Genomic DNA, 55,671 nt, shown 5'->3' with positions numbered 1-55,671 from the left:
GTAAAGCGCAGCAGTCCGAACACCCACCCCGGACCCCCCGAACCCGTCACCCACCACTCACCGGGGCCCCACCCCGACAACAACCTCCGCCGAAGGCGGAACAGGCGGAGCCGAAGGTCAGCCCAGAATCGTCGTCAGAAACTCCCCCACCCAGGCGAGCAACTCCCGCCCCACCACCGGCTTGCCGCCGATCCGGCCGGCCGTCGGGCGCGGTACCAGGATCTGCCGGGTGGCCGGCTTGAGGACCGTCCGCGGGTGCAGCCGCTTGAGGCGGAGCTCCTGCGACTCCCGCAACTCCACCGGGCCGAAGCGGATGTTGGAACCCTGGAGGGTGATGTCGGAGACGCCGCAGGCGCGGGCCAGCATCCGCAGACCGGCGACCAGGAGGAGGTTCTCCACCGGCTCGGGCAGCTTGCCGTAGCGGTCGGTGAGTTCCTCGCGGACCGCCGCGACGTCCTCCTCCGTGCTGGCCGAGGCGATCGCCCGGTACGCCTGGAGGCGCAGTCGCTCGCCCGGCGCGTAGTCGTGCGGAACGTGCGCGTCCACCGGGAGTTCGATCTTGACCTCCAGCGGGGGCTCCTCCGCGCCGCCCTCCAGGGACGCCCGGTAGTCGGCCACCGCCTCCCCGACCATCCGGACGTACAGGTCGAAGCCGACGCCCGCGATGTGGCCGGACTGCTCACCGCCGAGGAGGTTGCCCGCACCGCGGATCTCCAGGTCCTTCATGGCCACGTACATGCCGGCACCCATCTCGGTGTGCTGGGCGATCGTCGCGAGCCGCTCGTGCGCGGTCTCGGTCAGCGGCTTCTCCGGCGGGTAGAGGAAGTACGCGTAGCCGCGCTCGCGGCCCCGGCCCACCCGGCCGCGCAACTGGTGCAGCTGCGAGAGGCCGAAGTTGTCGCCGCGCTCGACGATCAGGGTGTTGGCGTTGGAGATGTCGATGCCGGACTCCACGATGGTGGTGGAGACCAGGACGTCGAACTTCTTCTCCCAGAAGTCCACCACGACCTGCTCCAGTTGCGACTCGCCCATCTGGCCGTGGGCGGTCTGGACGCGCGCCTCGGGCACGATCTCGCGGAGCCGGGCCGCGGCGCGGTCGATGGACTCGACGCGGTTGTGGATGTAGAAGACCTGGCCCTCGCGGAGGAGTTCACGGCGGATGGCGGCGCCGATCTGCTTCTGCTCGTAGGGGCCGACGAAGGTCAGGACCGGGTGCCGCTCCTCGGGCGGCGTGGTGATCGTCGACATCTCCCGGATGCCGGTGACCGCCATCTCCAGCGTGCGGGGGATCGGGGTCGCGGACATCGTCAGCACGTCCACGTTGGCGCGGAGCTTCTTCAGCTGCTCCTTGTGCTCGACGCCGAACCGCTGCTCCTCGTCGACGATCACCAGCCCCAGGTCCTTGAACTTGGTCTCGGCCGAGAACAGCCGGTGGGTGCCGATGACGATGTCCACCGCACCCTCCCGCAGCCCCTCCAGGACCGCCTTGGCCTCGGTGTCCGTCTGGAACCGGGACAGCGCCCGGACATTGACGGGGAACTGGCCGTAGCGCTCGGTGAACGTGCCGTAGTGCTGCTGGACGAGGAGGGTGGTGGGCACCAGCACCGCCACCTGCTTACCGTCCTGAACGGCCTTGAAGGCGGCCCGGACCGCGATCTCGGTCTTGCCGTAGCCGACGTCGCCGCAGATCAGCCGGTCCATCGGGACCGACTTCTCCATGTCCTCCTTGACCTCGGCGATCGTCGTCAGCTGGTCGGGCGTCTCCACGTACGGGAACGCGTCCTCCAGCTCGCGCTGCCAGGGCGTGTCCGGGCCGAAGGTGTGGCCGGGCGCCGCCATCCGGGCCGAGTACAGCTTGAGCAGGTCGGCGGCGATCTCCTTGACGGCCTTCTTGGCGCGCGCCTTGGTCTTCGTCCAGTCCGCGCCACCGAGCCGGTGCAGCGTCGGCGCCTCGCCGCCCACGTACTTGGTGACCTGCTCCAACTGGTCGGTGGGGATGTACAGCCGGTCCCCGGGCTGACCGCGCTTGGCCGGCGCGTACTCCACCAGCAGGTATTCCCGGGTGGCGCCCTGCACCGTGCGCTGCACCATCTCGATGTACCGGCCCACGCCGTGCTGCTCGTGGACGATGAAGTCACCGGCCTGGAGGGTGAGCGGATCGATCTGCTTACGGCGCCGGGCCGGCATCCGGGCCGCGTCCTTGCCCGCGGCCTTCTGCCCGGACAGGTCCGTCTCCGTCAGCACCGCGATCTTCAGGCCCGGGTCGACGAAGCCGTTGTCGATCGAACCGCAGGCCACATGCACCACCGATGGTGCGATCTCACCGAGGTCGGCCTCCAGGCGGGCGGCGATACCCTCCCCGCCGAGCACCTCGACCGTACGCGCCGCCGGGCCGTGCCCCTCGGTGACGAACACCGTGCGCCAGCCGTCCGCCAGCCACTGCTTGGTGTCGGCCAGCGCCCGCTGGGTGTCACCGCGGTACGTCTCCGGGGCGTGCATCCCCAGCTTCAGGGTGTCCCCGTCGGCGGCTTCCTCGTCCGCCGCGAACGGCGACACCGACCACCACATCATGCCCAGCTCACGGGCCCGGTCCCGGACGTCCGCGAGGCCCCACAGGGACGCCGCGCCCACGTCGATCGGCGCCGCGCCGCCCCCGGCACTGGCCGCCCAGGACGCCTGGAGGAACTCCTGGCTCGTCGTCACCAGGTCCGCCGCCCGGGTCCGCACCCGCTCCGGATCGCAGACCACCGCCATACTGCCCTTCGGCAGCACGTCCAGCAGCAACTCCATGTCGTCGACCAGCACCGGAGCCAGCGACTCCATACCCTCGACGGCGATCCCCTCGGCGATCTTCCCCAGCAGCTCGCCCAGCTCCGGATGCCGCTCGGCGAGGTCCGCGGCCCGCGCCCGCACCTCAGCGGTCAGCAGCAGCTCACGACAGGGCGGCGCCCACAGCCCGTGCTCGGCGACCTCCAGGGAACGCTGGTCGGCGACCTTGAAATACCGGATCTCCTCGACGTCGTCGCCCCAGAACTCCACCCTCAGCGGGTGCTCCTCCGTAGGCGGAAAGACGTCCAGAATGCCGCCGCGGACCGCGAACTCGCCGCGCTTCTCGACCAGTTCGACCCGCGCGTACGCGGCCGCCGCCAGACCGTCCACGATCTCTTCGAGATCGGCCGTCTGCCCCGTCCGCAGACTCACCGGCACCAGCTCGCCCAGCCCCTTGACCTGCGGCTGGAGCACCGAACGGATCGGCGCGACCACCACCGACACCGGGCCCGCCGTCGGGTCGTCCGCGGTCGGGTGCGCCAGCCGGCGGAGCACCGCCAGCCGCCGACCGACGGTGTCCGACCGCGGCGAGAGCCGCTCGTGCGGCAACGTCTCCCAGGACGGGAACTCCACGACGGAGCTCTCCTCGCCGGCCGGCATCAGCGACCGCAGCGCGGCGGCCAGGTCCTCGGCCTCCCGGCCCGTGGCCGTCACCGCCAGCACCGGGCGGCCGGTCCGCCGCGCCAGCGCCGCCACCACGAACGGGCGGCCGGCCGGCGGCCCGACCAGGTCGACATGCGGCCGGTGCCCGTCGGCCGCGGCCTTGACCGCTTCGGCGAGCGCCGGGTCCCGTACGACGGCGTCGAGCAGACCACTCAGGCTCATGAAAAGGTTTCCGTCCCAGCGAGGCGAACAACGCGACCGGTCCGCCACCCCCTCGACAGCGCCGACGAGCGCACCCGGACCAGGGCTGACCACCTTACGCCGGACCACCGACAACCGGCCGCCGCAGCGGCCGCCCGCCGCCGTCCCACGCTGCGAGAAACCCCATTCCGCCCCGCCACCGCGCATGCCAAGGTGTCACCGGAATCGTGCCGACTACACGTAACGCGTCGGCCACACCACACCAGGAGGGGGCCCGGTGAGCCGCACCACCCAGGACAGCCACAGCGCCGGCCGGAACGGCACCGAAAATCAGCCACCCGACAGCCCCACCACCGCCCGACGCGGCCCCGTCATCGCCGCCCTCATGCTCGGCATGGCGCTGGCCGCCCTCGACTCGACGATCATCGCCACCGCCGTCCCCCAGATCGTCGGCGACCTCGGCGGCTTCGCCGTCTTCTCCTGGCTCTTCTCCGGCTACCTCCTCGCCGTCACCGTCACCCTCCCCGTCTACGGCAAGCTCTCCGACACCTACGGCCGCAAGCCCATCCTGCTCGTCGGCATCGTCCTCTTCCTCATCGGCTCCCTGGCCTGCGCCGGCGCCTGGAACATGGGCTCCCTGATCGCCTTCCGCATCCTCCAGGGCCTGGGCGGCGGCGCCCTCCAAGGCACCGTCCAGACCATCGCCGCCGACCTCTACCCGATGAAGGAACGCCCCAAGATCCAGTCCAAGCTCTCCAGCGTCTGGGCCATCTCCTCGGTCGCCGGCCCCGCACTGGGCGGCCTGCTCACCACCTACGGCGACTGGCGCTGGATCTTCCTGATCAACCTCCCCGTCGGCGCCCTCGCCCTCTGGCTGATCGCCCGCCACTTCCACGACACCCGCCGCGACCGACCCACCACCACCGGACGCCGCACCCGCATCGACTGGCCCGGCGCACTCGCCATCTTCGCCACCGGCGGCCTGCTCCTCACCGCCCTCGTCCAGGGCGGCACCGCCTGGCCCTGGCTCTCCCTCCCGTCCCTCCTCCTGTTCACCGGCAGCGCCCTGGCCGCCGCGGCCACCGTCCTGATCGAACGCCGCGCCACCGAACCGATCATCCCCGGCTGGGTCTGGCGCCGCCGCACCATCTCTGCCGTCAACCTCGCCCTGGGCGCCCTGGGCCTGCTGATGGTCGCCCCGACCGTCTTCCTGCCCACCTACGCCCAGGCCGTCCTCGGCCTGGGCCCGACCGCCGCCGGCTTCGTCCTCTCCGTCATGACCCTGAGCTGGCCGATATCCGCCGCCCTCAGCAGCCGCGTCTACAACCGCATCGGCATCCGCAACTGCGCCCTCCTCGGCATCGGCGGCGCCGCCCTGGTCCTGCTCGCCTTCCCCCTGCTCCCTTACCCCGGTGCCGCCTGGCAGCCCGCCCTGCTCATGCTCGCCCTCGGCGCCGCGCTCGGCCTCTTCCAACTCCCGCTGATCATCGGCGTCCAGTCCTCCGTCGGCTACGCCGAACGCGGCACCGCCACCGCCTCCATCCTCTTCTGCCGCCAGGTCGGCCAGTCCCTCGGCGCAGCCCTCTTCGGCGCCATCGCCAACACCACCCTCAACGACCGCCTCACCCACGCCCCCACGGCCATCCGCACCGGCCTGCCGCACGACCTCGACGCCGTCTCGCACGCCCTCCAACACGCCGGCGCACTCACCGCCCGCGCCGCCGACTACCTGCGCCGCGCCGTCGACGCCACCGTCGAACACGTCTACCTGGGCGCCGCGGCCGCCGCCGCCCTCGCCTTCCTCACCGTCCTACTACTGGCCCCCCGCCGCTTCCCCGTCCACCCCGAAACCCACCCGGCCCCCACCACCCCGGCAACCACCCCAACCGACCACCCCGACACAACGGAAACGGCCGACGCGGCCGGGGCAACGGACGAGGCAAGGGCCGCGGTCACTGCGACGGGCACGGGTGGGGCGACGAAGGACGCGGCCGGGGCGACGGACGGGGACGCGATGAACGATCCGGTCGAGGCGAACGATGCGAACGGTGCGGTCAAGGCGAACGGTGACGGCAGCGCCGGCGCCCCGCCCGCCAGCTGACTGCGTCTGCATCCACGACCTCGACCGCAACCGCTACGACGACGGCAACGACGGTGACGACAACTGCGGCTGCGGCTGTCGCCCGCCCCCACTCGCCGATTGTTCACGCACCGACCTACGACTCACGCCAGCCAGGCAGGGACCCATATCGGCTGAGCGGGGGGCGGGGGGCTAATCGGCCGCGGCCTAACGCCGACCCTGGCCGCCCCGGTCCACCCGCGGCAACTCCGTCTCCAACGTCTGCTCACTGTCCGGGTCCGACCCCCGGTCCGCACCCGACCCCGACCCCGTCGCCGCACCAGCACCCGAAGCCGCACCGGAGCCAGAACCGGAACCGGAGCCGGAGCCGGAACCAGCCCCCGTGCCAGCCCCCGCCCCGGACCCGGACCCCGACCCGGAGAACTCCGCCGGATCCTTCCCCGTCAACGCCGCCAGGCTGTTGCGCACATGCGTCATGTGGACCCGGACCTCCTCGCGCGCCTCATCGTGCTCCCGCACGATCCGCTCGGTGGTCCGCTCGATCCGCTCCACCTCGACCCTGGCCTGCGCCAACAGCTCCGCCGCCTGCGCCTCGGCGTCCTCCATCCGGTGCCGCGCGGCCTCCTCGGTCTCCGCCGTCAGCCGCCGCCGCTCGGCCATCACCGCCTCCCCGTGGGCGTCCGACTCGGCGACCCGCTGGTCCATCTCGGTCTCCAGGCGCGCGAGTTCCCGCTCCAGGGCGTCCCACTCCTCGGCGTGCCGGGCCTCCTGGTCCTTCAGCAGCCGCTCGGTACGCCGCCGGGTCTCCGCCAGCTCCGCCGCAGCCTCCGCCCGCAACTGCTCGGCCTCCTGGACGGCCGCCGCGACCAGCTCCGCCGCCTCGTCAGCCGCCGCCTTCTCCGTACGCCGCGCGTCCTCCTCCATCTCCGTCCGCAGCCGCTGCGCCGCCTTGTCCGCCGCGTCCTGGACGTCCTGCGCGTAGTCGGCCGCATCGTCGTGCGCCTGCTCCGCGTCCGCCGCCGCCTCGGACCGCAGCCGCACCGCCTCGGACTCCGCCGTGGTCAGGATCAGCCGCGACTGCTCACCGAGGGACTCGTAGGTCTGCTCCGGCAGCTGCGCCACATAGGCGCGCAGTTCGGCGAGTTCGGCCTCCATCTCGTTGGCCAGAACGGTCAACCGGGCGGCACGCTCCCAACAGGAGTCGCGGTCGATCGAGAGCCCCTCGACGCGCCGGTCCACGTCCTCCGGGCGATAGCCGCGCCCTCGTACGGTCTCGAACCCGTGAGGCGAAACCGAAGTACTCATCCCTCAAGCCCCTCTCCGCTGCGCACAGCAGTCGCGCGGACCCGCAAGCTTCCGCACAGTCCCGCGCACATCTTTCTGGATCGGCCCGAAGCGGTTCCATCGCGACACTCCGCCCATTCCTTCCCACAAGGATGCGTCATTTGCCACCAGAAGCCGGAATTGGATCTTCGCCCGCGAGGGGGGTTTGCCATCTCCCACGTTGCCAAGGCGAGCGGACTCACCGCGGGAAGGACGGATTCACCCCAGGACGAGGCGGCTTCACCACCAGAGGAGGCGGCTTCACCACGAGAGGGAGCGGGTTCGTCACGAGGGAGGGAAGGTCCGCCGCGAGGGAGGGAAGGTCCGCCGCGAGGGAGGGAAGGTCCGCCACGGGGCGGGAGGTTCGCTACGGGGCGGGAGGTTCGCTACGCGAGGGGGCGGGTTCGTCGCCGGAAGGCAGCCCGCCGCCGGCACAAAAGGAATGGGCGGAGTGTCGCGGCAGACCCAGGGCGGCTCCAAGGGCAAGCCCAAGGCGGGGCCGCTACCGGGGCAACCAGGTCAGCCGCCGAGGCCAGTCGGCTTCACCGCCCGCCCGAGCCGCCCCCGCCGCCTCCTCCTCATTCCGGCAACGATTACGGAGCGTGAGATATTCCCTACTGCATTACGGAGTGTAATCGACGAGTCGGTGCGGCGGTAGACCCGAACCGCCGCACCCCCACCGCGGGACGCCTACAACAACCCGTCCCACATCTGTTCCAGCAGGACGGACCACCACGTCTCCGGCGAGCCCAGCGCCGGCGGGTCCAGCGCCACCAGCTGCGCCTGGAAGTCCACCGTCCAGCGGCCGGCCTGCTCAGGCGTCAGCCCGTACCGCAGGCGCCACATCCGCCCCAGCATCGCCAGGCACCGCACGAACTCCGGCAGCCCGCTGTTCACGAACTGCGGCGCGACGGACTGCCCGCCGGGCCCGGCCTCCAGCGGGACCGCCACGATGTTCGCGGTCCCGTACTGGACGCACAGCTGACGGCCGAAGTCGTTGCCCATCACCAGATACGAGCCCGCATCCGGTGCCGGTTGCACCATCCGTTCCGCCGCCAGCTCCGCCAACGTCGGCACCGGACGCCCCGGCTGCGCCTGCGCCCAGAAGAACGGCCCGAAGTCGACCGGCAACCCGGCCCACACCAGCGTCTGCGCAACGACATCCGGCACGCCCTGCCGAGAGACCGCCCGCTGTTCGAAACGGAAGATCCCCTGCGGCCCGAACGCCTGCTCCAACTCCTGCCCGATGGCCTGCGGCGGCACCGGAGGCACCGGCTGCACCTGTGACGGATGCGGCAACGGCGCCCGCACCGGGGCGGGCCGCGCCGGCCCGTCGGCGACCTGGTGCAGCTCACCCTGATGCTCGATCAGGTGCCGGACGCCCTGCTGCCGCGAGGCGTGGTCCTTGCCGTACGCGGCGGTGTGGCTGATCCGTACCTGCGGCCAGGTCTCCCGGATCATCCGCGCGCAGTAGCCACCGGGCAGATCGCAGCACTCCAGCTCGGTGTGCAGCTCCACCACTTGCTGCGGCGGGACGTTCATCCCGCGCAGCTCGTGCAGCAGTTGCCACTCCGGATGCGGCGTACCCGGCACCGAGCGGCGCACGATCTTCTGCTCGCTGCCGTCCGGCGCACGGTAGCTCAGGACGGCCATGTAGCCGGGGCCGACGGTCGGCTGGCCACTGGGCGCCTGCGGGTAGCCGTACGCACCGGGCGCACCCGGCCCTCCAGACACACCCGGCCCAGCGGGAACACCCTGTCCACCGGGAGCGCCCTGCCCTACAGGACCCGGCACACCAGGACCCGGCACACCGGGCGGACCCGGCGGCGGACCGGGCTGCGCCGGCGGGGCCATCGGCGGAGCCGGCGGCATGCCGGGACCGGCGGCCGGCGGCATGCCCGGCCCACCGGACAACGCGGCACCGTCCGCGAGCATCGTCGCCGCAGCGTGCACCCCACCCCCGGCACCGGGACCACCCTGCGGAACGGACGGCGGAACGGACGGCGGAGCAGGCGGCGGAGGCGGGCCGCCCTGGCCGCCGGGGCCGGGACCGGGAACGCCCGGGGCGCCGCCGGGCCTGCCCGACGCCCCCAGGGGCTTCGGCGCGCCCAACGGACCAGGAGGCGGCGGCGGAGGCATACCAGGACCACCGGAAGCACCCGGCCCCCCGGCAGGACCGGGTCCGCCAGGACCACCGGCGGCGCCACCCGGACCGGGCGCTGCGGCTTGCAGGGCCGCGCTGTCCGCGAGCATCGTCGCCGCGGCGTGCACCCCACCCCCGGGACCACCCGCGCCAGCACCAGGGCCAGCCGCACCGGAACCGTCGGCACCGGACGCACCGCCTACACCACCCGAACCACCGGTGACGCCGGCGCTGCCGGACCCCCCACCGGGGCCGTCCACGGCACTCAAGTCCAGTGCGGACGCGTCCAGTTGGGACACCAACTGGGTCGGTACGTAACCACCGGCCGGCGCACCGGCAGCGACCGGGCCCGGGGCCGGTGGCGGGGCCGGCGGACCGTCGGCGGGACGCGCGTCCGCCTTCTGGGTCTCGGCGGCCGCGGCCGCCTCCGGGTCCGGCCGTCCGCCGTCCCGGCCCGCACCGGGAATTCCGGGCGTGCCAGGAGGAGGCGGCGGGGCGCCGGCGTTGCCGGGCAGCGAGGAACCGTCCGCCAGCATCGTCGCCGCGGCGTGCACGCCCCCGCCGGGGCCACCCTCGGCCGGCGGGGCCGGCGGAGCCTGCGGCACCACACCGGGCGGCGGCGGTACGTCGGCGATCGGCGCCCCGGTCGGCGGCGGCAGGTCGCGCAGGGCGCCCGGTGCCGTGGACGGCATGGACGGCGCGGGCGGAGCCGGCGGCATACCGGGCGGCATGGGCGACATCGGCGGCGGGGGCGGCATCGGGGGCAGCCCACCGGGACCGGCGGCGCCCGACTGGCCCTGGCCGGGCACGTCGGGCGACGGCGGGGGCAGCGCGGGCGAGATCTTCGTACGCGGCAACTGGCTTCCGCGGTGCAGCAGCTCGGTCTTGGCGTCGGGCCGCACCCGCGGCGTCGACGGGGTGTCCTCGTCGTCGGAACCCGCGAGCGGCGGTGCGAACACCGTCTGCGGCGGAGCCACCGAACGGTCCTCGCCGTTCCCGCCCGCGGTGGTGTCCGCGGCGGCCCACGGCGTGTCGTCAGCCGCAACCGGGACGGAGGAAGACGAAGAAGAGAAAGAAGGGGAAGGGGCAGAGGAAGCGGGAGACGAGGACGGGAACACGGAAGGATCCGGGTTCGGATCCGGGTCCAGGTCCGGGTTCACGCTGACGTCGGCCCAGGCATCCGCGGGCCCGGCCCCCGCACCAGCCACAGCCGACTGCTCACCGGACGCGCCCCCAGCGCCCCCGGCCGCCGCCACCCCCGCGGCCGAACCATAACCAGCCCCGGAAGCAGAGCCAGAGTCAGAACCGGAACCGGAACCGGAACCAGCGGAGTCAGCCCCAGAACCAGCAGCAACAACAGCAGCAGCGCCCCCAGACTCAACCCCGGCCCCGGCCCCAGTCCCAGCCCCAGCCCCAGAAGCGCCACCGCCCCCGCCATCCGCGCCCTTCCGGCCGCCGAGTCCCATCGCGTCCGCCGCCTCCTGCAACCACTCCGGCGGCGTCAGCAGGAACGACGTGGCTTCCAGGTCGATCCGCTGCGGCGGCTCCGCCGCCTCGTACCCGGCCTCCGCCGCCGCGCCGTACTCCTCCTCGTAACGGCGGATCACCTCGCCCACCGGCAGCCCCGGCCACAGCGTCGTCTCCCCGCTGTCCCGGGCGATCACCAGCCGGCTGCGGCCGCCCTCGCCGACCCGACCGTCACCCTCGCGGTCCTCGGCCCACGCCACGAAGCCGAGCGCGAACTCCCGTACCCGCACCTCGCGGTGGAACGTGGGCGACACCTCGCCGTTGACCCACCGCTCGGCGCGCTCCTGCGCCTGTGCGAACGTCACCACTGTGCTCAGCCCCCCACCGGCACGGCGTACGCGAAGCCGCCGTCCACCATCAGGTTCGCCACTGTCTCCAGCTCCGGCGGATTGCCCGCCAGCCGCAGGAGGAAGTCATCGAAGTCCACACCACACGGCAGCATCAGCCGCTCCACCCGCTCCTGCACCGACCATCCGTCCTGATCCCGGGCGTCGTCGTAGGGACAGAACCACACCGAGCCCAACGCCTCACCGCGCACCTTCACCGCGACCACCCCGCCCTGTGCGAACGCCACACCCAGGTAGTCCTTGGTGAAGTGATCCCGCAGGCACTTGTTCACGTAGACGAGATCGTTGACCGCGGCGTCGTCGCGCACCGCGAAGAACGGCTGGTCGACCAGGAGGCCCAGCTCCGCGTCGAGCGCCGCCCCCACCGGCGCGCAGCCGCCCGCCGCCTTCAGAAACGACCGGTACGCCCCCGGCAGCCGGTAGCCCAGCGCCTCCTCGGCCTGTGCCACCTGCTCCTCGGCCACCGCCAGTTCCCGCCGTGGCAGTCCGAAATGCACCGGCCGCGTCTCCTGCAAGGGCCGCGTCCCCCGCTTGTCGTGCGCCACCGCCGTCGTCGCCAGCCCCGCGTGGTGCCGCAGCAACGCCTTCACCTCGACCGGGACCAGCTCCATCCGCCGCGTCCCCGCCACGTGGTGCCAGGTCCAGCCGTGCGGTGTCGCCACCGCGGGCACGTCTATCCACAGCTCGTGACCCTGCGCGTGCAGCGCCGCATTCGCCGACACGAAGTCCGTCAACCGCAGCTCGTCGACGCCGAAGCCCTCCGGCGGCTCGGCGATCTCCGCCGCCGCCCGGGCGTACGGCGAGAAGTCCGGGAAACCGTTCCCGTCCATCCGCACCCCCGCCGGGTACCGCGCGGCACGCACCGGATCCGGGAAATGTACGACCTGCCCGGCATAGGCCGAGTTCGGTGGCACGGGACGTCCTCCGGCCTGGAGGCCGGGATGCGCCCCCAGCCCTTGCCGACCTGTCGTCATGGCGGTTGCCCCCTGGCTGAAGCTGGCTTTGGGGCACAGCCTATGCGGTGCCGCAACACCCCCACCCGTCGCCCGACCACCACCCCGCAACGGCGCCGCCGCGCGGCGGCACCGCCCGTTTCGGCCCCCGCCCGCGGCGCACGTCAGCCCCGCGACACACCCGCGTCACCCCCCGCCCCACGCCCCCCGGCGCCACCCGATCGCACCCCGCCGACCAGGCCCGTTACCAGACAACCGACAGACCGTCACACCTCAGTGACATCCCCGACAGCGCGCCCGACTACCGCAACACCCAGCACATTTGGCAATCTGACCTCCGCAACCGGGGGGATTGCAGGGAGGGAAGCACCAGCATGAGCGCCACCGCACACCACACGACCACCACCGGCGACCCCCGCGCCACCGGTGACCCCCGCATCGGCTGGAGCGGCACCGCGGACACCGACCGCGCCCCCGCCCTCCGCCACCGCCGCGACGGCATCCTCCCCACCATCGGCGCCGCCCTGTCCGTACGCGGACAAACCCTCACCTGTACGGCGAGCAAAGCCGAACAGCCCCCCACCCTGCACCCCCTCGTGCAGGACTTCCTCGACACGCTCACCACCGCACAACGCGACCGCTTCACCGGCCGCTGCCCCGAAGCGGTCCTCCTCTCCCGCCACCTCCTCGCCGTCGAGGCCAACCGCGGCAAGCGCGCCTCCCGCAAACCCCTCACCAACGGTGAAGCCCGCCGCTCCCTGAAACACTCCAAGATCACCGCACGTCACATCCGCGAGGACGGCGACCCCCAGCACGGCAGCTACGCACCCCCCTGCCGCTCCTGCGACGCACTCCTCGCCCACTTCGGCGTCATGCCCATCGGGGCCACGACGCCCCAAGGGAGCTGACCGCCACCATGCCGCCCACCCCCACCCACGACGACCCGGGATCCACCCGCTTCCCCGCCGCCGTCGACATCGCCCTGCAGAACGCCGGCTGGCAACCCGGCCGCTGGGACATACAGCAGGCCGAACACTGGGCCGACGCCCTGGGCACCCACACCTCGCCCGCCGGCCACCGCCACACGATCTTCCCGGCCGCCGTCGAAGCCTGGGCCGAATTCGGCGGCCTGTCCATCGCCGGCCCCGGCCCCGGCCGCCACATCGCCCCCACCCCCTTCGTCATCGACCCCCTCCTCGGCCTCCACCTCGCCCGCACCCTCGGCGACCTCGGCCGTGCCCTCGACACCCACGTCGCCCCCCTCGGCCAGGAACAACTCCCCGACACCAAGGCGACCCGCGGCATCACCTACCCCCAGGCCACCCTCGCCATCGACACCGAAGGCCGCGTCTACAGCCTCGACCACACCGGCGACTGGTACCTCGGCCCCGACCTCGACCAAGCCCTGAGCACCCTCATCCTGGGCACCCGCCCCAGCCGCCTCACCGTCTCCGGCGACTGACGCGACACCCGACGCGACCAGCGACGCGACGCACGGGGAAACGCCCCCGCAGCGGACCGCAAACGGGCACCCACCAGCCCCGAAGCGCCGTCGACGCCCCCGGGGCACCGGCCTCAGGCCGCCGCCCCCACCGGCACCACCGCCGACACCCGGAAACCCCCCGCCTCCGTCGGCCCGGACACGAACACCCCGCCCAGCGCCGTCACCCGCTCCCGCATCCCCACCAGACCGTTCCCCCCGCTCGGCAACCCGGCATCCGCCGCATCCCGTTCCGACGGACCGTTCTCCACCTGCACCGCCACCTCACCGGCCCGATGCGCCAACCGCACCCGCGCCCGCGCCCCCGGCGCATGCTTGTGCACGTTCGTCAGCGCCTCCTGCACCACCCGGTACACGGTCTGCTCCACCCGCGCCGCATACCGAGGCCCACCGACCACGCCCACCGCGACCGGCTCCCCGTCGCCGCCGTGCACCGAGAACTCCACCGCCATCCCGGCCACCCGGGACTGCTCCACCAACTCCCCCAGCTCCCCCAACCACGGCCCGTCCCCCTCCAGGTCCGCGCCACCAGCCGACCCCCCGGCCGCGCCCGCAACGGCACCCGCCGGCGCCTCCGCAACACCCTCCGCCGCCTGCCGCGACACCCGCGACGCCACCGCCGCCAGCCGCTCCGGCTCATCCGAACCCGCCGGCCCGCGCACCGCCGCACCGTCCGCCGTCCGCAGCACCCCCAACATCTCCCGCAGCTCCGTCAGCGCCTGCCGCCCCATGTCCCCGACCAAGCCGGCGTTCCGCGACGCCTTCTCCGGGTCCTTCAGCGCCACCGCCTGCAACGCCGCCGCATGCACCACCATCAAGCTCACCCGATGCGCGACCACGTCGTGCATCTCCCGCGCGATCCGCGTCCGCTCCTCGTTACGGGCCCACTCCGCCCGCTCCTCGGCCCGATCCGCCAGCAGCGACAGCTCCCGCTCCAGACCGTCCGCCCGCTCCCGCAGGCTCTCCACCAGCCGCCGCCGCGCCCCGACGTACAACCCCCACAACACCGGCGGAGCCGTCAGCACCAGCCCCACCGCCAGCGCCATCACCGTCACGAACCACACCGGCGGATGGAACTCCGGCTGCACCGCCACGTCCTGCCGCATGCTGAAGAACGTCGTCACCACGGTGCCGACCACCGTCATCCCGGCCAGCAGCCCTATGATCCGCCGCGGCACGTCCGACGCCGCGAGCGTGTACAGCCCCACCACGCTCAGCAGCCCGCCCATCTCCGCGGGCATCACGGCGATCGACGTCAGCACCACCACCACCGGCCACCGCCGACGCACCAACAGCACCGGCCCGGCCACCAGACCCAGCAGCACCCCCGCCACCACCGGCATCCCCGACGAGTGCGCGAACGGCACCCCCTCGACCATGCACTCCGCCATGGACACCACGGCGAGCAGCACGTCCAGTACGACGCTCCGCCGCCGCGCCCACCACCAGGGACCGCCCCCCGGCCTCCCTCGCGCGGCCACGCTCTCACTTGCCCCCGTTGCGGTCATACCGACCAGCGTACGGGCGCCGGCCGCCCTTCCTCGGGCCCGCTCCCAGCACACATCCGTCCCGTTACCAACCCCTACGTTCAGTTATCGCTCGAACTGTTGAATCGCTCGTGCTTTCGCCCTTCCGTGCACCTGCCCCAGCGAGCCTGTTCCCGTGACGCACACCCATCCGCACCACCCCCACCCCGACTACGAAGCCTTACGCCCCCAAGCCGTCGCCCTCCGCCGCGCCGGCCTCAGCCGACGCCAGATCCGCGACCGGCTACACGTCCACAACAACGACCTCCTCAACCGCCTCCTGGAGGGCGAGCCGGTCCCGGAGTGGACCAAGCGCCCCAACGCCAAGGACGACCTGCGGGCGAAGGCTCGGGAGCTGCGCAAGCAGGGCCTGACCTACGACCGGATCCAGCTGGAACTGGGCTGCTCGAAGAGCTCGATCTCCCTGTGGGTGCGGGACCTGCCGAAGCCGGAACGGCGGGACCCGTCGGAGCAGGCCCGGATCGCAGGCCGCAAACGCTGGGACCACGAGTTGGCCGTGCGGGACGAGGAGCGGCGACGGACGAAGGCCAAGGCGACGAAGGAGGTCGGCGAACTTTCGGACCGGGACCTGTTCATCACCGGCGTGGCTCTTTATTGGGCCGAGGGCGAGAAGGACAAGCCCTACGCCAGGCGCGAGAGTGTGAGCTTCGTCAACAGCGACCCGAATGTCATCCGGCTTCATCTGGCCTGGCTTCGACTCCTTGGGGTGGAGCCGGAGCGCTTGAGCTACCGGGTGATGATCCATGCGACGGCCGACGTAGCAGCAGCGGAGCGCTACTGGGCCGACCTCGTCGGTGTCGATGTCACCACTTTCCATAAGACCACGATCAAGAAACACAGCCCCAAGACCAACCGCAAGAACGTCGGCGAGGGCTACAACGGCTGCCTCGTCATCCGTGTTCTGCAAGGAGCTGAGCTATACCGTCGCATCGAGGGCTGGTGGTACGGCATAGTGTTGGGTGCCAAGCAGCCGATCGGGCCAGAGGATTGGGCTACTTGACGAGCCCTCCCCCATGGTGTAAGGGCAGCACAACGTCTTTTGGTGTCGTCGGTCGAGGTTCGAATCCTCGTGGGGGAGCAAGCAAAGTCGGGTCCTGATCAGTCGGTCAGGACCCGCCCTCGTTTCCTCCGCAAAACGCCCCGGTATCCTTCGGATGACCACCACCCGAAGTAGCCAAGAAGCCGAAGGGCATCCCGTGAGCGCCAACCGCCCGGCCGCCGTCGTCGTTCTCGCAGCGGGTGAGGGCACCCGCATGAAGTCGACGACCCCCAAGGTCCTGCACGCGATCTGCGGCCGATCCCTCGTCGGACACGTCGTCGCCGCTTCCCGCGAGCTGGACCCCGAACACCTCGTCGTGGTCGTCGGCCACGCCCGCGAGCAGGTGCAGGAGCACCTCGCCGCGATCGATCCCGCCACCCGCACCGCCGTGCAGCACGAGCAGAACGGCACCGGCCATGCCGTCCGCACGGCGTTGGAGGAGCTGAGCGGCGACGGCATCACACTGGACGGCACGGTCGTCGTGGTGTGCGGTGACACCCCCCTGCTGACCGGTGAGACGCTGCGACAGCTCAGCGAGACGCACGCCGCGGACGGCAATGCCGTGACCGTGCTGTCGGCCGAGGTGCCGGACGCGACGGGCTACGGGCGGATCGTGCGGGACGGGGCGTCCGGCACGGTGACCGAGATCGTCGAGCACAAGGACGCGAGCGAGGCGCAGCGGGCCATCCGGGAGATCAATTCCGGGGTGTTCGCGTTCGATGCGCGGTTGCTGGTCGATGCGCTGGGCAAGGTGCGTACGGACAACAGCCAGGGTGAGGAGTACCTCACGGACGTGCTGGGGATCCTGCGGTCGGCGGGGCACCGGGTGGGTGCCGCGGTGGCGGCGGACCACCGGGAGATCCTGGGGATCAACAACCGGGTGCAGCTGTCGGAGGCCCGACGGCTGCTGAACGCGCGGCTGTTGGAGCGGGCGATGTTGGCCGGCGTGACGGTGGTCGATCCGGCGTCGACGTGGGTGGATGTGTCGGTGACGTTCGAGCAGGACGCGACGGTGCACCCGGGGACGCAGTTGCTGGGGTCGACGCATCTGGGGTCGGGGTCCGAGGTGGGGCCGCAGTCGCGGCTGACGGACACCGTCGTGGGTGCGGGGGCGTCGGTGTCGTTCACCGTGGCCGATGGTGCGGAGGTCGGGCCGGAGGCTTCGGTCGGTCCGTATGCGTATTTGCGTCCGGGGGCGGTTCTGGGTCTGAAGTCGAAGGCCGGAACGTTTGTCGAGATGAAGAATTCGCAGATCGGTGAGGGTACGAAGGTGCCGCATCTGTCGTATGTGGGAGATGCGACGATCGGCGAGTACACCAATATCGGTGCGGCGAGTGTTTTTGTGAACTACGACGGTGAGGCGAAGCACCACACGACGGTCGGGTCGCATTGCAAGACGGGCTCGGACAACATGTTTGTGGCGCCTGTCACGATCGGGGACGGCGCGTACACCGCGGCCGGTTCGGTCATTACCAAGGATGTGCCCCCGGGTTCGCTGGCGGTCGCGCGTGGCCAGCAGCGGAACATCGAGGGTTGGGTCGCGCGTAAGCGGCCCGGGAGCGCCGCCGCGCAGGCCGCTTCGTCCGTTCATCAGGATGTGGAGTCGGGTCAGGGGTCCGGCCGGAAGTCCGAGGGTGAGCGGTGACTGTGCCAACGGGTACGCCGTGCGGGGCGTACGGTGATGAGCGCATGCAAACTGTGATGCAAGGAGATTTGCTGTGACCGGGATCAAGACGACCGGCGAGAAGAAGCTGATGCTCTTCTCCGGCCGCGCCCACCCCGAGCTTGCCGAGGAGGTCGCGCACCAGCTGGGTGTGGGCCTGGTCCCGACGAAGGCTTTTGACTTCGCGAATGGCGAGATCTATGTCCGCTATCAGGAGTCGGCGCGTGGCGCTGATTGCTTTTTGATTCAGAGCCACACGGCTCCGATCAATAAGTGGATCATGGAACAGCTGATCATGCTTGATGCGTTGAAGCGGGCTTCGGCCCGGAGCATCACCGTGGTCGTGCCGTTCTACGGGTATGCGCGTCAGGACAAGAAGCACCGTGGGCGTGAGCCGATTTCGGCGCGGCTGATCGCGGATCTGATGAAGACGGCGGGTGCGGACCGCATCGTCACGGTGGATCTGCACACGGATCAGATCATGGGCTTCTTCGACGGTCCGGTGGATCACCTTTTCGCGCTGCCGGTGCTGGCGGATTACGTGGGCGCGAAGGTGGACCGGAACAAGCTGACCGTGGTGTCTCCGGATGCGGGTCGGGTGCGGGTGGCAGACCGGTGGTGCGACCGGCTGGGTGCGCCGCTGGCGATCGTCCACAAGCGGCGGGACAAGGACGTGGCGAATCAGGTCACGGTCCATGAGGTCGTCGGTGATGTGAAGGGCCGGGTGTGTGTGCTGGTCGACGACATGATCGACACCGGTGGCACGATTTGTGCGGCGGCTGAGGCGCTGTTCGCCAATGGTGCGGAAGATGTGATCGTGACGGCGACGCACGGTGTGCTGTCGGGTCCGGCGGCGGATCGGCTGAAGAATTCGAAGGTGAGCGAGTTCGTGTTCACGAACACGCTGCCGACGCCTTCGGAGCTGGAGCTGGACAAGATCACGGTGCTGTCGATGGCGCCGACGGTCGCGCGGGCGATCCGTGAGGTGTTCGAGGACGGTTCGGTGACGAGCCTGTTCGACGAGCAGTGAGCCGGCGGTCGGCGGTGGCCGACTAGATCGACTTTGGGGCGGCCTTTCTCGCCGGGTAGACTCTGGGAGTTGCTCGGCGAGGGAGGCCGCCTTTTTGTGGCGGTAGTCCGTTATCGACGCGCTCTTCGTAGCAGGTCTGTCGTGGGCCGGGTGACGTCCCGCAGATTCTTTGAGATACGAGGAGCTGGCATGGCTGAGATCAAGCTTGTCGCTGAGGCCCGGAACGACTTCGGTAAGGGTGCGGCGCGTCGTCTGCGTCGTGAGGCGAAGGTTCCCGCGGTCATTTACGGCCACGGTGCGGAGCCGAAGCACGTGGCGGTCGACAGCCACGCGCTGATGATGGCGCTGAAGACCTCGAACGCGCTGATCCGCCTTGAGGGCGAGGACATCGACGCGCTGGTGATCCCGAAGGCGGTGCAGCGTGAGGCGATCCGTCGCTTCCTGGTGCACGTGGACTTCCTGGCCGTGAAGAAGGGCGAGAAGGTCTCCGTCGAGCTGCCGATCCAGACCGAGGGTGAGCTGGCCCCGGGTGGCAACCTGCTGGAGTACCTGCTCAACACGCTGCCGGTCGAGGCCGAGGCGACCCACATCCCCGAGTCCGTGACCGTGTCGATCGCGGGCCTGGACGCCGGTCACACCGTGCTGGCCAAGGACATCGCGCTGCCGGCGGGCGTTTCGCTGGCGGTCGAGGAGGACGCCGCGGTGCTGCAGGTCGTTGCGGCGCAGGCGGAGGCTCCGGCCGAGGGTGCTGCCGAGGGTGAGGGCGCCGAGGGCTGAGTCCAGCTCCGGTAGTTTTCTGGTCCAGCCGCTGTCCCGCGCCGTCAGGTGTCGGGCCGGCGGTTGGACTGTTTTGCTTTCATTGGGTTTTTCGTTTTCGCCGGTCCGGTTCCCTGGGTGCGCGGTCTCCCCGGGACGCACAGCAAGGAGACACGCAGATGTCGGACGCAGACAGCCCCTGGCTGGTGGTGGGGCTGGGTAATCCGGGTCCGGATTATGCGGGGAATCGCCACAATGTGGGGTTCATGGTGGCGGATCTGCTGGCGGAGCGGATGGGGGGCCGTTTCAAGGCGCACAAGGCGCGGGCTCAGGTGGTGGAGGGGCGTTTCGGTCCGCCGGGTCCGTCGGGTCGTCGGGTGGTGGTGGCGAAGCCGATGTCGTTCATGAATCTGTCGGGTGGGCCGACGACGGCGTTGCGGGATTTCTACAAGGTGCCGGTGGCCAACATCGTTGCGGTGCATGACGAGTTGGACATTGATCACGGGGCGTTGCGGCTGAAGCTGGGGGGCGGTGACAACGGGCACAACGGGCTGAAGTCGATCACGAAGTCGTTGGGTGCGGAGTATCACCGGGTGCGGTTCGGGATCGGTCGGCCGCCGGGGCGGATGCCGGTGGCGGATTTCGTGTTGAAGGATTTCTCGTCGGCGGAGCGCAAGGAGTTGGGGTACTTCGTGGACCGGGCGGCGGACGCGGTGGAGGCGTTGGTCCTGGAGGGCCTGGAGCGGGCGCAGTCGACGTACAACTCGTGAGGCGGCGCTTCCCGGTCGGCGGCTACTCCTGGTACATGTCCTTGGCGCTGTAGCGGGGCAGGTCGGTGGTGTCGATCGTCCACGTGCCGAGGTCGGTGGTGAGCTTTACGGATGCGTTGTAGGGCTGCTTGCTGAGGCGGTTGGCGTAGGCGGGGCGCCCCTCGCTGGTGTCGATGTCCCACTGGTAGGTCCAGGTCCCGTCGCGGGGGTCGAGGATCAGGTAGTGGGGGATGCCCATGGCGGGGTAGTCGCGGGATTTTTCCTCGTAGTCGTTGCTGGGGTTCGAGGGTGAGACGACCTCGACGGCGAGGACGATTTCGCGGGGTCCAAGGGTTCGTCGGTGTCCATGGCTGCACGGGAGCAGATGAGAACGTCGGGAATGCGGAGTTTGCCGAGGCTGTCGTCGTCGGTGTCGGTTGCTTCGTACGCTCCCATGCCCGCGGGAAGCTGCGGCTTGATCAGGTCACGCACCTCGGACGCCGTGAGCTGGTGCCGAGGCCGCGGGCGCATCGTCATCACGAGCGTCCCGCCGTTGATCTCGGGCCAGGTGAAGCCGGGCGGCGGGGTGAAGTGGTCGCGCAGCTCGCGCAGGTGCCGGTAGATCGCCTGCTCGTTCATGGGTCCTCCGGTAGCCAGCTGTCTCCGGAATGACAACGGCGGGGCCGTCCGGAGGGTGTTCCGGGCGGCCCCGCCGTGGTGTGGGTGGGGTGGGTCAGCCGGTGTTGCGGAGGCCGGCGGCGACGCCGTTGACGGTGAGGAGGAGGGCGCGGGAGAGCAGCGGGTCGGGTTCCTGTCCGGCGGCGGCCGCGTCGCGCTGGCGCTTGAGGAGGGAGACCTGGAGGTAGGAGATGGGGTCGAGGTAGGCGTCGCGGACGTGGAAGGTCTGCTTGAGCACCGGGTTGGAGTCGAGGAGTTCGTTCTCGCCGGTGATGCGGAGGACTTCGGCGACGGTGAGTTCGTGTTCGGCCTTGATGGTGGCGAAGACGTGCTGGAGGTCGTCGGGGACGAGGGTGTCGACGTAGTGCTGGGCGATCCGCAGGTCGGTCTTGGCCAGCGTCATTTCGACGTTGGAGAGGAAGTTGCGGAAGAAGTGCCAGTGCCCGTGCATTTCGTCGAGGACGCTGCCGAGGCCGGCTTCGCGGGCGGCCTTGAGGCCGGTGCCGACGCCGAACCAGCCGGGGACGATCTGGCGGGACTGGGTCCAGCCGAAGACCCACGGGATGGCGCGGAGGCCGTCGAGGCCGGCGCCGGAGTCGGGGCGGCGGGAGGGCCGGGAGCCGAGGTGGAGTTCGGCGAGCTGGTCGACGGGGGTGGAGGCGAAGAAGTAGGAGGGCAGGTCGGGGTCTTCGACGAGGTGGCGGTAGGCGCCGTGGGCGGCCTCGGAGACGGTCTCCATGGCGGCGTCCCAGCGGGCCAGGGCCTCGTCGGACTGGCGGGGTGCGGTGTGCAGGGCGGATGCCTGGAGGGTCGCCGCGACGGTCAGTTCGAGGTTTTCCCGGGCGAGTGAGGGGACGAGGTACTTGTCGGAGATGACCTCGCCCTGCTCGGTGACCTTGATCTCGCCTTCGAGGGTGCCGTAGGGCTGGGCGAGGATCGCGTCGTGGGAGGGGCCGCCGCCGCGGCCGACGGTGCCGCCGCGGCCGTGGAAGAGGCGGAGGCGTACGCCGTGGCGGTGGGCGACGTCGCGGAGCAGGCGTTGGGCTCGGTGGATCTCCCACTGGCTGGTGGTGATGCCGCCGAACTTGGAGGAGTCGGAGTAGCCGAGCATGACCTCCTGGACGTCGCCGCGGAGGGCGACGAGGCGGCGGTAGGAGGGGTCGGAGAGCATGTCGTCGAGGAGCTGGTCGGCGATCTTCAGCTCGTCGGTGGTCTCCAGGAGGGGGACGATGCCGATCTTGGCCCAGCCGGCGTGCAGGTCGATGAGGCCGGCTTCGCGGGCGAGGACGGCGGCGGCGAAGACGTCGTCGGAGCCCTGGCACATCGAGATGATGTAGGACTCGACGACCTCGGGGCCGAAGGTCTTCTTGGCCTTGCGGATGGTGCGGAAGACGCCGAGGGTCTTGGCGCCGGCTTCGTCGAGGGGCGGCGGGGTGGGGGCGAGCGGCCGGCGCGAGCGGAGTTCCTTGGCGAGGAGCTTGCGGCGGTAGTCGCGGGGCATGTCGACGTAGCGCCAGGATTCTTCGCCGAGGCGGTCGAAGAGCTGGCCGAGGGCGTGGTGGTGGGCGTCGGCGTGTTCGCGGACGTCCATGGTGGCGAGCTGGAGGCCGAACGCGCCGATGGTGCGGAGGGTGCGCTCCAGGCGGCCGTCGGCGATCAGGCCGCCGCGGTGGGCGCGCAGCGAGGTCTGGATGAGGGTGAGGTCGTCGAGGAGTTCGCTGGTGCCGAGGTAGTCGCGGCCGGGGACGTGGGGGGTGTCGCTGGCCAGGCGGTCGCGGGTGTTGAGGAGCTTCTGGCGGATGCAGGTGGCCTTGAGGCGGTAGGGCTCTTCGCTGTTGAGGCGCTTGTAGCGGGGGCTGATCTCGGGGAGGAGGTCGAGGTCCCGCTGGAGGGAGGCCAGGAGTTCGTCGGTGGCGCCGCAGTTGCGGATGGAGTTGGAGAGGGCGCCGCGGAGTTCGTCGACGTGTTCCAGGGCGTCGGTGATGCCGTGTTCGTGCTGGAGGATCAGGACGTCCCAGGTGACCTGGGGGGTGACGTTGGGGTTGCCGTCGCGGTCGCCGCCGATCCAGGTGCCGAAGGTGAGGGGGCGGGTGCCGGCGGGGAGTTCGGTGCCGGCGCGTTCGAGTTCGGCGGCGAGGTCTTCGAGGACGTCGCCGACTGCGCCGCGGCCGAGTTCGTCGAGGTAGTAGATGGCGTTGCGGGCCTCGTCGGTGGGCTCGGGGCGGGCCACGCGGAGTTCGTCGGTCTGCCAGATCAGGTCGACGTTCTCGGCGAGGCGGAGGTCGATGCGGCGGCGGTCCGTGGGGTCGGTGCGGTCCAGCAGCTCGGCGATCTTGCGGAGCTTGGTGAGGACGGAGCGGCGGGCGGCCTCGGTGGGGTGGGCGGTGAAGACGGGGCGGACGCCGAGGTTGCGGGCGGTTTCGCGCAGGTGCTGGGGGTCGGCGTCCTTGAGCATGTCGGCGGTGCGGGCGAGGATGCCGCCCTCGGCGGCGCGTCGGGTGCGGAGTTCCCGGCCGCGGTGGACCTGCTCGGTGACGTTGGCCAGGTGGAAGTAGGTGGAGAAGGCGCGGACCAGCTTGGCGGCGGTGACGAGGTCGGTTTCGCCGAGGAGCCGGGCGGCGGCCTCGCCGTCGGAGCGGGTCAGGGCGCGAACCTGTTCGACGAGGTCGAGGAGGTCCTGGCCTTCCTGCCGGACGAGGGTTTCGCCGAGGAGGTCGCCGAGGCGGCGGATGTCGGCGCGCAGGGCTCCGTTGTCGCCGGAGGTGGCCTGGGCGGTTCCGGGGGTGGCGGTCTCGGCGGGGGTGTTGTCGGCACTGCTCACAGGTGCGGCTCCTTGCAAGGGATGGTGCAGTCATTGAGCACGTCTGGGCGGGGTGCGGACCGCGCTGTCCGGCGTCCCCAGGATAGGTCTGCCCGTCGTCCTGGAATCACACCGTCCGCAGGATGGGCATCCGGTGCGGAGGGCCGGGGGTGGGGCCTGTCACGGCCTTGCCGGGGGTGGTGTCGCTGCCATACTTACGAGACCGTAGGTTACGGTCCCGTAGGCCGTAGCCGTGCCCCCGAGCCCCCGACGAGGGACACCACATGACCGCTGGTCCGAAAGCCGTGGAAGAGTCACCGATGCCGCTCGACACTCCCGCTGGTTCTTCTGCCGCCTCCGCTCCGCCGTCCGCGACGCTGGGCGGTGAGCAGCGCAGGTCGCTGGAACAGATCTCCCTGTTGTTGTTCATCACCGTGCCGTTCCTGGCCTTGGTCGCGGCGGTGCCGCTGGCCTGGGGCTGGGGCGTGAGCTGGCTGGATCTCGGGCTGATGACGGCGATGTACTTCATCGGTTGTCACGGCATCACGATCGGTTTCCACCGTTACTTCACGCACGGTGCGTTCAAGGCGAGGCGTCCGTTGCGGATCGTGCTCGCGATCATGGGGTCGATGGCGGTGGAGGGGCCGCTGGTCCGCTGGGTCGCCGATCACCGCAAGCACCACAAGTTCTCCGATGCGGACGGTGATCCGCATTCGCCGTGGCGGTACGGGGAGACGATCCCGGCGCTGATGAAGGGCCTGTGGTGGGCGCACATCGGCTGGATGTTCGACGAGGAGCAGACGTCGCAGCAGAAGTACGCGCCCGACCTGGTCAACGATCCGGCGATCCGTGCGGTCTCTCGCCAGTTCGTGCTGTGGACGGCGGTGTCGCTGCTGATTCCGCCGCTGGTCGGCGGGGTGGTGACGTGGTCCTGGCAGGGTGCGCTGACCGCGTTCTTCTGGGGTTCCCTGGTGCGGGTGGCGCTGCTGCATCACGTCACGTGGTCGATCAACTCCATCTGTCACGCGGTGGGCAAGCGCCCGTTCAAGTCCCGGGACCGGTCCGGCAATGTGTGGTGGCTGGCGGTGCTCTCCTGTGGCGAGTCCTGGCACAACCTGCACCATGCCGATCCGACCTGTGCCCGGCACGGGGTCATGAAGGGCCAGGTGGATTCCAGCGCCCGGCTGATCCGCTGGTTCGAGCTGGCCGGCTGGGCGCATGACGTGCGGTGGCCGACCGCGGCGCGGATCGACGCCCGGCGCAAGGACGGCTCCCGAGGCGAGGGGAAGGCCCCGCTGGGGGCATGATTGACGGGTGGCGATCGACAGCAGCGCGAACAACGGCAGTAAGGGAAAGTCCTCCGGGTCCTCCGGGTCTCCGTCTTCGGGGGGCCGGCGGGCCCGTCGGGTGCGGATGACCGGTGCGGAGCGCCGTGAGCAGTTGCTGGACATCGGCCGCACGTTGTTCGCCGAGCGTGGTTACGAGGGCACGTCGGTGGAGGAGATCGCGGCGAAGGCCGGGGTCTCCAAGCCGGTGGTCTACGAGCACTTCGGCGGCAAGGAGGGGCTGTACGCGGTGGTCGTGGACCGCGAGATGCGGCAGCTGCTGGACATGGTGACCGGTGCGCTGACCGCCGGCCATCCGCGGGAGCTCCTCGAACAGGCGGCGTTCGCGCTGCTCGACTACATCGAGACGTTCACGGACGGTTTCCGGATCCTCGTCCGTGATTCGCCGGTCGCCCAGTCGACCGGCACCTTCGCGTCGCTGATCAGCGATATCGCCACGCAGGTCGAGGACATCCTCGGCCTGGAGTTCAAGGCCCGTGGCTTCGATCCGAAGCTGGCGCCGCTGTATGCCCAGGCCCTGGTCGGCATGGTGGCGCTGACCGGCCAGTGGTGGGTCGACGCCCGCAGGCCGAAGAAGGCGGAGGTGGCGGCGCATCTGGTGAACCTGGCGTGGCACGGGCTGGGGAATCTGGAGGCCAAGCCGCGGCTGATAGGCCACCGGAAGAACTGAGCGGAGGCGCCGGGGGGAGCCCCTGGTGGGCGGCCCGCGCCGCCCACCAGGGGCTTCTGTGTGGTGCGCCATGGTGGTCTGCCCCCGCGGGTGGCGGTGGGTGGGTGAGGGCGGCAGTGGCCGGTCGGAGCGCGCCGCCGCCACTGCCGTCGCGGGCCCGTGGTGGGCTCAGTACGGGGGACGGTCTCCCCGGCTGCCGCTGCGCGAGCCGTCCCGGTGGTGGGCGTCCTCGTCCTCGTCGCCGTTGTGCCGGAGGGTCTGGCGCTGTTCCCTGGTCGGTGCAGGAACGGCGGGATTCTGACGGGCCGTCAGGGCCGCGTGGTCGTGGCGGCATCGTAGGCATGGCGATCCATCCCCGGCGCCTGGTCCGACCCTCAGGATTCGGCCGCAATCGGCGGGCTGTGGCGGGGTACTTGGCGGATGCGCGGGTACCCGGGCGCGGGCGTGCGGGACCTCGGCGCGGAACGGGGCGGTGCGGCGAGCGGGGGCGGCGCGGCAGCCCGCGCCGGCCTCGAACCAGCAGCCTTCTCCTGCCTCCCCAGGCCGGCGGCGAGCTGGATGTGGTCGAGGCCGGTGCTCATCGCGGAGCGCCCGGGGTCAGACGGTGGGTTTCTGGGCTACCACGAAGATGCGGCGGAACGGGAAGACCGTGCCGTGGCGGCCGGTCGGGTAGGCGCGGCGGAGGGCGTCGCGGTATTCGGCGAGGAAGGCGTTGGTGGCCTCCGGGTCGTCTTCGAGGGCGGTGAGAACGGGGCGCAGGGCCGTGCCCTTGACCCAGTCGAGGACCGGGTCGTCGCCCTGGAGGAGCTGGACGTAGGTGGTTTCCCAGGCATCGGTGGTGCAGCCGAGGTCGGTGAGGCGTACCAGGTAGTCGGCGGGGTCGAGGATGTGGACGAAGCGGCGGCCGTGGGAGTCGAAGCGGTGGCGCCATTGCGGGGAGTCGCACAGCTCGCCGAGGAGGGCGTGGCTGGGCGAGGTGAAGTTGCCGGGGACCTGGAAGGCGAAGGTGCCGCCGGGGGTGAGGGCGTCGATCCAGCGGGGGAACGAGTCCGGGTGGTTGGGAACCCATTGCAGAGCCGCGTTGGAGACGATCAGGTCGTAGGGCTCTTCGGGGGTCCAGTCGGCGGCGTCGGCGGGGGCGAAGTCGAGGTGGCCGCCGCCGGGGGTGGGGCCGGCGTGGGACTCGGCCTCCTTGAGCATTTCGGGGGAGTTGTCGAAGCCGGTGATGTGCGCGTCCGGCCAGCGGTCGGCGAGTTGGACGGTGACGTTGCCGGGGCCGCAGCCGAGGTCGGCGATGCGGGCGGGGCGGTCGGGGCGGGGCAGTTGCGGTATCCGGGCGAGGAGGTCGTGGAAGGGGCGGGTTCGGTGGCCGGTGTGGTGGAGGTACTGCTGGGGATCCCAGGTTGGCGCGTCGTGCATGTTCGATAACCCCTTTGCTGGTGCAGGGCCGGCACGGTTCTGTTGTGGAGCCTGGCGAACGGTCTCCGATCGAGTTCTGGCCATCTCGGGCGGATTCCCTGCTGCGCCCACGATGCCCAGTAGTCCAGGAAAATATATCTCGACATCAAGAAGCTCGCCATCAAGAGACTTTATATCGACAGACCCTTTACACTGATCGCCATGGAGGACGAGGTCGATCGACTGGTCGCAGCATGGCGCCGCGAGCGCCCGGACCTCGACGTGGAGCCGCTTGAGGTCCTCAGCCGCGTCTCCCGGCTGGCCAGACACCTCGACCGAGCCCGCCGCCTCGCGTTCTCCGAGGTGGGTCTGGAGCCCTGGGAGTTCGACGTACTGACCGCGCTGCGGCGCGCCGGCGCGCCCTACCAGCTCTCCCCCGGCGCACTGCTGACGCAGACCCTGGTCACCTCCGGCACGATGACCAACCGCATCGACCGGCTCGCCAAGAAGGAGTTGGTGGAGCGGCTGCCGGACCCCAGCGACCGGCGCGGGGTGCTGGTCCGGCTGACCGCCAAGGGCCGCGACAAGGCCGATGAATCGCTGGCCGGGCTGCTGACGCAGGAGCGCGCCATCCTCGCCGAGCTGTCGCGGCAACAGCGCCACGAATTGGCCGGTCTGCTGCGTCGACTGACCGGACCGTTTGACAACGTGCCGGGTTAGGCCCATACGGCGGTGCCGCCGGTGTGGTCTTGCCGGGCCGCCCCGGGGTGGGCTTGGATCACCGCATGAGCCAGCAGGAGACCGGAGGGACGGGTTCGGTGCCCGTAGGGCCGTACGGCAGCGGGGGCAGGCGCGGGCGGCGGTTTTCGGGGCGGACGGTGCTGGTGACCGGGGCCGCCGGGGGCATCGGCGCGGCGACCGCGGACCGGTTGGCGTCCGAGGGGGCCGCGGTGCTGCTGCTGGACGTCGACGACGCCCGCGGGGAGCGCACCGCGCGGCGGATCCGGGCGGCCGGCGGACGGGCCTCGTACGAGCACTGCGACGTGGCCGGTGAGGACGACTGGCGGCGGGCCGTCGCGGCGGCGCACACCCGATACGGGCCGGTGGACGGGCTGGTCAGCAATGCGTACCTGCCGCACATGGCACCGGCCGACCAGACGTCGCCGGCCCAGTGGGACCGGCAGCTGGCGGTGAATCTGACCGGGGCGTTCCTGGGCGTGCGGGCGGTCCTCGCGGACCTGCGGGCGCGGGGTGGCGCGGTGGTGCTGACGTCGTCGGTGCATGCGCTGGTGGGGTTGCCGGGGCGGCCGGCGTATGCGGCGTCCAAGGCGGGACTGACCGGGCTGGGGCGGCAGTTGGCGGTGGAGTACGGGCCCGAGGTGCGGGTGAACTGCGTGCTGCCGGGGCCGGTGCTGACCGGGGCGTGGGAGGGCATCGGCGAGGAACAGCGGCGGGCGAGCGCGGCGGAGACCGCGGCGCGGCGGCTGGGCCGGCCCGAGGAGGTGGCGGCCGCCATCGCGTTCCTGCTGTCCGGTGAGGCGTCGTTCGTGACGGGGGCCAGCCTGGTGGTGGACGGCGGATGGAGCGTGTACAAGAACTCCTCGTGAGGCACACCTCTGGTGGGGCGACGCTCCGGGAGCGGTCGCGGCGGGGGCGGTGCCCGTGCTGTGGCGCCGGGTGCTGTCCCTAGGGTCTGTCCGGCCCTGATCCACCGGACAGGCCCCAGCTGCGCGGCGTCTTTCATCCCGTATGCGAGCCAGGGGGTCCGATGGGCATCCGATTCGGCGGCGACTACAACCCCGAGCAGTGGCCGGAGGAGGTGTGGGCCGAGGACCTGGAGTTGATGAAGGCGGCGCACGTCTCCATGGTCACGGCCGGGATCTTCTCCTGGGCGAAGGTCGAACCCCGGCCGGGGGAATGGGACTTCGGGTGGTTCGACCGGGTGATGGACGGGTTGGCGGGGGCCGGGATCGAGGTGTGTCTGGCGACGATGACGGCGTCGCCGCCGCCGTGGTTGAGCCGTGCGCACCCGGAGATCCTGCCGGAGGGGCCGGACGGGCAGCGTCGTTGGCCGGGTGGGCGGCAGCACTTCTGCCCGTCCAGTGAGGTGTTCCGGGCGCACGCCGTGCGGCTGGTGGAGCAGGTGGCGACCCGGTACGCGGGCCATCCGGCGTTGGCGATGTGGCACGTGGGCAATGAGTACGGGTGCCACACCCGGCAGTGCTTCTGCGCGGTGTCGGCGGAGGACTTCCGGCGGTGGTTGAAGGAGCGGTACGGAAGTGTGGCGGCGCTCAACGACGCCTGGTCGACGTCGTTCTGGTCGCAGGCGTACGGGGATTTCGCGGAGGTGCTGCCGCCGCGGACCGCGCCGACGTTCGCCAATCCGGCGCAGCAGTTGGACTATCTGCGGTTCAGTGACGCGGCGCTGCGGGCGTGCTATCTGGCGGAGCGGGCGGTGCTCGCGCGGCTGACGCCGGGGGTGCCGGTGACCACCAATCTGATGCCGCAGCACAAGCCGGTGGACGCGTTCGGTTGGGCGCCGTCGATGGATGTGATGGCGCTGGACTTCTACCAGGATCCGCAGGTGCCGGACGACCACGTCCGGGCGGGCTACGTCTTCGACCTGATGCGGTCGGCGCGGGACGGGCAGCCGTGGCTGCTGCTGGAGCAGGCGCCGGGTGCGGTCAACTGGCGGCCGCGCAACGGGCCCAAGCCGCCCGGGGCAATGCGGTTGTGGAGCTGGCAGGCGGTGGCGCAGGGCGCGGACGCGGTGCTGTTCTTCCAGTGGCGGCAGTCGTTGGGCGGGGCGGAGAAGTTCCACTCGGCGATGGTGCCGCACGGGGGGACGGACACCCGGATCTTCCGTGAGGTGTGTGCGCTGGGGCGGGAGTTGGCGGCGGTGCCCGGGATCGAGGGGGCCCGGTCGCGGGCGTCGGTGGCGCTGGTGGCGGACTGGCCGAGCTGGTGGGCCCTGGAGCTGGATTCCCGTCCGTCCACGGCGCTGGACCACGCGCGGATCGCGTTGGCGCACTACCGGCCGCTGTTCGAGGCGGGGGTGGCGTGTGACGTGGTGCCGCCGGGGCGGGAGTTGTCGGGGTACCGGATGGTGGTGGTGCCGAACCTGTACCTGCTGACGGAGCGGGACGCGGCGCGGCTGGCGGCGTACGTGCGGGGCGGTGGGCGGCTGGTGGTGTCGTTCTTCTCGGGGATCGTCGACGCCTGCGACCGGGTGCATCCGGGGGGTTATCCAGGGCCGTTGCGGGAGCTGCTGGGGCTGCGGGTGGCGGAGTTCTGGCCGTTGGCCGAGGGGCGGTCGGTGGCGGTGGGCGGTGGGGGTACCGCCCCGGGCATGGGGGTCCCCCCGCTCGAACGAAGTCGGGAGTGGGGGAAGGGCCGGGAGCCGGGGGGAGCGTACGAGGGGCGGGCGGACCTGTGGTCGGAGGAGATCGTGGTGCAGGGGGCGGAGGTGGTGGCGCGGTTCCTCGACGGTGAGCTGGCCGGGCAGCCTGCGGTGACCCGGCACGACTACGGGCGGGGCACGGCGTGGTACGTGGGCACCCGGCTGGAACCGGCGTTGCTGCGGGCCCTGTTGGACGACGTGCGGGCGGTGGCGGGCGTGGCGCCGGTGGTGCCGGGGCTGCCGGCGGGGGTGCAGGCGGCGGTGCGGGAGGGCGCCGGGGGCCGGTACCTGTTCCTGCTCAACCACGGGGGTCGGGCGGTGCAGGTGGCGTTGCCGGAGCCGATGCGGGACGCGCTGGCGCCCCGGGCGGCGGCGGTGACGCGGGTGGGGCTGGCCGCCCGGGGCGTGGCGGTGCTGACCGGTCCGGGACGGGAGGGCGGTGGGGGCGCCGCGGGGTGATCCGTCCGGGTGTCGGGCCGGGGTGTCGGGCCGGCCCGAAGGTCAGGGCCGGAGGTCAGGGCACGGTGAGCGGTCCGGCGGTGGCCGGTTCGAGTTCGGCGGGGCCGACGCCGGCCCGGCGGGCCAGGGCGACGGCGGCGAGGGTGGAGTGCACGCCCAGTTTGCCGAGCACGTTCTGCATGTGGGTGCGGACCGTGTGCGGGGAGAGGAAGAGCCGCTCGGCGACCGCCTTGCGGCCCAGGCCGGCGACCATGCAGCGCAGCACCTCGCGTTCGCGCGGGGTCAGGGACTCGACCAGGCGTTCGCTTTCGGTGCGGTGCTTGCGGGCCGCGGTCAGTTCCCTCAGAACGCCGGTGAGCAGGGCGGGCGGCAGGTGCGTCTCGTCGCGGAGGACGCCGCGGATGACGGCCAGCAGCCGGGAGAGTGAGGAGTCCTTGGCGACCCAGCCGGAGGCGCCGGCCTGGAGCGCTGCGGCGGCGCGGCGCGGGTCGTCACGGTCGGCGAGGACCACCGTCCGCAGGTACGGGTGGCTGGTGCGCAGGCCGGAGACGAGCGCGATGCCGTCCAGTGGGCAGCCGCGGGGCGGGCCTTCGCGGGGTGTGCCGTCGCGGGCGGACCCTTGGGGCGGCACGGCGAGGAGCGGTGCGGCCAGGTCGGCGTCGGCCAGCAGGACGTCGAAGCGGCGGCCGTCGGCGGCGGCCCGGTCGAGTGTCCGCAGGGCTGCCGGGGCGCTGCCCGCCGCGGCGACGTCCACGTCCACTTCCGCGGCCAGTGCGGCCGCCAGGGATTCGGCGAAGATGCGGTGGTCGTCGACCACCAGAACCCGGATTCGTTGCACAGAGACCCCCTGTCTCGGTGAACGGACCATAGCGGGCACGGCGCCCGGATTGAAGATCGCCTCGGCCGCGCGGCGGACGCCGCGGGTCGGTGGCCACCCGCCCCGGACGCGGTACCCGAACGGTCTCGCCCCCTGATCGGCGCCGGCCCCCACCGGCGCTGGTGACAGCGTACGGACGGGGTGCGTCGGGGGAAGGTGATTGACGAAAGTGGCCGGGGAACGGGGTGGCTGCGCGAAGACCCGCTAGGGCCTACGGCTCCAGGCGGTGGGCGCCGGGGCCGGGGACGGCCGGGAAGATCCGCGGTGGGGTGTGTCCGGCGGTGGCGAACGCGGTGTGCAGGGCGTGGGTGACGGTGGGTGCGGCGTCCGCTTCGACGAGGACGAGTGCCGAGCCGCCGAAACCGCCGCCGGTCATGCGGGCGCCGAGGGCGCCGGCGGCGTTGGCGGTGTCGACGGCGAGGTCGAGTTCCGGGCAGGAGATCTTGAAGTCGTCGCGGAGCGAGGCGTGTCCGGCGGTGAGCAGGGGGCCGATGGCACGGGGGTGGCCGGCGTCGAGGTGCGCGACGGTCTGTTCGACGCGGTGGTTCTCGGTGACGATGTGGCGGACGAGGGCTTGCACGACCGGGTCGTTCGCCAACGCGTCCAGGGCCTCGGGCAGATGCGCGTACGGGATGTCACGCAGCGCGTGCACGCCGAGCGCCCGCGCGCCACGTTCGCATCCGGCGCGTCGCTCAGCGTATGCGCCGTCGCCGAGTTGGTGGCGGACGCGGGTGTCGACGACGAGGAGGCGGAGTCCTTCCGCGGCCAAATCGAACGGGACGTGGCGGCGGGTGAGGTCGCGGGTGTCGAGGAAGAGGGCGTGGCCGGCGGTGCAGCAGGCGGCGGCGGTCTGGTCCATGATTCCGCAGGGCACGCCGACGTAGGCGTTCTCGGCGCGTTGGGCGAGGCGGGCCACCTCCTCGCGGGGCAGGCCGAGGCCGTAGAGGTCGTCGAGGGCGAGGGCGGTGGCGACTTCCAGGGCGGCCGAGGAGGACAGGCCGGCGCCGAGCGGGACGGTGCTGGTGTAGTGCAGGTCGGCGCCGCCGATCGGGAGGCCGGCTTCCCGCATCGCCCAGACCACGCCGGCGGGGTAGGCGGCCCAGCCCGCCCCGGTGGCCGGCGGGTGGAGGTCGTCGGTGTGGAGTTCGACGATGCCGCCGGTGGCGCCGGCGGAGTGCAGCCGCAGCACCCCGTCGGTGCGGGGGGCTGCGGCGGCGATGGTGGTGTGCGGGAGGGCCAGGGGCATCACGAAGCCGTCGTTGTAGTCGGTGTGTTCACCGATGAGGTTGACCCGGCCGGGGGCTGCCCAGGTGCCGGTGGGCTCCGCCCCGTACACCGTGTGGAAGGCCGCCGCCGTTCGGCGTGCGCCGTGCTCCGTGTCTGTCACGCAGGTTCCTTCGTCGTCTCTCCCGGGGCTCCGCCCCGGCCCCCGGTCCGGGGCGCCGGACGGGTGGGAAATTGCCGGGCCCGGTCTCAAACGCCGGACGGGCCGGGGTTCTCCGGGCCGGTGGTGGCCCGGGTGAACGCCCAGGCGTCGGCGACGATGCCGGCCAGGTCGGTGCGGGTGGGGCGCCAGCCGAGCCGGTCGGCGGCGGTGCGTGCGGAGGCGACCAGGACGGCGGGGTCGCCGTCGCGGCGCGGGGCGGTCACCTCGGGGATGGGGTGGCCGGTGACCTTGCGGACGGTCTCGATGACCTCGCGGACGGAGAAGCCGTTGCCGTTGCCGAGGTTGCAGATGAGGTGTTCGCCGGGGCGGGCGGCGGCCAGGGCCAGCAGATGGGCCTCGGCCAGGTCCGCGACGTGGAGGTAGTCGCGGACGCAGGTGCCGTCGGGGGTCGGGTAGTCGTCGCCGTAGACGGAGATGGCGTCGCGTCGGCCCTGGGCGACCTGGAGGACGAGCGGGATCAGGTGCGACTCGGGGTCGTGGCGTTCGCCGTACTTGCCGTACGCGCCGGCGACGTTGAAGTAGCGCAGCGACACCGCGGCCAGGCCGTGCGCGGCCGCCTCGCCGGTGATCATGTGGTCGACGGCGAGTTTGGTCGCGCCGTAGGGGGAGGTGGGGGCGGTCGGGTCGGTCTCGGTGATGGGGGTGTTGACCGGTTCGCCGTAGGTGGCGGCGGTGGAGGAGAAGACGAGCGTGCGCACGCCCGCCGTGCGCATCGCGGCGAGCAGTTCCATGGTGCCGCCGACGTTGTTGGTCCAGTACTTCTCCGGCTGCTGGACGGACTCGCCGACCTGCGAGAACGCCGCGAAGTGCAGGACCGCGTCGTACGAAGCGTCCAGCCACTGGTGCGCATCGCGGAGGTCGCCCTCGATGAACGCCGCCCCGGCGGGCACGGCCTCACGGAAGCCGGTGGAGAGGTTGTCGAGGACCGTGACGGTGTGGCCGGCCTCCAGCAGGTGCTGGGCCACCACGCTGCCCACGTAGCCCGCCCCGCCGGTCACCAGGTAATTGCTCATGGCTTGCTCGCTACCTCTCGCAGTCGGTCGGCCGCAGCCTCCGGCGGCACGTCGTTGATGAACACGTTCATGCCGGACTCGGAACCCGCGAGGAACTTCAGCTTGCCGGGAGTCCTGCGGACGGTGAAAAGCTCAAGGTGGAGCGCGAACTCGGCACGGTCCGCGACGTGTACGGGCGCCTGGTGCCAGGCGGAGATGTACGGCGTCGGGGGCGCTTGCGGGCCGAAGAGCCGGTCGAACCGTCGCAAGACTTCCAGGTAGATCTGTGGGAATTCTGTGCGGGCCGGCTCGTCGAGGGCGAGCAGGTCGGGGACCCGCCGCTTGGGGTAGAGGTGCACCTCGTAGGGCCAGTGGGCGGCGTAGGGGACGAAGGCGACCCAGTGGGTGCCGTCGAGGACGATGCGGCGGCCGTCGGTGCGTTCGCGGGCGACGACGTCGTCGAAGAGGTTGCGGCCGGTGGTCTCGCGGTGGGCGGCGAGGGAGGCCAGCATCCGTTCGGTGCGGGGGGTGACGAAGGGGTACCCGTAGATCTGGCCGTGCGGGTGGCCGAGGGTGACGCCGATCTCGGCGCCGCGGTTCTCGAAGCAGAAGACCTGGGCCACGCCGGGGAGTTGGGAGAGCGCGGCGGTGCGGTCGGTCCAGGCGTCGAGGACCAGGGCGGCCTGTTCCTCGGTGAGGTCGGCGAACGAGGCGTCGTGGTCGGGGGTGAAACAGACCACTTCGCAGCGGCCGTGCTCGCCGGCCAGGGAGGGGAAGCGGTTCTCGAAGACGACGACGTCGTAGCCGTCGGCGGGGATCTCGGTGTGCCGGCCGGCGCGGGAGGGGCACAGCGGGCAGGCGTCGACCGCGGGGTGGTAGGGGCGGCCCTGGCGGTGCGAGGCGATGGCGACGGCGTCGCCGAGGAGGGGGTCGGTGCGGATCTCGGAGGTGGTGGCGACCGGGTCCAGGGGGCGGGGGTCGACGGCGGTGCGGACGGTGTCGTCGGACGCGTCGTAGTAGAGCAGCTCCCGGCCGTCCGCGAGCCGGGTCGTCGTCTTCTTCACCGGGAGCTCCTCACCGTGGCGGGCACGCCACCCAAACACAAACACACACAATGAAGCACAACCCAACAAAGACGTCAACGCACAGCCAGGCCGCCCCACTTGCGCACCCATAACGGCCATAACGGATAAATCTCCGCACGAACGACGACCATCGCCCATGATCCAACAACTGAAACGCACAAAACTATTCAGTTTTCGGTCGAGCGTGCGTACGTTTTTGTGCGTTCGCTTCGCGCACACCGCCGTGCTCCCCGAAAAGAGTCCACCATGATCACTCTGGCCGACGGGCTACGACTCCCGACCAACGGGCTCGACTACACGATCCTGGCCATCTACTTCGTCGTCGTCCTCGGCATCGGCTTCGCCGCCAGGCGCAGCGTGAAGACGAGCCTGGACTTCTTCCTCTCCGGGCGGTCACTGCCCGCCTGGGTCACCGGCCTCGCCTTCGTCGCCGCCAACCTCGGCGCCACCGAGATCCTCGGAATGGCGGCGACCGGCGCGCAGTACGGCGTCGCGGTCGTCCACTGGTACTGGATCGGCGCCATCCCGGCCATGGTCTTCCTCGGCCTGGTCATGATGCCCTTCTACTACCGCTCGAAGGTCCGCTCCGTACCGGAGTTCCTGCTCCAGCGCTTCGACAGGTCCGCGCACCTGCTCAGCTCGGTGCTGTTCGCCTTCGCCGCCGTCCTGATCGCGGGCGTGAACCTCTACGCCCTGTCGATCGTCGTCGAGGCGCTGCTCGGCTGGCCGCAGTGGGTGGCCATCGTCGTCGCCGGGCTCTTCGTCCTCGCGTACATCACCATCGGCGGGCTCTCCTCGGCGATCTACAACGAAGTGCTCCAGTTCTTCGTGATCCTCGCCGCGCTCATCCCGCTGGTCATCCTCGGCCTCAAGCGGGTCGGCGGCTGGGGCGGCCTGAGCCACTCGCTCACGTCGTCGCACGGCGACAACTTCCTTACGGCCTGGGGCGGTACGGGCATCGGCCAGGCCAACCCGCTGGGCGCCAACTGGCTGACGATCATCCTCGGCCTGGGCTTCGTACTCTCCTTCGGCTACTGGACCACCAACTTCGCCGAGGTGCAGCGCGCCCTGTCCGCGAAGAACCTCTCCGCCGCCCAGCGCACCCCCCTCATCGCCGCCTTCCCGAAGATGTTCATCGTCTTCCTGGTGATGATCCCGGGCCTGGTCGCCGCCGTCCTCGTCCCGAAGATCGGCACCCCCGGCGGCCTCCAGTACAACGACGCGATCCCCTACCTCATGCAGGAACTGCTGCCCAACGGCGTCCTGGGCATCGCCGTCACCGGCCTCCTCGCCGCCTTCATGGCCGGCATGGCCGCCAACGTCTCGTCCTTCAACACCGTGTTCACGTACGACATCTGGGCCAAGTACGTGAAGACGGACCGGCCCGACGGCTACTACCTGCGCTTCGGCCGGCTGATCACCGCGATCGGCGTGCTGGCCTCGATCGGCACCGCGTTCATCGCCTCGTCGTTCTCCAACATCATGGGCTACCTCCAGACCCTGTTCTCCTTCTTCAACGTGCCGATGTTCGTGGTCTTCATCATCGGCATGTTCTGGAAGCGGGCGTCGATGAAGTCCGGTGTCTGGGGCCTGCTCGCCGGCACCACCGCCGCGATGGTCAACTACTTCTGGATCTACAAGCAGGGCATCATCGCCATCCCCACCGACCAGGGCGCCAACTTCGTCTCCGCGATCGTCGGCTTCGTCGCGGGCGCGCTGGTCATGGTCGTCGTCACGCTCTTCACCGAGCCCAAGCCGCAGGCCGAGCTGGCCGGGCTGGTCTACGGCACCACTGCACCGGGCCTGGAAGAGCCGCCCGCCGAGGGCGACGGCGCCTGGTACCGCAAGCCCGCGCTGCTCGGCTGGGGCGCCCTCGCCCTCGCCGCGCTGTGCTACCTGCCCTACTCGCTCTGACCGGAGACCCCGCCATGTCTGAACTGCAACACGAAGTCGGCGAGTTGGAGCGCAAGTCGGCCACCGCCGCCCGACTCTTCGACATCCGCCGGATCATCGGCGGCCTGTTCGTCGTCTACGGCGTGATCGTCACCATCGCCGGGCTCACCGCCTCCGACGCCGACCTGAAGAAGGCCCAGGACATCAACATCAACCTGTGGACGGGCCTGGGCATGCTCGCGCTCGGCCTGTTCTTCCTGGTCTGGCTGAAGCTACGGCCCACCGTCCCGCCGTCCACGGCGGAACTCCAGGACCACCAGGAACCCCAGCAGCCTCAGGAGGGACGCGGCGGGGACGCGGACTGACCCCGCTGGACCCGCTCCAGCAGACCGGTGCGGGCGGCCAGCGCGGCCGCCTCCAACCGGGAGCCCACCTCCAGCTTCATCAGCACCCGCTGGACGTGGGTGCGGGCGGTGCTCGGCGCGATGTCCATGCCCGCCGCGATCACCCGGGTGTCCTCGCCCTCCGCGACCCGGATCAGCACCTCGACCTCGCGCGGGGTGAGCAGTTGGAGCAGCCGCACCCCCTCGTCGTCGGGCTGGGCGGCGGGGTGCAGCAGCTCCTCGAACGCCTGCTGGAGCAGTTGCGGGGCGACCGCCGCCTCGCCCGCCCGGGCCTTGATCATGGCCCGCTCGACGCCCTCGATGCGCTCGTCGTTACGTACGTAGCCGGAGGCGCCGGCGGCGAACGCGGCGGCGATCCCGCGCGGGCTGGGCACCGGCCCGAGCACCACCACCGCGACCTGCGGCCGCTCCTTCTTGATCCGGACGACCGGGTCGAACGCCCCCGGCTCGGCGGGCCCCGCGGTGCCCAGCAGGCACACCTCCGGCGCCCGGCTCACCACCAGGTCCGCGGCCCCGGCACTGGGCGCGGCGGCCGCCAGGACCCGGTGTCCGCGCAGCTTCAGGGCCGAGGCGAGCGCCTCGGCGAGCAGACGGTGATCGTCGACCACCATGAGCCGCACGCCCATCGAGCGGACCCCCTCAACTCCCCGACTGCCCCGTCTCGCTGTGTGTTCCGGGAAGGTACACGCTCGGCTGCCGATGCGCGCCCCTTAGCGTGGAGAAGACCACCGGAACGCGGGAATCAAGACCAATCGGGGCCGATAGCCGCCCCTGCCGCCGGACACCCGGACGGCCGTCCGGCGGCCCTCCGCAGGGCCGCCGGGGGCGGGCTCACGCGTCCTCGGCCAGCTCCAGCCAGCGCATCTCCAACTCCTCGCGCTGCGCGGCCAGTTCCCGCAGTTCGGCGTCGAGCCCGGCGATCTTCTCGAAGTCGGTGGCGTGCTCGGCCATCTGCGCGTGCAGCTTCGCCTCCTTCTCCCCGACCTTGTCCAGCTGCCGCTCGATCCGCTGGAGCTCCTTCTGCGCCGCGCGGTTGACGGCGGCCGGCTTCTTCGGGGCCGCGGCAGCCGCCTGGACGGGCGCAGGCGTCGCCGCCTCGATCACCTTCTGGCGGCGCTCCAGGTACTCGTCCAGACCGCGCGGCAGCATCCGCAGCGCCGCGTCACCCAGCAGCGCGAACACCCGGTCCGTCGTCCGCTCCACGAAGTACCGGTCGTGGCTGATGACGATCATCGAGCCGGGCCAGCCGTCGAGCAGGTCCTCCAGCTGCGTCAGCGTCTCGATGTCGAGGTCGTTCGTCGGCTCGTCCAGGAACAGGACGTTCGGCTCGTCCATCAGCAGCCGCAGGATCTGCAACCGCCGCCGCTCACCACCGGACAGGTCCCCCACCGGCGTCCACTGCTTCTCCTTCGTGAAGCCGAACTTCTCGCACAGCTGCCCCGCCGTCATCTCCCGGCCCTTGCCGAGATCGACCCGGTCGCGGATCTGCTGAACGGCCTCCAACACCCGCAGTGCGGGGTTGAGTTCGACAACCTCCTGCGAGAGGTACGCCAGCTTCACGGTCTTGCCGACCACGACCTTGCCGGCCGCCGGCTGCTGCTCGCCCCCGCTACGGGCGGCCGCCTCCAACGTCCGCAGCAGCGAGGTCTTGCCCGCGCCGTTGACGCCGACCAGACCGATCCGGTCGCCGGGGCCGAGCTGCCAGGTCAGGTGCTTGAGCAGCACCTTCGGCCCGGCCTGGACCGTGACACCCTCCAGCTCGAAGACCGTCTTCCCCAGCCGCGAGCTGGCGAACTTCATCAGCTCACTCTGGTCCCGCGGCGGCGGCACGTCCGCGATGAGCTCGTTGGCCGCCTCGATCCGGAACCGCGGCTTACTGGTACGGGCGGGCGCACCGCGCCGCAGCCACGCCAGTTCCTTACGCATCAGGTTCTGCCGCTTGACCTCCTCGGTGGCGGCGATCCGCTCCCGCTCGGCCCGCGCGAAGACGTAGTCCGAGTAGCCGCCCTCGTACTCGTGCACCGCGCCGCGCTGCACGTCCCACATCCGCGTCGCCACCTGGTCCAGGAACCACCGGTCGTGGGTGACGACCACCAGCGCCGACCGGCGGGCGGCCAGGTGCCGGGCCAGCCACGAGATCCCCTCCACATCGAGGTGGTTGGTCGGCTCGTCCAGCACGATCAGGTCCTGCTCGGCGATCAGCAGCTTGGCCAGCGCGATCCGCCGCCGCTCACCACCCGACAGCGGCCCGATGACGGTGTCCAGCCCGGCGGTGAAGCCCGGCATGTGCAGATCCCCGAACAGCCCGGTCAGCACGTCCCGGATCTTGGCGTTCCCCGCCCACTCGTGATCGGCGAGATCACCGATCACCTCGTGCCGGATGGTGGCGGCCGGATCCAGCGAATCGTGCTGGGTCAGCACACCCAACCGCAGGTCACCGGCGTGCGTGACCCGCCCGGTGTCGGCGGTCTCCAGCTTGGCGAGGATCCGGATCAGCGTGGTCTTGCCGTCGCCGTTCCGACCCACGACGCCGATCCGGTCGCCCTCATTGACACCGAGGGAGACACCGTCGAGCAGCGCACGGGTCCCGTACACCTTGTCGACGGCTTCCAGATTGACCAGGTTGGCTGCCATTCCACTCCTCGCTACGGCCCGCGCGACGCGTCGTCGCACTCAATCCGACCACCCCCAAGAGTCGCACGGCCGGGCGCGCCCACAGAAACGCCCAGGATGCGTATCCGAGCCGCTACTCTCCGCTCATGACAAGTTGGTCGTACACGGATTGCGGGCTCTCGACGGACGCACTACAGATCCGAAGCGTCGAGGTGTCCCCGGACCCCCCGGAAACACGCAATCAGACAGTGATCACCCTCAAGGGAACCGTCCAGGAGGTGATCGAAGAGGGCGCCTACGTGGACGTCGTGGTCAAGCTCGGCCTGATCAAGCTCATCCAGAAGCGATACGACCTGCATGAAGAGCTACGTCAGGGTGGGGCCTTCGCCCTGGTCACTCCGGCACACACCAGCCCCATCCCCAAAGGCGACATCGAACTGCGCTTCACGCCGCCGCTGCCCGGTCCCACCCCGCAGGCGAAGTTCTCCGTGGCGCTCCGTGCCTACACCGCCGGCGACGAAGACCTGGCCTGCCTGGACATCAAGCTCGACTACATGAAGACCCCGTCCTGACCCCGGAGGGCGAAACCCACCAGGTTCCGCCCTCCCACCTCGCCTCAGCGACGACGATCGGACGTGTCCGCCAGGAAGGCGGACCAGGCAGCGGCCGAAAAGACCAGCGCCGGACCGTGCGGATCCTTGCTGTCCCGGACGGGGACGATCCCGGGGAGGCCGTCGGCTACCTCGACGCAGTTACCGCCGGTGCCGTTGCTGTAGCTGCTCCTACGCCACGCAGCGTTACTCAAGTCGAGTGCCTTGCTTGCCATTTCGGAGGTCCCCTGCCGCTGTCTCGATCATGGACAGAGACGCCGCGGGCGACAGTGCGGCGGCCCTGAGCAGATCGTACGACTCCCGGTACTGCTTCACGAGCGGCGGATAGTCGATGAGTTGGCCGCTGTGCAGACTCTCGACGTACACGACCGGAGGGGCGTCAGTGAAGGTCATGACGCGGATCTCGCCTGCCATGAGCGGATGGAGACCACCGCTTTCCGGGAGAATCTGCAGAATCGAGTGGGTGGCCCTGACCACCTTCGCGATGTGCTCCAGTTGCTCCGCCATCTGCTCGTCCGGGAGGGACCGGCGGCGGATCAATGACTCGTCCAGAATCACCCAGAACTTCGGCGGCGCCTCCGCATCGAAGATCTCCGCCCGGGACATCCGAGCCGTCACCTTCTCCTCGACCTCGTCGTCCGTCGCTCGGGGCATCGCCGCCCGTACGACCGCCCGCGTATACGCAGGCGTCTGAAGCAAGCCGGGGACGAGCATCGGCGCCCACTCGTCGATCATCTCCGCCCGCTGCTCCATCTCCAGCGCATCCGCGAAGTACTCCGCATGCCCGGCCCTGCGCGCCTTTGCCACCGCCTCGCAACGGCGCTCGAAGAAACCGTTCGTGTGGAGCTTCTTGTCGATGTGGACGGCCAAGTCCATCGGCATTCCGCACTCGCCGCGCTCGATGCGACTGAGCAGCGGGATGCCACGAAAGCTGCCGTCCGCTAACTGTTCGAGCGTGAGTCCGGCCTGTTCCCGGAGGTGACGCATCTCGGCGCCGTAGAAACACGGGACACTGACTGAGGGATCGACGTCCTTGCGAGGGGACATAACTCACCGCCGCTGCTTGCTGGTTGCCCGGTACAACGCGATTCCTCGGCACGCTACGCGCGTGCGGCGCCGCCGCGTGAGCGATCCGCCACAATGCACACAGAAGGGGCACGCACCGGGTCGTGCGTTTCCGCGACCCGGTGGGCCGGGTCGCGGCCCGGCCCGACGTCAAGACTTTAAGGACCGGAAAACCCACTTCTCCAAGCCCTCCAGGCCACCCGCCGCGACGAGGGCGCGAACGCGGTCGACATGCTCACTCCCCCAGGTGCGGGGAAGCAGGTTGACCAGTTCGTACAGCTCCATGGCGCACTCTTCGAGCATTTCGGGAGAGGCATACCCTTTGGCCCAGGCGACCGCGTGGTGACCGTTGAGGCGCACGTGCCTGCCGGTCAGCTGGGGACGTTGGAGTACCTCCGGCCTGACAAGTGCGGAGAAGACCCGGTCGTCGGCGACCAGCACTCTCGTTGTCCCGTGCCCCGGCCCCAGCGCCGCAAGCGCGTCGTACTCGCGCAGAAGACGCTTGGGAGTGGTGTAGTAGAAATCCGACGAAGTCGCCTGCCAATGATCGCTCTTGGGGTAGAAGCCGAACGGGGGGAGCGTCCTGGGAAAGGTCAGGGCCACCCCGGACGACACGAGATCGATGGAGGAGCGGGCGCGGGGGATCGAGTCCTTCAGCTGCCAGAGCAGCGCCTCGACGCTCTCGCCGGTGCCGTCCGGATCGGGCAGCTCGCCGGCGGCGACGTACCAGGGGTATCCGGCCATCGGCTGGCCACTAAGAGGCATTTTAGCGGCGAACCGGTCCTTGGATTTCCTCAACAATCGCCAGTCCGGACGGGCGGCGTCCCATTCCTCCCACATGAACCACCAGGGCTTTACCGGATGAGGATTGGGCTCTCCGGCCGGCCGCCTCCGACGGCCCGTTCCCTGCCGCTTCTTACCGCTGAAAGGCCACACGGCCAGCATCCCCTCCACAAGCCGGCCCGGTGAACTCCGCGCTATCCAAAAGGGTTCCCCTCGTGCTCTTCCCGGGGAAGTCGCACCGCGCCGTCCTCGTCCGTAACTGCGGACCCCGCATTCGGCAGATGGTGATGTTTGATCGTGTCGTCGACAACACCGCCACCGGTGTAGATGGTCCCGTTCGCGCCGATCTCATGGAGGTTACGAAAGGCCGGCCACGCCTCGTCCGGAAGGCGTCCTTGCTTCAACCGGCCCGCGTGGTGAGCGCCCGTAACCCGTCCGGATGCGCCTGAAAATGCCCTGCTGCCATGTGCCGTTCCCCCGTCGATACGTCGTCACCATCGCCCGCACGGAATTTCGAAGCGCGGGCGACTGAAAGGACGCTACGAGGCCCCGTAACGGGAAGCAGCGGAGCGAGGACGATCATGACGGGCCCCTGACAGAACCCTTACGCCGCCCGCGCCCCACCGCCCCGCCACCCACACGGGTGACATATGCCAACTCGGTTGTGATTGGGGTGGGTTGAGCGGCATATGCTCGCCGCGACAAGTGCACGAGTACGCGAGTACACGACCGCACACATGCTTCGGCCCCCGGCCGGGACGGCAATCCCGAACGAGGGCCTGACCAACAAGGAAGAAGCACCTTCCCGATGGCTCTTGAGAACCCTAGCGCGCCCTCACGCCCCGCGTCCCGCGTTCCCGCGTCGACTCCCTCGTCCGGCGTCACGCACGTCAACTCCCGTCACACCAGCCGCTACACGGTGGTCGGCAACCACCTCGCCCAGCACCGCGGGCTGACGCTCGTCGCGATCGGGCTCGCCCTGCACATCCAGTCGTTGCCGACCGGGGCGGGCATTGGCATCAAGTGCCTGACCGCCCGCTTCCCGGAGAGCGAGGCTCGTATCGCCTCCGCCCTGCGGGAGCTGGAGGCGGCCGGGTATCTGAAGCGCACGCGGGAGCGGCTGCCGAGCGGCCGGGTGGTGACGCGCACGGTGTCGTACAACCAGCCGGGGGCGGCGCCCCAACGTCCCGTGAGTCGCCCCGTAGGCCGCCCTGCAAGCCGTCCCGCATCCCGCCCCGCCGATCACGCCCCGCGACCGAAGCGGGAGCCGAGGCCGGGGCCGACGCGGGAACGCCCTCCGCTGCCCGCGCCGCGCCGACCTGATCCAGTTGGTGCCCGCACGGCCCACCGCATCCTCGCGGAGCTGCGGCACGAGGATCCGCGCCTACTGCTCTCCGAGACGGACGTGGCACGCCTCACCCCCGCCGTGGCCACCTGGCTCGAACGTGAGGCACCGCCCGACGCCGTACGCCGCACCCTCGCGGCCGACCTGCCGGGCGACCTCCGCAAACCGGCGGCCCTCCTCGCCCACCGCCTCACGGCGTCGCTCCCCCCACCCCTCCCGGCCGCCGCCCCGACGCCCGCACGCCCGGACCCCCTCCAGACCTGCGACGGCTGCGAACGCGCCTTCCGCGCGCCACGACCGGGGCTGTGTCGCGGCTGCCGCCCCACCCACACGGAGACTCCCCCGCCATGAACACCCAGACAGGCACCCCGCTTCGATACCGAGCGATGTACAACGCCGTCGAGCGGATCCAGGACTCCGTCCCCGGCAAGCTGGAAATCAGCAGCGCGGGCATCGTGCACGACCTGGTGTCTCCCGTAGGGCGCCACGAACTGACGGTGGCCCGGGTCAGTCGCCACCTGGAAAGGGCGATGCCCGACGGCATCGTGGCCCACACCGGGGCTCCGGACGTGGCGGCTGAGTCCCACGGCATCATGCGGCGCCCCGACGTGATGGTGATCGCCGAAGCAGACATGGAGGTGCAGGGGTCTTTCGACCCCCGCACGCTCATCGCCGCCATCGAGGTCGTCTCCCGGTCCAACCCTGACAACGACTGGGTGGGCAAGATTCGCGACTACCCCCTGATCGGCATTCCGATCTACGCGATCTTCGACCCCCGCACCGGGACTGGCGCCGTCTTCACGGACATCCACCCGACGCCGGACGGCCCCCGCTACGCCACCCGCAAGGACTTCGTCTACGGGGAGGACGTCACCGTCGCCGAGTGGACGATCTCGACGGACGGCCTGCCGCGCTTCGCGTGAGCCCTCGTTGTCGCCCCTAGCCGTGGGGCAGGACCGTCGCGCCGGGGGCCGGACCGGCGGTGGTACGGGCCGTGCGGCAGGTGTCCGAGGCCCGCAGGGCTGTGGCGACCCGGTCGGCCTGGTCGGCGTCGGCCACCAGGAACGCGGTGGTCGGACCGGAGCCCGAGACCAGCGCCGCCAACGCCCCGGCCGCCGTACCGGCCGCGAGGGTGGCGGCCAGTGAGGGGCGGAGGGAGAGGGCGGCGGCCTGGAGGTCGTTGCTCAGGGCGGCGGCGAGGGCGGCCGGGTCGCCGGTGCGCAGGGCGTCCAGGAGGGCCGGGGACGGCTCCGGGTCGGGGATGTCGGCGGTGGTCGCGCCGGTGCCGGAGGCGTCGCGCAGGCGGTCGCACTCCTTGTAGACGGCGGGGGTGGACAGGCCGCCGTCGGCGACCGCGAAGACCCAGTGGAAGGTGCCGCCGACGGGCAGCGGCTCCAGCAGCTCGCCGCGGCCCCGGCCGAGGGCCGCGCCGCCGACCAGGCTGAACGGGACATCGCTGCCCAACTCGGCGCAGATCGCGAGGAGTTCGTCCTGCGGGGTGGCGGTCCCCCACAGGGCGTCGCAGGCCAGCAGGGCGCCGGCGGCGTCCGCGCTGCCGCCGGCCATACCGCCGGCGACCGGGATGTCCTTGGCGATGTGCAGGTGGACCTGGGGGTCCAGGCCGTGGCGGGCGGCCAGGGCGCGGGCGGCGCGGGCGGCGAGGTTGGTGTCGTCGAGGGGGACCTGGTCGGCGTCGGGGCCGGCGCAGGTGAGCGTCAGGGTGTCGGCGGGGGTGGCGGTGACCTCGTCGTACAGGCCGACGGCCAGGAAGACGTTGGCGAGGTCGTGGAAGCCGTCGGGACGGCGGCCGCCGACCGCGAGCTGGACGTTGACCTTGGCGGGGACGCGGACGGTGACGCCGGGGGCGGCGGGGCGGCTCATCGGGTGGTCTCCTGGTCCGTGGCCTCGGCGACCGGAACCTTGTTCTCGGCGATGGCGATGAACTCCTCGACCGTCAGCGATTCGCCGCGCGCCTGCGGCGAGACGCCAGCCCCGACCAGGGCGGCTTCGGCGGCCTGCGCCGAGCCCGCCCAGCCGGCGAGGGCGGCCCGCAACGTCTTGCGGCGCTGGGCGAAGGCACCGTCGATGACGGCGAAGACCTCTTCGCGGGAGACCCGGGAGGGCAGCGGTTCGGTGCGCCGGACGAGGGAGACCAGGCCGGATTCGACGTTGGGGGCGGGCCAGAAGACGTTGCGGCCGATCGAGCCGGCCCGCTTGACCTCGGCGTACCAGTTGGCCTTGACCGACGGGACGCCGTAGACCTTGCTGCCGGGGCCGGCGGCGAGCCGGTCGGCGACCTCGGCCTGGACCATGACCAGGGTCCGTTCGATGGTCGGGAACTGCTCCAGCATGTGGAGCAGGACCGGGACCGCGACGTTGTACGGGAGGTTGGCGACCAGGGCGGTGGGCGCCGGGCCGGGGAGTTCGGTGACGTGCAGGGCGTCGCGGTGGACGAGGGCGAAGCGGTCGGCGCGCTCGGGGAGCCGGGCCGCGATGGTGCCGGGCAGCGCCGCGGCGAGCACGTCGTCGATCTCGACGGCGGTGACCCGGTCGGCGGCCTCCAGCAGCGCCAGGGTCAGCGAGCCCAGGCCCGGGCCGACCTCGACGACCACGTCGTCGGGGCGGACCCCCGCGGTCCGGACGATCCGGCGGACGGTGTTGGCGTCGATGACGAAGTTCTGGCCGCGCTGTTTGGTGGGGCGTACGCCCAGCGCAGCGGCCAGTTCCCGGACATCGGCGGGGCCCAGCAGCGGGCCGGTTTCGTCAGTGGTCTTGCGGTCGCTCACCCGTGAAGCTTACGGCCGCAAACCGGCCAGGGGCTCGCGCCCCGTGTGACGTAGAGCTTCTTGGCCCGGAAGGTCTGTTCCTCGGAGGGGGCGTCCTGGGGGCGGCCGGCGCCGCCGAGGCGGCGCCAGGTGCCGACGTCGAACTGGTAGAGCCCGCCGTAAGTGCCCGAGGCGTCGACCGCGTCCGGGCGGCCGCCGGCCTCGCACTGGGCGAGCGCGCTCCAGGAGAGGCCGTCGGCGCCGCGGACGGAGCTGGGCAGCGCCTGGGTGCCGACGTGGATGATCTGCGGGCTCGGCCCGCGGACCGTCTCGACGGCAAGCTTGTGGGGTTTGCGGTGGACCCCGTTGACGGTTTCGCGGCGGTAGGTGACGCGCCGCAGGCCGGGGACGCCGGGGTGGACCACCACCTCGGTGCCGCGGGGCAGCGCCGGATCGGGCCGCTTGACGGTGCGGAAGGGGACGGTCTCCTCGCGGACTTCCGTGGTGCCGGTGACCCGCAGGACGGAGACGGTCTGGCCGTCGCGGGGGAAGCTGTCCGGCGGTACCGAGGTGGTGTCGCGGTCGCGCAGGGCCAGGCCGGCCTGGGCGAGGGCCTCGCGGACGGTGGCGGCGTTGGTGCGGATGCGGTACTCGCGGCCGTCGGCGACGAAGACCAGGGTGCGTTCGGTGCGGACGTGCAGTTCCAGGCCGTGCCGGCCGATGTGCTGGGAGCGGGCGGTGGAGAGGTAGGCGCCCTCGGCGCGGACGCCGAGTTGGTGCAGCGCGCCGGCGACGGTGTCGGCGGTGGTCCATACCTGGCGGCGCTGTCCGTCGAGGGTGAGCATGACCGGTCGGCCGTGGCGGACCACGATCTCGTCGCCGCTGGTGAGGTCGGTGCCGGAGGTGGGGGCGACGATGTCGTGGGCGCCGATGGCGAGGTCCTGGTCGGCGAGGAGCTCGTCGACGTCGTCGGCGAAGGTGTGCAGGGTGCGGGGGTCCCCGTCGACGCTGAGCTTGACGGCCTTGTCGTGCGCGACGAAGGCGGTGGTGCCGCCGGCGAGGAACGCGACGACCAGGGCGCGGGGCAGTAGCCGGCGCAGTTGTTGGGGGGTGTCGGCGGTGCGCCGGCGGCGGCCGCGGCCGCGCCCGGCACGGTGGCCGCTCTGTGAAGGACTCACGCTGCACCTGCCACGGGTGTCGTCCGGTAACCGGTCAAGCGCGGAATGTAGCGGAGTGCGGGCGGCGGGCCCAACTCGCCGCGGTGGCGCGGGGCGGCCGGACGGGCCCCGACGGCGTCAGTAGTCGAACGCGCGGGCGGTGTTGGCGGCTACGGCCGAGGCCAGCGCGTCCTCCGTCATGCCCTTGATCTCGGCCATGGCGCGCAGGGTGTGCGGGATGAGATAGGGGGCGTTGGCCCGTCCGCGGTACGGCGCGGGGGTGAGGAAGGGCGCGTCGGTCTCGACGAGCACCAGCTCGGGCGGGGCGACGACGAGGGCGTCGCGCAGCGGCTGGGCGTTCTTGAAGGTGACATTGCCGGCGAAGGACATGAAGTAGCCGGCCGCGGCGCAGATCTCGGCCATCGCGGCGTCGCCGGAGTAGCAGTGGAAGACGACCCGGTCGGGTGCGCCCTCCTCGCGCAGGATGCGCAGCACGTCGTCGTGGGCCTCCCGGTCGTGGATGACCAGGGCCTTGTCGTGCCGCTTGGCGATCTCGATGTGGGCGCGGAAGGAGCGCTGTTGGGCGGCGGTGCCGTCGGGGCCGGTGCGGAAGTAGTCCAGGCCGGTCTCGCCGACGCCGCGGACCTCGGGGCGGGCGGCGAGCGCGTCGATCTCGGCGAGCGCGTCATCGAGGGCGGCGTCGCCTCCGGCGCCCCGGGCGCCCTGCCGCGACCAACCGTCGGGGTCGCCCAGCACGATCCGCGGTGCTTCGTTGGGGTGCAGAGCGACGGCGGCGTGCACGCTGTCGTGGGCGGCGGCGGTGTCCGCGGCCCAGCGGGAGCCGGCCAGGTCGCAGCCCACCTGGACGAGGGTGGTCACCCCGACGGAGGCGGCCTTGGCGAGCGCCGCCTCGACGGTGGTGTCCTGCATGTCCAGATGGGTGTGCGAGTCCGCGACCGGTACCCGGAGCGGTTCCGGCAGCGGCGGCGGGGTGTCGTTGTCCTGCTTGGCCATGGCCGCGATCCTACGAGGACCGCGGCCGGTGCCTCACTTGCGGTGGTGCTGGAAGGGGTGCAGCAGGTCGGAGAGGTGCCAGTGGTGCCGTTGGCGTTCGGCGGCGTTGCCGGTGTCCTCGTGGGAGCCGGTGCCCTTCTGCTGGGGGGTCTTCTTGTGGGGCGGGCGCTGGTGCATGTGCGCGATCGCGTCGGAGACCATCGAGACCTGACCGGAGCGCATGATGCGGACGACGTGGCCGCCGCAGTTGAGGCACGTGGGGTGGGTCAGGGGGGACGGGACGCGTGCGTCGTCCGCGTAGTAGACGGCGTGCGTGACGCCCTTGGCATCCGCCTGGTGCTCGATCTCGTAAGCCTGCTCCCAGCCGTGGCCGCAGCTCATGCAGGCGAAGGCGTAAGCCTCGCGGGCGGCGGGCTCGGACGGTCGGGGGCGGGGCGGGACGGGGCTCGCGGGTGCCGCGCCAGGAATGCCGGCGGTGGTCTTCGTGATGTCGCTCATGTGCGCTCCTCTTGTCCGCTGGACAAGCTCTCCGGGGACGGTAGGTCCCGGTTCCCAGGGAACGCCTTTCGCGGCCGGAGCGCAGCTGAGCTGCTACCTATTGGCCCAGATTTGGCAGGTCGTAGGAAAAACGCACCACAAGGCGGCTGATCGCTTTACCTTCGATGCCGGCCGTTTACCTTCTTACAGGTCGGTTCATGGCTCTGGGCTGGGGTTTTGTGCTCTCCCGAGCGGTTTGACGCTCACCCGGGCGGGGTCGTCACGCCGTCCCGGCCGCATCCCGCCCGGCATCCCGCCCGGCATCCCGCTCGGCAGCCCGCTCGGCGTTCTTCGCCGCCACGACCGCGTCGAAGACCTCCCGCTTGGGCAGCCCGGCATCCGCCGCCACCGCCGCGATCGCCTCCTTGCGGCGCTCCCCGGCCTCCTCGCGGACCCGCACCCGGCGCACCAGCTCCGCGGCGTCCAGCTCCGCCGGCCCGGCCTCCGGAGCGCCCTCGACGACCACGGTGATCTCCCCACGGACGCCCTCGGCGGCCCACGCCGCCAGCTCGCCCAGACCGCCGCGCCGGACCTCCTCGTACGTCTTGGTCAGCTCCCGGCAGACGGCGGCCCGGCGGTCCGCGCCGAAGACCTCGGCCATCGCGGCGAGGGTGTCGTCCAGGCGGTGCGGGGCCTCGAAGTAGACCAGGGTGCGCCGCTCCCCGGCGACCTCCCGGAGCCGGCCCAGCCGCTCCCCCGCCTTACGGGGCAGGAAGCCCTCGAAGCAGAACCGGTCCACCGGCAGCCCGGACACCGCGAGCGCGGTGAGCACCGCACTCGGGCCGGGCACGGCGGTGACCGTGATGCCGCGCTCGACGGCGGCGGCCACCAGCCGGTAGCCCGGGTCGGAGACCGACGGCATCCCGGCGTCGGTGACCAGCAGCACCCGCGCCCCACCGGACAGCGCGTCCGCCAGCTCGGGCGTCCGGGCCGCCTCGTTGCCCTCGAAGTACGACACGACCCGGCCGGTCGGCTGCACGTCCAGCGCCTGGGTGAGCCGGCGCAGCCGCCGGGTGTCCTCGGCCGCGATCACATCGGCGGCGGCCAACTCGGCGGCGAGTCGCGGCGGGGCGTCCGCGACGTCGCCGATGGGCGTCCCTGCAAGTACCAGCGTTCCAGTCACACCCCCATCCTCCCAGCCCCGCGCCGGTGCCCGACCGGGCCCGGGCCGGTGACGCGCGGCACCGCCCGGCGCCGCAGGCCCCCGCCGCACAGACCGCTTCCCTACGATGGGCCGGGTGACGAGTGACACCAGCGCGACGCACACGGCCGCCCTGCGCACCCCGGAGCCGACCGACCGGCCCCCCGCGTGGCAGCGGCGGCTGCGCCGGTTCGGGTACGCCGGCCGCCCCGAGGCCGACGTCCGTACGCGACTGGTGGCGCCGTTCCCCGAGCCGGACGGGCGGGTGTGGGCGCTGTTCGGCGCCGGGCCGGGCCTGGCGCTGCGGCTCGCGCGCTGGTCGGGCTGGATCGGGCCGCTGCTGGTGACGCTGTTCGCGGGCGTGCTGACGTTCTGGAACCTCGGCAGCCCGCACAAGGTGATATTCGACGAGACGTACTACCCCAAGGACGCCTGGTCGCTGCTCCAGTACGGCTACGAGGGCACCTGGGCGAAGAACGCCAACGACGCCCTGCTGGCCCATCCTCCGCAGATCCTGCTCTCGCCGGAGCACTCGTACGTCGTCCATCCGCCGATGGGCAAGTGGCTGATCGCGCTGGGCGAGTGGGCGTTCGGGATGAACCCCTTCGGCTGGCGGTTCATGACCGCACTCCTCGGCACCCTGTCGGTGCTGCTGGTCTGCCGGATCGGGCGGCGGCTCCTGCGCTCGACGGCGCTGGGCTGCCTGGCCGGCGGACTGCTGGCGGTGGACGGTCTGCACTTCGTGATGAGCCGCACCGCGCTGCTCGACCTGATCGTGATGTTCTGGGTGCTGGCCGGCTTCGGCTGCCTGCTGGTGGACCGGGACCGCACCCGGGCCCGGCTGGCGGCGGCGCTGCCCACCGGCCCCGCCGGAGTCGCCCGACCGGACGCGGAGGTCGGCGACCGGCTGCGGCTGGGCTGGCGGCCGTGGCGGATCGCGGCCGGGCTGTGCCTGGGCCTGTCGGCGGCGACGAAGTGGAACGGCCTGTACTTCCTGGCGGCGTTCGCGCTGATGTCGGTGCTGTGGGACATGGGGGCGCGGCGCACGGCCGGCGCCCGGCACCCGTTCCGGGCGGTGCTGCGGCGCGACGCGCTGCCCGCGTTCGGCGCCACGGTCGTGGTCGCACTCGCCACATATCTGGCGTCCTGGACCGGCTGGATCGCCACCAAGGGCGGCTACTACCGGGACTGGGCCACCTCCCCCGAGGGCCGGCACGGCTCCTTCACCTGGCTGCCGGACTGGCTGCGCAGCCTGTGGCACTACCAAAGCGAGGTCTACGCCTTCCACACCGGCCTGACCACCCCGCACACCTACATGTCCAACCCGTGGAGCTGGCTGGTGCTGGGCCGCCCGGTCTCGTACTTCTACGAGGACCCCAAGGCCGGGCAGGACGGCTGCACCGCCGCCGAGGGCTGCGCCCGCGAGGTGCTGGCCCTGGGCACCCCGCTGCTGTGGTGGGCGGCCTGCTTCGCGCTGCTCTACGTGCTGTGGCGGTGGCTGTTCCGGCGGGACTGGCGGGCCGGGGCGATCGCCTGCGGCGTCGCGGCCGGCTACCTGCCGTGGTTCCTCTACCAGGAGCGGACCATCTTCCTCTTCTACGCGGTGGTCTTCGTACCGTTCCTGTGCCTGGCACTGGCGATGATGATCGGCGCGATCATCGGGCCGCCGGGGGCCAGTGAGCGGCGGCGCACCGTCGGCGCGGTCGGCGCGGGTGTCCTGGTTCTGCTGATCGTGTGGAATTTCATCTACTTCTATCCGCTTTATACGGGTCTGCCGATTCCCAAGAGCGCCTGGCACAACCGGATGTGGTTCGACAGCTGGGTCTGAGCCCGCCCCGGACGGCCGGATGTGACGAACCTGTCACGGCAGTTCGACAGCGTGTCACCGGACCGTGCCCGGATCGAGACTCACCGCGTGCCCGTGTCCCTTAGAGTGCGATGGGCGTTCTTGGGTGCGTACTCAAGGCATCAAGCTCCTGGGAGGGGATCGGTGGCATGCGCCGCGAGGTGAAGTACGGACTGATCGGCGGGTCAGTGGCCCTGGTGGTGGGCGTCGTCGGCGGGTTCACGCTGTTCGGCGGCTCGGACAGCGGGTCCCCGCAGGCGGTCAGGTCGGCGGATGCCAAATCGGGCGACGGCGGCCCCAAGGTGCCCACCGGCCCGCTGAGCGCCAAGGAAGTGAACACCACTGCGCAGACGTTCCTGACGGCCTGGCAGTCCGGGGACGTCGCGAAGGCCGCCGCGCTGACCGACGCGCCGGACGCCGCCCGCACCGCCCTGACGTCCTTCGCGCAGCAGGCGAAGTTCTCGAAGGTGACGTTGAAGCCGGGCACCCCGGCCGGCGACAAGGTGCCGTACACGGTCACCACCGAGATCGCCTACAAGGCCGCCAAGACCCCGTTCTCGTACGGCAGCGCGGTGAGCCTCCAGCGCGACAAGACCTCCGGGAAGCCGCAGGTCGCCTGGCAGCCGTCGGCGCTCTACCCGGGCCTGGCCAAGGGCGACGAACTGCGCACCGGGGAGGCCGAGGCGCCGCCGATCAAGGCGGTGGACCGCAACGGCGTCGAGCTGACCGCGAAGGACCACCCGACGCTGGCCGGGGTGCTGGACAGCCTGCGCACCAAGTACGGCAGCAAGACCGACGGCAAGCCGGGCGCGGAGCTGTACATCCACCGCGCCAAGACCGCCGACAGCAACAAGCAGCAGCCCGACAAGACGCTGAAGGTGCTCTCCAAGGGCACCCCGGGCACCCTCCACACGACGCTGGACGCCAAGCTCCAGACCGCGGCCGAGAACGCGGTCAAGGGCAAGAAGTCGGCGTCCGCGGCGGCCGTCAAGCCCAGCACCGGGGAGATCCTGGCGCTCGCCAACTCCCCCGCGGACGGCTTCAACGTCGCCACCCAGGGGTCGTACGCGCCCGGTTCGACGATGAAGATCGTCACCTCCGCGCTGCTGATGGACAAGGGCCTGACCGCGCCGGACAAGAAGAACCCGTGCCCCCAGTACGTCACGGTCGGCGGCTGGAAGTTCCAGAACCTCAACAAGTCCCAGATCCCGGACGGCACCTTCGCGGACAGCTTCGCCGCGTCCTGCAACAACGCCTTCATCGGGCACTACAAGGAGCTCAGCGACGACGACCTGACCAACGAGGCCCGGGACATCTTCGGCATCGGCCTGAACTGGGCGACCGGCATCCCCACCTTCGACGGCACCGTCCCGGTCATGCACGACGCCCAGATGGCGGCCTCGCTGATCGGCCAGGGCGGGGTCCGGATGAACCCGCTGAACGTCGCCTCGATCGCCGCCACCGCCCAGTCCGGCGGATTCCACCAGCCGTACATCGTCGCCGCGGCGCTGGACAACCGGACGTTCGCCAAGGCCGCCCGCACCATGAAGCCGGACACCGCGTCCAACCTCAAGGCGCTGATGAAGCTGACCGCGACCTCCGGGACGGCCGCCGAGGCGATGCAGGGCATCAGCGGCGACATCGGCGCCAAGACCGGTTCCGCCGAGGTCGACAACCAGGACAAGCCCAACGCCTGGTTCGCCGCCTACCGCGATGACCTGGCGGCCGCCGCGGTCGTCCCGGCCAGTGGCCACGGCGGCACCAACGCCGGCCCGCTGGTCCGCGCCATCCTCACCGCCAACTGAGGCACCCGGGCACCCCGTTCGCCCGGGGTGTCCGGCCTCCGGATCTCGTTCGCATGGCCCGTACAGCTTTCGCTAGCGTGCGGGCCATGAGCGATTCCGCGACCGACAGTCCTCCGACCGCCACCACCACCCAGGCCCACCCCCGCTTCGCCGAGGCCCACGCCGGAGCCCGGCTGGTGGACCTGCGCGAGCAGACCTCGTGACGCCGCTGGTCGTGGCGGCCGTGCTGCTGGCCGCCGTCACCCACGCCAGTTGGAACGCCATCGCCCACGGGATACGCGACCAGTTGCTGGCCTTCACCCTGGTCGGCGGCGGCGGAGCGCTGTGCGGCGCGGTCCTGGCGTGCTTCACCCCGCTGCCGGCGGCCGCCGCCTGGCCGTACCTGCTGGGCTCCGCGGTGCTGCACATCGTCTACCAGGGGCTGCTGATGCAGTCGTTCCGACTGGGCGATTTCGGTCAGATGTATCCGATCGCCCGGGGCACCGCGCCGCTGGTCGTCACCGTCCTCGCCGCGGTCTTCGTGCACGAGGTGCCGAACGGCTGGGCGCTGGCCGGGGTCGCGCTGGCCTCCGCGGGACTGGTGGGGCTGGCGGTCTGGGGCATCCGGGGCTCCGGCACCCGCCCGCACTGGCCGGCGATAGCGGCCGCGCTCGCCACCGGCCTGTCCATCGCCTCCTACACCACCGTCGACGGCCTGGGCGTCCGTGCCTCGGGGACCCCGCTGGGCTACATCGCCTGGCTGATGATCCTCGAAGGGCTGGTCATCCCGGCGTACGCACTGGCCACCCGGCGCGGCCGACTCGGCGCGGAACTCCGGCCGTTCGCCCTGCGCGGGCTGGCCGGCGGACTGCTCTCGGTGTTCGCGTACGGGCTGGTGCTGTGGGCGCAGACCCGCGCACCGCTGGCGCCCATCGCCGCGCTGCGCGAATCGTCGATCATCGTCGGGGCCGCCATCGGGACGCTGTTCTTCAAGGAGCGGTTCGGGCTGCCGAGGTTGGCGGCGGCGGGGTTGATGGTGGCGGGGATCGGCCTGATGCTGGCCGGCTAGCCCCTTCCGGGGCGGGCCTCCCACGTTGTCGGGTGCCCCGCCGTGCCCTCCGGGGTGGCTTCCCACGTTGTCGGGTGCCCCGTCGTGGGGCCTCTGCTTTCCGCCTTCGGCGGGAGAGGGGTGTGGGGCGGGGCCCGCATGGTGCGTGGTGGCGGGGCCGGGGGCTCGGGGGTGGGTTGTCGGACTGCTTCGCTTTACGTC

At 71.3% G+C, this 55,671-nt stretch carries 45 protein-coding genes and 1 tRNA gene; 22 read left to right on the top strand and 24 right to left on the bottom strand.

Features of this window, described 5'->3' with window-relative positions:
• Nucleotides 1-117: 117 nt before the first annotated feature.
• Nucleotides 118-3,654, bottom strand: coding sequence for a transcription-repair coupling factor (gene mfd, locus ACFVT2_RS35365; RefSeq protein ID WP_390024775.1), 3,537 nt, complete (start codon nt 3,652-3,654; stop codon nt 118-120).
• A gap of 256 nt (nt 3,655-3,910) precedes the next feature.
• On the opposite strand from mfd, the gene ACFVT2_RS35360 reads away from it, so the two are divergent.
• A complete protein-coding gene (locus ACFVT2_RS35360; protein ID WP_390024773.1) occupies nt 3,911-5,734 on the top strand; it encodes an MFS transporter in 1,824 nt (607 codons plus the stop codon).
• 186 nt (nt 5,735-5,920) lie between these two features.
• Here the strand turns inward: ACFVT2_RS35360 and ACFVT2_RS35355 are convergent, their stop codons facing one another.
• The 3 genes from ACFVT2_RS35355 to ACFVT2_RS35345 form a co-directional block, all read right to left on the bottom strand.
• The gene (locus ACFVT2_RS35355) at nt 5,921-7,018 is read right to left on the bottom strand and encodes a cellulose-binding protein (protein WP_390024772.1); all 1,098 of its coding nucleotides are present in this window, start codon (nt 7,016-7,018) and stop codon (nt 5,921-5,923) included.
• 708 nt (nt 7,019-7,726) lie between these two features.
• Nucleotides 7,727-11,014, bottom strand: a complete 3,288-nt coding sequence (locus ACFVT2_RS35350) for an SUKH-4 family immunity protein (RefSeq protein ID WP_390024770.1) — start codon at nt 11,012-11,014, stop codon at nt 7,727-7,729.
• Between the two features lie 5 nt (nt 11,015-11,019).
• Complete coding sequence (locus tag ACFVT2_RS35345) at nt 11,020-12,027, bottom strand: HNH endonuclease (protein ID WP_390024768.1); 1,008 nt, start codon at nt 12,025-12,027, stop codon at nt 11,020-11,022.
• A 353-nt stretch (nt 12,028-12,380) separates the two neighbouring features.
• Between ACFVT2_RS35345 and ACFVT2_RS35340 the strand changes: the two genes are divergently transcribed.
• Nucleotides 12,381-12,914, top strand: coding sequence for a YwqJ-related putative deaminase (locus ACFVT2_RS35340; RefSeq protein WP_390024765.1), 534 nt, complete (start codon nt 12,381-12,383; stop codon nt 12,912-12,914).
• An 8-nt stretch (nt 12,915-12,922) separates the two neighbouring features.
• Complete coding sequence (locus ACFVT2_RS35335) at nt 12,923-13,468, top strand: SUKH-3 domain-containing protein (RefSeq protein ID WP_390024764.1); 546 nt, start codon at nt 12,923-12,925, stop codon at nt 13,466-13,468.
• Nucleotides 13,469-13,581: 113 nt separating this feature from the next.
• On the opposite strand, the gene ACFVT2_RS35330 is transcribed toward ACFVT2_RS35335, so the two are convergent.
• Complete coding sequence (locus ACFVT2_RS35330) at nt 13,582-15,015, bottom strand: sensor histidine kinase (protein ID WP_390024762.1); 1,434 nt, start codon at nt 15,013-15,015, stop codon at nt 13,582-13,584.
• Nucleotides 15,016-15,169: 154 nt separating this feature from the next.
• Here ACFVT2_RS35330 and ACFVT2_RS35325 point away from each other — a divergent pair, with 154 nt between their 5' ends.
• From ACFVT2_RS35325 to pth, 6 genes are all read left to right on the top strand, one after another.
• Entirely contained in the window at nt 15,170-16,054 is an 885-nt protein-coding gene (locus ACFVT2_RS35325; RefSeq protein ID WP_390024760.1) for a hypothetical protein, read from the top strand.
• Nucleotides 16,055-16,061: 7 nt separating this feature from the next.
• A tRNA-Gln gene (locus ACFVT2_RS35320) sits at nt 16,062-16,132 on the top strand.
• 118 nt (nt 16,133-16,250) lie between these two features.
• Nucleotides 16,251-17,738: a bifunctional UDP-N-acetylglucosamine diphosphorylase/glucosamine-1-phosphate N-acetyltransferase GlmU gene (gene glmU, locus ACFVT2_RS35315; RefSeq protein WP_390024758.1), complete on the top strand. Its 1,488-nt coding sequence runs from the start codon at nt 16,251-16,253 to the stop codon at nt 17,736-17,738.
• Between the two features lie 73 nt (nt 17,739-17,811).
• Entirely contained in the window at nt 17,812-18,786 is a 975-nt protein-coding gene (locus ACFVT2_RS35310; RefSeq protein WP_390024756.1) for a ribose-phosphate diphosphokinase, read from the top strand.
• Between the two features lie 189 nt (nt 18,787-18,975).
• A complete protein-coding gene (locus ACFVT2_RS35305) occupies nt 18,976-19,563 on the top strand; it encodes a 50S ribosomal protein L25/general stress protein Ctc (RefSeq protein WP_390024754.1) in 588 nt (195 codons plus the stop codon).
• Between the two features lie 158 nt (nt 19,564-19,721).
• Nucleotides 19,722-20,312, top strand: coding sequence for an aminoacyl-tRNA hydrolase (gene pth, locus ACFVT2_RS35300; protein WP_390024752.1), 591 nt, complete (start codon nt 19,722-19,724; stop codon nt 20,310-20,312).
• A gap of 22 nt (nt 20,313-20,334) precedes the next feature.
• On the opposite strand, the gene ACFVT2_RS35295 is transcribed toward pth, so the two are convergent.
• The 3 genes from ACFVT2_RS35295 to ppc form a co-directional block, all read right to left on the bottom strand.
• A complete protein-coding gene (locus tag ACFVT2_RS35295; RefSeq protein WP_390024777.1) occupies nt 20,335-20,628 on the bottom strand; it encodes a Uma2 family endonuclease in 294 nt (97 codons plus the stop codon).
• Complete coding sequence (locus ACFVT2_RS35290; RefSeq protein ID WP_390024750.1) at nt 20,529-20,930, bottom strand: hypothetical protein; 402 nt, start codon at nt 20,928-20,930, stop codon at nt 20,529-20,531. The genes ACFVT2_RS35295 and ACFVT2_RS35290 overlap by 100 nt, the downstream gene beginning before the upstream one ends.
• A 94-nt stretch (nt 20,931-21,024) precedes the next feature.
• A complete protein-coding gene (gene ppc / locus ACFVT2_RS35285) occupies nt 21,025-23,790 on the bottom strand; it encodes a phosphoenolpyruvate carboxylase (protein ID WP_390024749.1) in 2,766 nt (921 codons plus the stop codon).
• Between the two features lie 263 nt (nt 23,791-24,053).
• Here ppc and ACFVT2_RS35280 point away from each other — a divergent pair, with 263 nt between their 5' ends.
• On the top strand, nt 24,054-25,076 hold the full coding sequence (locus ACFVT2_RS35280; protein WP_390024747.1) for an acyl-CoA desaturase: 1,023 nt from the start codon (nt 24,054-24,056) through the stop codon (nt 25,074-25,076).
• Between the two features lie 7 nt (nt 25,077-25,083).
• Entirely contained in the window at nt 25,084-25,785 is a 702-nt protein-coding gene (locus ACFVT2_RS35275; RefSeq protein WP_390024745.1) for a TetR family transcriptional regulator, read from the top strand.
• A 597-nt stretch (nt 25,786-26,382) separates the two neighbouring features.
• On the opposite strand, the gene ACFVT2_RS35270 is transcribed toward ACFVT2_RS35275, so the two are convergent.
• Nucleotides 26,383-27,204: a trans-aconitate 2-methyltransferase gene (locus tag ACFVT2_RS35270; protein ID WP_390024743.1), complete on the bottom strand. Its 822-nt coding sequence runs from the start codon at nt 27,202-27,204 to the stop codon at nt 26,383-26,385.
• Between the two features lie 201 nt (nt 27,205-27,405).
• Here ACFVT2_RS35270 and ACFVT2_RS35265 point away from each other — a divergent pair, with 201 nt between their 5' ends.
• From ACFVT2_RS35265 to ACFVT2_RS35255, 3 genes are all read left to right on the top strand, one after another.
• Nucleotides 27,406-27,903: a MarR family winged helix-turn-helix transcriptional regulator gene (locus tag ACFVT2_RS35265; RefSeq protein ID WP_016573281.1), complete on the top strand. Its 498-nt coding sequence runs from the start codon at nt 27,406-27,408 to the stop codon at nt 27,901-27,903.
• 65 nt (nt 27,904-27,968) lie between these two features.
• The gene (locus tag ACFVT2_RS35260; protein WP_390024741.1) at nt 27,969-28,790 is read left to right on the top strand and encodes an SDR family NAD(P)-dependent oxidoreductase; all 822 of its coding nucleotides are present in this window, start codon (nt 27,969-27,971) and stop codon (nt 28,788-28,790) included.
• A 161-nt stretch (nt 28,791-28,951) separates the two neighbouring features.
• Nucleotides 28,952-31,042, top strand: a complete 2,091-nt coding sequence (locus tag ACFVT2_RS35255; protein WP_390024739.1) for a beta-galactosidase — start codon at nt 28,952-28,954, stop codon at nt 31,040-31,042.
• Between the two features lie 55 nt (nt 31,043-31,097).
• Here the strand turns inward: ACFVT2_RS35255 and ACFVT2_RS35250 are convergent, their stop codons facing one another.
• From ACFVT2_RS35250 to galT, 4 genes are all read right to left on the bottom strand, one after another.
• Nucleotides 31,098-31,880, bottom strand: a complete 783-nt coding sequence (locus ACFVT2_RS35250; protein ID WP_390024737.1) for a LuxR C-terminal-related transcriptional regulator — start codon at nt 31,878-31,880, stop codon at nt 31,098-31,100.
• A gap of 250 nt (nt 31,881-32,130) precedes the next feature.
• A complete protein-coding gene (galK, locus tag ACFVT2_RS35245) occupies nt 32,131-33,306 on the bottom strand; it encodes a galactokinase (protein WP_390024735.1) in 1,176 nt (391 codons plus the stop codon).
• Nucleotides 33,307-33,392: 86 nt separating this feature from the next.
• The gene (galE, locus tag ACFVT2_RS35240; protein ID WP_390024733.1) at nt 33,393-34,379 is read right to left on the bottom strand and encodes a UDP-glucose 4-epimerase GalE; all 987 of its coding nucleotides are present in this window, start codon (nt 34,377-34,379) and stop codon (nt 33,393-33,395) included.
• The gene (gene galT, locus ACFVT2_RS35235) at nt 34,376-35,422 is read right to left on the bottom strand and encodes a galactose-1-phosphate uridylyltransferase (RefSeq protein ID WP_390024731.1); all 1,047 of its coding nucleotides are present in this window, start codon (nt 35,420-35,422) and stop codon (nt 34,376-34,378) included. The genes galE and galT overlap by 4 nt, the downstream gene beginning before the upstream one ends.
• 267 nt (nt 35,423-35,689) lie before the next feature.
• Here galT and ACFVT2_RS35230 point away from each other — a divergent pair, with 267 nt between their 5' ends.
• Nucleotides 35,690-37,357: a sodium:solute symporter family protein gene (locus tag ACFVT2_RS35230; RefSeq protein ID WP_390024729.1), complete on the top strand. Its 1,668-nt coding sequence runs from the start codon at nt 35,690-35,692 to the stop codon at nt 37,355-37,357.
• A 14-nt stretch (nt 37,358-37,371) separates the two neighbouring features.
• Nucleotides 37,372-37,701, top strand: a complete 330-nt coding sequence (locus ACFVT2_RS35225) for a hypothetical protein (protein ID WP_390024727.1) — start codon at nt 37,372-37,374, stop codon at nt 37,699-37,701.
• Here ACFVT2_RS35225 and ACFVT2_RS35220 read toward each other — a convergent pair.
• Together ACFVT2_RS35220 and ACFVT2_RS35215 are read right to left on the bottom strand one after the other, a co-directional pair.
• Nucleotides 37,671-38,366, bottom strand: a complete 696-nt coding sequence (locus ACFVT2_RS35220) for a response regulator transcription factor (protein WP_390024725.1) — start codon at nt 38,364-38,366, stop codon at nt 37,671-37,673. The genes ACFVT2_RS35225 and ACFVT2_RS35220 overlap by 31 nt on opposite strands.
• 205 nt (nt 38,367-38,571) lie before the next feature.
• A complete protein-coding gene (locus tag ACFVT2_RS35215; RefSeq protein ID WP_390024723.1) occupies nt 38,572-40,374 on the bottom strand; it encodes an ABC-F family ATP-binding cassette domain-containing protein in 1,803 nt (600 codons plus the stop codon).
• Between the two features lie 125 nt (nt 40,375-40,499).
• On the opposite strand from ACFVT2_RS35215, the gene ACFVT2_RS35210 reads away from it, so the two are divergent.
• Nucleotides 40,500-40,925, top strand: coding sequence for an ML domain-containing protein (locus tag ACFVT2_RS35210; protein WP_390024721.1), 426 nt, complete (start codon nt 40,500-40,502; stop codon nt 40,923-40,925).
• Between the two features lie 44 nt (nt 40,926-40,969).
• Here ACFVT2_RS35210 and ACFVT2_RS35205 read toward each other — a convergent pair whose 3' ends face one another.
• From ACFVT2_RS35205 to ACFVT2_RS35195, 3 genes are all read right to left on the bottom strand, one after another.
• On the bottom strand, nt 40,970-41,179 hold the full coding sequence (locus ACFVT2_RS35205) for a DUF397 domain-containing protein (protein WP_390024719.1): 210 nt from the start codon (nt 41,177-41,179) through the stop codon (nt 40,970-40,972).
• Nucleotides 41,151-42,011 (bottom strand): helix-turn-helix domain-containing protein, encoded by an 861-nt coding sequence (locus tag ACFVT2_RS35200; RefSeq protein WP_390024717.1) that lies wholly within the window; start codon nt 42,009-42,011, stop codon nt 41,151-41,153. Before ACFVT2_RS35200 ends, ACFVT2_RS35205 begins: the two co-directional genes overlap by 29 nt.
• 168 nt (nt 42,012-42,179) lie before the next feature.
• Nucleotides 42,180-42,974 (bottom strand): hypothetical protein, encoded by a 795-nt coding sequence (locus ACFVT2_RS35195; protein ID WP_390024715.1) that lies wholly within the window; start codon nt 42,972-42,974, stop codon nt 42,180-42,182.
• A gap of 646 nt (nt 42,975-43,620) precedes the next feature.
• Between ACFVT2_RS35195 and ACFVT2_RS35190 the strand changes: the two genes are divergently transcribed.
• Together ACFVT2_RS35190 and ACFVT2_RS35185 are read left to right on the top strand one after the other, a co-directional pair.
• Entirely contained in the window at nt 43,621-44,508 is an 888-nt protein-coding gene (locus ACFVT2_RS35190) for a helix-turn-helix domain-containing protein (RefSeq protein WP_390024713.1), read from the top strand.
• Nucleotides 44,505-45,080, top strand: a complete 576-nt coding sequence (locus tag ACFVT2_RS35185) for a Uma2 family endonuclease (RefSeq protein ID WP_390024711.1) — start codon at nt 44,505-44,507, stop codon at nt 45,078-45,080. The genes ACFVT2_RS35190 and ACFVT2_RS35185 overlap by 4 nt, the downstream gene beginning before the upstream one ends.
• A gap of 16 nt (nt 45,081-45,096) precedes the next feature.
• Here the strand turns inward: ACFVT2_RS35185 and ACFVT2_RS35180 are convergent, their stop codons facing one another.
• The 6 genes from ACFVT2_RS35180 to rsmI all read right to left on the bottom strand — a co-directional run bounded on the left by ACFVT2_RS35180 (nt 45,097) and on the right by rsmI (nt 50,753).
• Entirely contained in the window at nt 45,097-46,038 is a 942-nt protein-coding gene (locus ACFVT2_RS35180) for a 4-(cytidine 5'-diphospho)-2-C-methyl-D-erythritol kinase (protein WP_390024709.1), read from the bottom strand.
• Complete coding sequence (gene rsmA, locus ACFVT2_RS35175) at nt 46,035-46,943, bottom strand: 16S rRNA (adenine(1518)-N(6)/adenine(1519)-N(6))-dimethyltransferase RsmA (protein WP_390024707.1); 909 nt, start codon at nt 46,941-46,943, stop codon at nt 46,035-46,037. The genes ACFVT2_RS35180 and rsmA overlap by 4 nt, the downstream gene beginning before the upstream one ends.
• A complete protein-coding gene (locus ACFVT2_RS35170) occupies nt 46,940-48,100 on the bottom strand; it encodes a ubiquitin-like domain-containing protein (RefSeq protein ID WP_390024705.1) in 1,161 nt (386 codons plus the stop codon). The genes rsmA and ACFVT2_RS35170 overlap by 4 nt, the downstream gene beginning before the upstream one ends.
• Nucleotides 48,101-48,217: 117 nt before the next feature.
• Nucleotides 48,218-49,093, bottom strand: a complete 876-nt coding sequence (locus ACFVT2_RS35165) for a TatD family hydrolase (RefSeq protein WP_390024703.1) — start codon at nt 49,091-49,093, stop codon at nt 48,218-48,220.
• Between the two features lie 33 nt (nt 49,094-49,126).
• Nucleotides 49,127-49,591, bottom strand: coding sequence for a hypothetical protein (locus ACFVT2_RS35160; protein WP_390024701.1), 465 nt, complete (start codon nt 49,589-49,591; stop codon nt 49,127-49,129).
• Between the two features lie 259 nt (nt 49,592-49,850).
• On the bottom strand, nt 49,851-50,753 hold the full coding sequence (rsmI, locus tag ACFVT2_RS35155; protein WP_390024699.1) for a 16S rRNA (cytidine(1402)-2'-O)-methyltransferase: 903 nt from the start codon (nt 50,751-50,753) through the stop codon (nt 49,851-49,853).
• Between the two features lie 106 nt (nt 50,754-50,859).
• On the opposite strand from rsmI, the gene ACFVT2_RS35150 reads away from it, so the two are divergent.
• The 3 genes from ACFVT2_RS35150 to ACFVT2_RS35140 all read left to right on the top strand — a co-directional run bounded on the left by ACFVT2_RS35150 (nt 50,860) and on the right by ACFVT2_RS35140 (nt 55,470).
• Entirely contained in the window at nt 50,860-52,599 is a 1,740-nt protein-coding gene (locus ACFVT2_RS35150; protein WP_390024697.1) for a dolichyl-phosphate-mannose--protein mannosyltransferase, read from the top strand.
• 167 nt (nt 52,600-52,766) lie between these two features.
• Nucleotides 52,767-54,422, top strand: coding sequence for a penicillin-binding transpeptidase domain-containing protein (locus ACFVT2_RS35145; protein ID WP_390024695.1), 1,656 nt, complete (start codon nt 52,767-52,769; stop codon nt 54,420-54,422).
• Nucleotides 54,423-54,621: 199 nt separating this feature from the next.
• Nucleotides 54,622-55,470 (top strand): EamA family transporter, encoded by an 849-nt coding sequence (locus ACFVT2_RS35140; protein ID WP_390024693.1) that lies wholly within the window; start codon nt 54,622-54,624, stop codon nt 55,468-55,470.
• Nucleotides 55,471-55,671 lie beyond the last annotated feature (201 nt).

Origin of the sequence: Streptomyces sp. NPDC058000, from assembly GCF_042886435.1 — a bacterium.
Taxonomy (GTDB): Bacteria; Actinomycetota; Actinomycetes; order Streptomycetales; family Streptomycetaceae; genus Streptomyces.
The sequence above is the reverse complement of the archived record's forward strand: the minus strand, read 5'-3'. Positions and strand labels throughout refer to the sequence as shown.

What these genes read in the sequence shown, in the direction of transcription:
- mfd (WP_390024775.1), bottom strand. Translation starts at nt 3,654, where the DNA reads ATGAGCCTGAGTGGTCTGCTCGACGCCGTCGTACGGGACCCGGCGCTC.
- ACFVT2_RS35355 (WP_390024772.1), bottom strand. Translation starts at nt 7,018, where the DNA reads ATGAGTACTTCGGTTTCGCCTCACGGGTTCGAGACCGTACGAGGGCGC.
- ACFVT2_RS35345 (WP_390024768.1), bottom strand. Translation starts at nt 12,027, where the DNA reads ATGACGACAGGTCGGCAAGGGCTGGGGGCGCATCCCGGCCTCCAGGCC.
- ACFVT2_RS35340 (WP_390024765.1), top strand. Translation starts at nt 12,381, where the DNA reads ATGAGCGCCACCGCACACCACACGACCACCACCGGCGACCCCCGCGCC.
- ACFVT2_RS35335 (WP_390024764.1), top strand. Translation starts at nt 12,923, where the DNA reads ATGCCGCCCACCCCCACCCACGACGACCCGGGATCCACCCGCTTCCCC.
- ACFVT2_RS35330 (WP_390024762.1), bottom strand. Translation starts at nt 15,015, where the DNA reads ATGACCGCAACGGGGGCAAGTGAGAGCGTGGCCGCGCGAGGGAGGCCG.
- ACFVT2_RS35305 (WP_390024754.1), top strand. Translation starts at nt 18,976, where the DNA reads ATGGCTGAGATCAAGCTTGTCGCTGAGGCCCGGAACGACTTCGGTAAG.
- pth (WP_390024752.1), top strand. Translation starts at nt 19,722, where the DNA reads ATGTCGGACGCAGACAGCCCCTGGCTGGTGGTGGGGCTGGGTAATCCG.
- ACFVT2_RS35290 (WP_390024750.1), bottom strand. Translation starts at nt 20,930, where the DNA reads ATGAACGAGCAGGCGATCTACCGGCACCTGCGCGAGCTGCGCGACCAC.
- ACFVT2_RS35280 (WP_390024747.1), top strand. Translation starts at nt 24,054, where the DNA reads ATGACCGCTGGTCCGAAAGCCGTGGAAGAGTCACCGATGCCGCTCGAC.
- ACFVT2_RS35270 (WP_390024743.1), bottom strand. Translation starts at nt 27,204, where the DNA reads ATGCACGACGCGCCAACCTGGGATCCCCAGCAGTACCTCCACCACACC.
- ACFVT2_RS35265 (WP_016573281.1), top strand. Translation starts at nt 27,406, where the DNA reads ATGGAGGACGAGGTCGATCGACTGGTCGCAGCATGGCGCCGCGAGCGC.
- ACFVT2_RS35260 (WP_390024741.1), top strand. Translation starts at nt 27,969, where the DNA reads ATGAGCCAGCAGGAGACCGGAGGGACGGGTTCGGTGCCCGTAGGGCCG.
- ACFVT2_RS35255 (WP_390024739.1), top strand. Translation starts at nt 28,952, where the DNA reads ATGGGCATCCGATTCGGCGGCGACTACAACCCCGAGCAGTGGCCGGAG.
- galE (WP_390024733.1), bottom strand. Translation starts at nt 34,379, where the DNA reads ATGAGCAATTACCTGGTGACCGGCGGGGCGGGCTACGTGGGCAGCGTG.
- ACFVT2_RS35230 (WP_390024729.1), top strand. Translation starts at nt 35,690, where the DNA reads ATGATCACTCTGGCCGACGGGCTACGACTCCCGACCAACGGGCTCGAC.
- ACFVT2_RS35225 (WP_390024727.1), top strand. Translation starts at nt 37,372, where the DNA reads ATGTCTGAACTGCAACACGAAGTCGGCGAGTTGGAGCGCAAGTCGGCC.
- ACFVT2_RS35220 (WP_390024725.1), bottom strand. Translation starts at nt 38,366, where the DNA reads ATGGGCGTGCGGCTCATGGTGGTCGACGATCACCGTCTGCTCGCCGAG.
- ACFVT2_RS35215 (WP_390024723.1), bottom strand. Translation starts at nt 40,374, where the DNA reads ATGGCAGCCAACCTGGTCAATCTGGAAGCCGTCGACAAGGTGTACGGG.
- ACFVT2_RS35210 (WP_390024721.1), top strand. Translation starts at nt 40,500, where the DNA reads ATGACAAGTTGGTCGTACACGGATTGCGGGCTCTCGACGGACGCACTA.
- ACFVT2_RS35205 (WP_390024719.1), bottom strand. Translation starts at nt 41,179, where the DNA reads ATGGCAAGCAAGGCACTCGACTTGAGTAACGCTGCGTGGCGTAGGAGC.
- ACFVT2_RS35200 (WP_390024717.1), bottom strand. Translation starts at nt 42,011, where the DNA reads ATGTCCCCTCGCAAGGACGTCGATCCCTCAGTCAGTGTCCCGTGTTTC.
- ACFVT2_RS35195 (WP_390024715.1), bottom strand. Translation starts at nt 42,974, where the DNA reads ATGCTGGCCGTGTGGCCTTTCAGCGGTAAGAAGCGGCAGGGAACGGGC.
- ACFVT2_RS35190 (WP_390024713.1), top strand. Translation starts at nt 43,621, where the DNA reads ATGGCTCTTGAGAACCCTAGCGCGCCCTCACGCCCCGCGTCCCGCGTT.
- ACFVT2_RS35185 (WP_390024711.1), top strand. Translation starts at nt 44,505, where the DNA reads ATGAACACCCAGACAGGCACCCCGCTTCGATACCGAGCGATGTACAAC.
- ACFVT2_RS35180 (WP_390024709.1), bottom strand. Translation starts at nt 46,038, where the DNA reads ATGAGCCGCCCCGCCGCCCCCGGCGTCACCGTCCGCGTCCCCGCCAAG.
- ACFVT2_RS35165 (WP_390024703.1), bottom strand. Translation starts at nt 49,093, where the DNA reads ATGGCCAAGCAGGACAACGACACCCCGCCGCCGCTGCCGGAACCGCTC.
- ACFVT2_RS35160 (WP_390024701.1), bottom strand. Translation starts at nt 49,591, where the DNA reads ATGAGCGACATCACGAAGACCACCGCCGGCATTCCTGGCGCGGCACCC.
- ACFVT2_RS35150 (WP_390024697.1), top strand. Translation starts at nt 50,860, where the DNA reads ATGGGCCGGGTGACGAGTGACACCAGCGCGACGCACACGGCCGCCCTG.
- ACFVT2_RS35145 (WP_390024695.1), top strand. Translation starts at nt 52,767, where the DNA reads ATGCGCCGCGAGGTGAAGTACGGACTGATCGGCGGGTCAGTGGCCCTG.